This is a genomic window from Arsenicibacter rosenii, assembly GCF_001870735.1.
GTDB classification, from domain to species: Bacteria; Bacteroidota; Bacteroidia; order Cytophagales; family Spirosomataceae; genus Arsenicibacter; species Arsenicibacter rosenii.
This window is the reverse complement of record NZ_MORL01000021.1, coordinates 1-57,671: the sequence shown is the minus strand read 5'-3', so window position 1 is coordinate 57,671 and position 57,671 is coordinate 1. Positions and strand designations below refer to the sequence as shown.

57 protein-coding genes and 1 tRNA gene (1 of these 58 running past the window's edge) are annotated in these 57,671 nt (G+C 49.5%); 31 read left to right on the top strand and 27 right to left on the bottom strand.

Annotation, left to right across the window (positions count from 1 at the left end):
• The 10 genes from BLX24_RS24225 to BLX24_RS24185 form a co-directional block, all read left to right on the top strand.
• A protein-coding gene (locus BLX24_RS24225; RefSeq protein WP_071505841.1) for a DoxX family protein crosses the window boundary here: on the top strand, positions 1-113 show its 3' end. Its footprint begins 280 nt before the window's first position; only the last 113 of its 393 coding nucleotides appear in the window; its start codon lies beyond the left edge, outside the window; its stop codon occupies positions 111-113.
• The gene (locus tag BLX24_RS24220) at positions 110-688 is read left to right on the top strand and encodes a YdeI/OmpD-associated family protein (protein WP_071505803.1); all 579 of its coding nucleotides are present in this window, start codon (positions 110-112) and stop codon (positions 686-688) included. The genes BLX24_RS24225 and BLX24_RS24220 overlap by 4 nt, the downstream gene beginning before the upstream one ends.
• Positions 689-722: 34 nt before the next feature.
• Positions 723-1,856 (top strand): acyltransferase family protein, encoded by a 1,134-nt coding sequence (locus BLX24_RS24215; protein ID WP_071505802.1) that lies wholly within the window; start codon positions 723-725, stop codon positions 1,854-1,856.
• A gap of 114 nt (positions 1,857-1,970) precedes the next feature.
• Positions 1,971-2,273, top strand: a complete 303-nt coding sequence (locus tag BLX24_RS24210; RefSeq protein ID WP_071505801.1) for a DUF1330 domain-containing protein — start codon at positions 1,971-1,973, stop codon at positions 2,271-2,273.
• A gap of 83 nt (positions 2,274-2,356) precedes the next feature.
• Positions 2,357-2,491: a DUF1398 family protein gene (locus BLX24_RS34090; RefSeq protein WP_083422150.1), complete on the top strand. Its 135-nt coding sequence runs from the start codon at positions 2,357-2,359 to the stop codon at positions 2,489-2,491.
• Between the two features lie 228 nt (positions 2,492-2,719).
• Positions 2,720-4,072, top strand: a complete 1,353-nt coding sequence (locus tag BLX24_RS24205) for a flavin monoamine oxidase family protein (RefSeq protein ID WP_071505800.1) — start codon at positions 2,720-2,722, stop codon at positions 4,070-4,072.
• 125 nt (positions 4,073-4,197) lie between these two features.
• The gene (gene leuC / locus BLX24_RS24200; protein ID WP_071505799.1) at positions 4,198-5,604 is read left to right on the top strand and encodes a 3-isopropylmalate dehydratase large subunit; all 1,407 of its coding nucleotides are present in this window, start codon (positions 4,198-4,200) and stop codon (positions 5,602-5,604) included.
• A 124-nt stretch (positions 5,605-5,728) separates the two neighbouring features.
• Positions 5,729-6,325, top strand: a complete 597-nt coding sequence (leuD, locus tag BLX24_RS24195; protein WP_071505798.1) for a 3-isopropylmalate dehydratase small subunit — start codon at positions 5,729-5,731, stop codon at positions 6,323-6,325.
• A 102-nt stretch (positions 6,326-6,427) separates the two neighbouring features.
• Complete coding sequence (locus BLX24_RS24190) at positions 6,428-7,927, top strand: hydroxymethylglutaryl-CoA lyase-like TIM-barrel protein (protein ID WP_218160717.1); 1,500 nt, start codon at positions 6,428-6,430, stop codon at positions 7,925-7,927.
• Positions 7,928-8,177: 250 nt separating this feature from the next.
• Positions 8,178-9,245, top strand: a complete 1,068-nt coding sequence (locus BLX24_RS24185) for a DUF5694 domain-containing protein (protein WP_071505796.1) — start codon at positions 8,178-8,180, stop codon at positions 9,243-9,245.
• 59 nt (positions 9,246-9,304) lie between these two features.
• Here BLX24_RS24185 and BLX24_RS24180 read toward each other — a convergent pair whose 3' ends face one another.
• Both BLX24_RS24180 and BLX24_RS24175 read right to left on the bottom strand, forming a co-directional pair.
• Positions 9,305-10,204, bottom strand: coding sequence for a hypothetical protein (locus BLX24_RS24180; RefSeq protein ID WP_071505795.1), 900 nt, complete (start codon positions 10,202-10,204; stop codon positions 9,305-9,307).
• A 143-nt stretch (positions 10,205-10,347) separates the two neighbouring features.
• A complete protein-coding gene (locus tag BLX24_RS24175) occupies positions 10,348-12,414 on the bottom strand; it encodes a hypothetical protein (protein ID WP_071505794.1) in 2,067 nt (688 codons plus the stop codon).
• A 122-nt stretch (positions 12,415-12,536) separates the two neighbouring features.
• Here BLX24_RS24175 and BLX24_RS24170 point away from each other — a divergent pair, with 122 nt between their 5' ends.
• Positions 12,537-13,385, top strand: a complete 849-nt coding sequence (locus BLX24_RS24170) for a DNA/RNA non-specific endonuclease (RefSeq protein ID WP_143092786.1) — start codon at positions 12,537-12,539, stop codon at positions 13,383-13,385.
• 11 nt (positions 13,386-13,396) lie between these two features.
• Positions 13,397-13,759: a VOC family protein gene (locus tag BLX24_RS24165; RefSeq protein WP_071505792.1), complete on the top strand. Its 363-nt coding sequence runs from the start codon at positions 13,397-13,399 to the stop codon at positions 13,757-13,759.
• A gap of 35 nt (positions 13,760-13,794) precedes the next feature.
• Here the strand turns inward: BLX24_RS24165 and lysM are convergent, their stop codons facing one another.
• Complete coding sequence (gene lysM / locus BLX24_RS24160) at positions 13,795-14,271, bottom strand: peptidoglycan-binding protein LysM (RefSeq protein ID WP_071505791.1); 477 nt, start codon at positions 14,269-14,271, stop codon at positions 13,795-13,797.
• A gap of 208 nt (positions 14,272-14,479) precedes the next feature.
• Between lysM and BLX24_RS24155 the strand changes: the two genes are divergently transcribed.
• Positions 14,480-15,268 (top strand): outer membrane beta-barrel protein, encoded by a 789-nt coding sequence (locus tag BLX24_RS24155; RefSeq protein WP_071505790.1) that lies wholly within the window; start codon positions 14,480-14,482, stop codon positions 15,266-15,268.
• Between the two features lie 38 nt (positions 15,269-15,306).
• Here the strand turns inward: BLX24_RS24155 and BLX24_RS24150 are convergent, their stop codons facing one another.
• On the bottom strand, positions 15,307-15,882 hold the full coding sequence (locus BLX24_RS24150; protein WP_229201887.1) for a hypothetical protein: 576 nt from the start codon (positions 15,880-15,882) through the stop codon (positions 15,307-15,309).
• A 79-nt stretch (positions 15,883-15,961) separates the two neighbouring features.
• Entirely contained in the window at positions 15,962-16,297 is a 336-nt protein-coding gene (locus tag BLX24_RS24145) for a winged helix-turn-helix transcriptional regulator (RefSeq protein WP_071505789.1), read from the bottom strand.
• A 301-nt stretch (positions 16,298-16,598) separates the two neighbouring features.
• On the opposite strand from BLX24_RS24145, the gene miaA reads away from it, so the two are divergent.
• On the top strand, positions 16,599-17,501 hold the full coding sequence (gene miaA / locus BLX24_RS24140; RefSeq protein WP_071505788.1) for a tRNA (adenosine(37)-N6)-dimethylallyltransferase MiaA: 903 nt from the start codon (positions 16,599-16,601) through the stop codon (positions 17,499-17,501).
• Positions 17,502-17,524: 23 nt separating this feature from the next.
• Here miaA and BLX24_RS24135 read toward each other — a convergent pair whose 3' ends face one another.
• The 9 genes from BLX24_RS24135 to BLX24_RS24095 all read right to left on the bottom strand — a co-directional run bounded on the left by BLX24_RS24135 (position 17,525) and on the right by BLX24_RS24095 (position 25,358).
• On the bottom strand, positions 17,525-17,818 hold the full coding sequence (locus tag BLX24_RS24135) for a rhodanese-like domain-containing protein (protein WP_071505787.1): 294 nt from the start codon (positions 17,816-17,818) through the stop codon (positions 17,525-17,527).
• A gap of 33 nt (positions 17,819-17,851) precedes the next feature.
• Positions 17,852-18,808 carry a DUF4034 domain-containing protein gene (locus tag BLX24_RS24130; protein ID WP_071505786.1) on the bottom strand — a complete coding sequence of 319 codons (957 nt, stop codon included), beginning with the start codon at positions 18,806-18,808 and terminating at the stop codon, positions 17,852-17,854.
• An 8-nt stretch (positions 18,809-18,816) separates the two neighbouring features.
• Complete coding sequence (locus BLX24_RS24125; protein WP_071505785.1) at positions 18,817-20,658, bottom strand: T9SS type A sorting domain-containing protein; 1,842 nt, start codon at positions 20,656-20,658, stop codon at positions 18,817-18,819.
• Positions 20,655-21,449, bottom strand: a complete 795-nt coding sequence (locus BLX24_RS24120; protein WP_071505784.1) for a PASTA domain-containing protein — start codon at positions 21,447-21,449, stop codon at positions 20,655-20,657. The genes BLX24_RS24125 and BLX24_RS24120 overlap by 4 nt, the downstream gene beginning before the upstream one ends.
• 107 nt (positions 21,450-21,556) lie before the next feature.
• Entirely contained in the window at positions 21,557-22,147 is a 591-nt protein-coding gene (locus tag BLX24_RS24115) for a riboflavin synthase (RefSeq protein WP_071505783.1), read from the bottom strand.
• Between the two features lie 5 nt (positions 22,148-22,152).
• Positions 22,153-22,896 (bottom strand): class I SAM-dependent methyltransferase, encoded by a 744-nt coding sequence (locus tag BLX24_RS24110; RefSeq protein ID WP_083422149.1) that lies wholly within the window; start codon positions 22,894-22,896, stop codon positions 22,153-22,155.
• A 16-nt stretch (positions 22,897-22,912) separates the two neighbouring features.
• Complete coding sequence (locus BLX24_RS24105; RefSeq protein WP_071505781.1) at positions 22,913-23,881, bottom strand: glycosyltransferase family 2 protein; 969 nt, start codon at positions 23,879-23,881, stop codon at positions 22,913-22,915.
• On the bottom strand, positions 23,878-24,969 hold the full coding sequence (locus BLX24_RS24100) for a DegT/DnrJ/EryC1/StrS family aminotransferase (protein WP_071505780.1): 1,092 nt from the start codon (positions 24,967-24,969) through the stop codon (positions 23,878-23,880). Before BLX24_RS24100 ends, BLX24_RS24105 begins: the two co-directional genes overlap by 4 nt.
• On the bottom strand, positions 24,966-25,358 hold the full coding sequence (locus BLX24_RS24095; protein ID WP_071505779.1) for a sugar 3,4-ketoisomerase: 393 nt from the start codon (positions 25,356-25,358) through the stop codon (positions 24,966-24,968). The genes BLX24_RS24100 and BLX24_RS24095 overlap by 4 nt, the downstream gene beginning before the upstream one ends.
• Before the next feature lie 291 nt (positions 25,359-25,649).
• Here BLX24_RS24095 and BLX24_RS24090 point away from each other — a divergent pair, with 291 nt between their 5' ends.
• The 6 genes from BLX24_RS24090 to BLX24_RS24065 all read left to right on the top strand — a co-directional run bounded on the left by BLX24_RS24090 (position 25,650) and on the right by BLX24_RS24065 (position 31,888).
• Positions 25,650-26,066 (top strand): DUF1684 domain-containing protein, encoded by a 417-nt coding sequence (locus BLX24_RS24090; protein ID WP_310590798.1) that lies wholly within the window; start codon positions 25,650-25,652, stop codon positions 26,064-26,066.
• A gap of 35 nt (positions 26,067-26,101) precedes the next feature.
• Positions 26,102-28,543, top strand: a complete 2,442-nt coding sequence (gene pheT / locus BLX24_RS24085; RefSeq protein ID WP_071505777.1) for a phenylalanine--tRNA ligase subunit beta — start codon at positions 26,102-26,104, stop codon at positions 28,541-28,543.
• Between the two features lie 101 nt (positions 28,544-28,644).
• Complete coding sequence (locus tag BLX24_RS24080; protein WP_071505776.1) at positions 28,645-28,983, top strand: hypothetical protein; 339 nt, start codon at positions 28,645-28,647, stop codon at positions 28,981-28,983.
• 60 nt (positions 28,984-29,043) lie between these two features.
• Positions 29,044-29,334, top strand: coding sequence for a cell division protein ZapA (locus tag BLX24_RS24075; protein ID WP_071505775.1), 291 nt, complete (start codon positions 29,044-29,046; stop codon positions 29,332-29,334).
• A gap of 215 nt (positions 29,335-29,549) precedes the next feature.
• Positions 29,550-31,124 (top strand): ribonuclease Y, encoded by a 1,575-nt coding sequence (gene rny / locus BLX24_RS24070; protein ID WP_071505774.1) that lies wholly within the window; start codon positions 29,550-29,552, stop codon positions 31,122-31,124.
• A gap of 89 nt (positions 31,125-31,213) precedes the next feature.
• Positions 31,214-31,888, top strand: coding sequence for a DUF4230 domain-containing protein (locus BLX24_RS24065; protein ID WP_071505773.1), 675 nt, complete (start codon positions 31,214-31,216; stop codon positions 31,886-31,888).
• Positions 31,889-31,971: 83 nt separating this feature from the next.
• Here BLX24_RS24065 and BLX24_RS24060 read toward each other — a convergent pair whose 3' ends face one another.
• From BLX24_RS24060 to BLX24_RS32255, 3 genes are all read right to left on the bottom strand, one after another.
• Positions 31,972-33,093, bottom strand: coding sequence for a hypothetical protein (locus BLX24_RS24060; protein ID WP_071505772.1), 1,122 nt, complete (start codon positions 33,091-33,093; stop codon positions 31,972-31,974).
• Between the two features lie 445 nt (positions 33,094-33,538).
• Positions 33,539-34,438, bottom strand: coding sequence for a peptidase associated/transthyretin-like domain-containing protein (locus BLX24_RS24055; protein WP_071505771.1), 900 nt, complete (start codon positions 34,436-34,438; stop codon positions 33,539-33,541).
• Positions 34,439-34,562: 124 nt separating this feature from the next.
• Positions 34,563-34,769, bottom strand: a complete 207-nt coding sequence (locus BLX24_RS32255; protein WP_143092785.1) for a hypothetical protein — start codon at positions 34,767-34,769, stop codon at positions 34,563-34,565.
• A gap of 221 nt (positions 34,770-34,990) precedes the next feature.
• On the opposite strand from BLX24_RS32255, the gene BLX24_RS24050 reads away from it, so the two are divergent.
• Positions 34,991-37,381 carry a M1 family aminopeptidase gene (locus BLX24_RS24050; RefSeq protein WP_083422148.1) on the top strand — a complete coding sequence of 797 codons (2,391 nt, stop codon included), beginning with the start codon at positions 34,991-34,993 and terminating at the stop codon, positions 37,379-37,381.
• Between the two features lie 90 nt (positions 37,382-37,471).
• Here BLX24_RS24050 and BLX24_RS24045 read toward each other — a convergent pair whose 3' ends face one another.
• The 5 genes from BLX24_RS24045 to atpA all read right to left on the bottom strand — a co-directional run bounded on the left by BLX24_RS24045 (position 37,472) and on the right by atpA (position 43,944).
• Positions 37,472-38,185 carry a DUF4488 domain-containing protein gene (locus BLX24_RS24045; RefSeq protein WP_071505770.1) on the bottom strand — a complete coding sequence of 238 codons (714 nt, stop codon included), beginning with the start codon at positions 38,183-38,185 and terminating at the stop codon, positions 37,472-37,474.
• Between the two features lie 4 nt (positions 38,186-38,189).
• A complete protein-coding gene (locus BLX24_RS24040; RefSeq protein WP_071505769.1) occupies positions 38,190-40,400 on the bottom strand; it encodes a xanthine dehydrogenase family protein molybdopterin-binding subunit in 2,211 nt (736 codons plus the stop codon).
• A 156-nt stretch (positions 40,401-40,556) separates the two neighbouring features.
• The gene (locus BLX24_RS24035; protein ID WP_071505768.1) at positions 40,557-41,270 is read right to left on the bottom strand and encodes a hypothetical protein; all 714 of its coding nucleotides are present in this window, start codon (positions 41,268-41,270) and stop codon (positions 40,557-40,559) included.
• A 138-nt stretch (positions 41,271-41,408) separates the two neighbouring features.
• Positions 41,409-42,293, bottom strand: coding sequence for an ATP synthase F1 subunit gamma (atpG, locus tag BLX24_RS24030; RefSeq protein WP_071505767.1), 885 nt, complete (start codon positions 42,291-42,293; stop codon positions 41,409-41,411).
• Positions 42,294-42,366: 73 nt separating this feature from the next.
• On the bottom strand, positions 42,367-43,944 hold the full coding sequence (gene atpA / locus BLX24_RS24025) for a F0F1 ATP synthase subunit alpha (RefSeq protein ID WP_071505766.1): 1,578 nt from the start codon (positions 43,942-43,944) through the stop codon (positions 42,367-42,369).
• A 399-nt stretch (positions 43,945-44,343) separates the two neighbouring features.
• Here atpA and bamJ point away from each other — a divergent pair, with 399 nt between their 5' ends.
• From bamJ to BLX24_RS24010, 3 genes are all read left to right on the top strand, one after another.
• Positions 44,344-45,117: a BamJ family beta-barrel-assembly machinery protein gene (bamJ, locus tag BLX24_RS24020; protein ID WP_071505765.1), complete on the top strand. Its 774-nt coding sequence runs from the start codon at positions 44,344-44,346 to the stop codon at positions 45,115-45,117.
• Positions 45,118-45,203: 86 nt separating this feature from the next.
• Positions 45,204-47,303, top strand: a complete 2,100-nt coding sequence (locus BLX24_RS24015; protein ID WP_071505838.1) for a carboxy terminal-processing peptidase — start codon at positions 45,204-45,206, stop codon at positions 47,301-47,303.
• Between the two features lie 176 nt (positions 47,304-47,479).
• Positions 47,480-47,719: a hypothetical protein gene (locus BLX24_RS24010; protein ID WP_071505764.1), complete on the top strand. Its 240-nt coding sequence runs from the start codon at positions 47,480-47,482 to the stop codon at positions 47,717-47,719.
• A gap of 6 nt (positions 47,720-47,725) precedes the next feature.
• Here the strand turns inward: BLX24_RS24010 and BLX24_RS24005 are convergent, their stop codons facing one another.
• Together BLX24_RS24005 and BLX24_RS24000 are read right to left on the bottom strand one after the other, a co-directional pair.
• Positions 47,726-49,093, bottom strand: coding sequence for an MATE family efflux transporter (locus BLX24_RS24005; RefSeq protein ID WP_071505763.1), 1,368 nt, complete (start codon positions 49,091-49,093; stop codon positions 47,726-47,728).
• A gap of 26 nt (positions 49,094-49,119) precedes the next feature.
• Positions 49,120-49,545 (bottom strand): Rid family detoxifying hydrolase, encoded by a 426-nt coding sequence (locus BLX24_RS24000; RefSeq protein WP_071505762.1) that lies wholly within the window; start codon positions 49,543-49,545, stop codon positions 49,120-49,122.
• A gap of 106 nt (positions 49,546-49,651) precedes the next feature.
• On the opposite strand from BLX24_RS24000, the gene BLX24_RS23995 reads away from it, so the two are divergent.
• From BLX24_RS23995 to BLX24_RS23985, 3 genes are all read left to right on the top strand, one after another.
• Entirely contained in the window at positions 49,652-50,401 is a 750-nt protein-coding gene (locus tag BLX24_RS23995) for a DUF4290 domain-containing protein (RefSeq protein WP_374755015.1), read from the top strand.
• A gap of 11 nt (positions 50,402-50,412) precedes the next feature.
• A complete protein-coding gene (gene murA / locus BLX24_RS23990) occupies positions 50,413-51,711 on the top strand; it encodes a UDP-N-acetylglucosamine 1-carboxyvinyltransferase (protein ID WP_071505761.1) in 1,299 nt (432 codons plus the stop codon).
• 94 nt (positions 51,712-51,805) lie between these two features.
• Positions 51,806-52,996, top strand: coding sequence for a L,D-transpeptidase family protein (locus BLX24_RS23985; RefSeq protein WP_071505760.1), 1,191 nt, complete (start codon positions 51,806-51,808; stop codon positions 52,994-52,996).
• Positions 52,997-52,999: 3 nt separating this feature from the next.
• On the opposite strand, the gene BLX24_RS23980 is transcribed toward BLX24_RS23985, so the two are convergent.
• Positions 53,000-53,683, bottom strand: a complete 684-nt coding sequence (locus BLX24_RS23980) for a murein L,D-transpeptidase catalytic domain family protein (RefSeq protein WP_071505759.1) — start codon at positions 53,681-53,683, stop codon at positions 53,000-53,002.
• A gap of 212 nt (positions 53,684-53,895) precedes the next feature.
• On the opposite strand from BLX24_RS23980, the gene BLX24_RS23975 reads away from it, so the two are divergent.
• The 4 genes from BLX24_RS23975 to BLX24_RS23960 all read left to right on the top strand — a co-directional run bounded on the left by BLX24_RS23975 (position 53,896) and on the right by BLX24_RS23960 (position 56,940).
• Positions 53,896-54,483: a hypothetical protein gene (locus BLX24_RS23975; protein ID WP_071505836.1), complete on the top strand. Its 588-nt coding sequence runs from the start codon at positions 53,896-53,898 to the stop codon at positions 54,481-54,483.
• Positions 54,484-54,544: 61 nt separating this feature from the next.
• Positions 54,545-55,339, top strand: a complete 795-nt coding sequence (locus BLX24_RS23970; RefSeq protein WP_071505758.1) for an enoyl-CoA hydratase/isomerase family protein — start codon at positions 54,545-54,547, stop codon at positions 55,337-55,339.
• 86 nt (positions 55,340-55,425) lie between these two features.
• Positions 55,426-55,499: transfer RNA gene (locus tag BLX24_RS23965), tRNA-Arg, on the top strand.
• Positions 55,500-55,752: 253 nt separating this feature from the next.
• Positions 55,753-56,940: a phage integrase SAM-like domain-containing protein gene (locus BLX24_RS23960; RefSeq protein WP_071505757.1), complete on the top strand. Its 1,188-nt coding sequence runs from the start codon at positions 55,753-55,755 to the stop codon at positions 56,938-56,940.
• 35 nt (positions 56,941-56,975) lie between these two features.
• On the opposite strand, the gene BLX24_RS23955 is transcribed toward BLX24_RS23960, so the two are convergent.
• Positions 56,976-57,494, bottom strand: coding sequence for a hypothetical protein (locus BLX24_RS23955; RefSeq protein ID WP_071505756.1), 519 nt, complete (start codon positions 57,492-57,494; stop codon positions 56,976-56,978).
• The coding region (locus BLX24_RS33425; protein ID WP_218160716.1) for a hypothetical protein at positions 57,491-57,671 on the bottom strand (181 nt) is incomplete at its 5' end. The genes BLX24_RS33425 and BLX24_RS23955, both read right to left, overlap by 4 nt.

The following is a 57,671-nucleotide window of genomic DNA, read 5'->3' as shown; positions in this document are numbered from 1 at the left end:
ACCCGGCCAGCGAATTTTTCGGTCCGGGCTTATTATTGGTTTTAACCGGCGTTTCGTGGGCTTTCCGGCCCGGAGATAAAAAGTTTATGTCCGTAAACCCATCGTTGGTATGAATCCGGCTGTCGATTTCTTCTTCCACAAAGCCACGCAGTGGCAGGACGAGTATGAAAAGCTACGGCAGATCGCACTCAGCTGCGGCCTGACCGAGGAACTGAAGTGGGGCGTTCCCTGCTATACCTACCAGCAAAACAATGTGGCCCTGATTCACGGCTTTAAAGCCTATTGCGCCCTCCTGTTTGTCCAGGGGGCACTGCTCCATGACGCAGATGGGTTGCTGATTCAGCAAACGGAAAACGTACAGGCTGCCCGCCAGCTGCGCTTTACCAGCCTGAAACAGATTCTGGAACTGGAACCGACCATTAAAGCATACCTGTTTGAAGCTATTGAGGTTGAACGGGCGGGCCTGAAAGTGCCGCTAAAGAAACTGGAGGACTATGCCGTAGCGGACGAGTTTCAGGAGAAACTGAATGAAAATCCGGCTCTGAGCGCCGCTTTCGAATCCCTGACGCCCGGCCGGCAACGCGCCTACCTGCTCCATTTTTCCGCTCCGAAGCAGTCTAAAACAAGAGCGGCGCGGGTCGAAAAAAGTATTCCGGCTATTCTGAACGGTAAAGGGTTGAATGATTAATTTTGCGCTACAGTTTAGAAAATAGCGACTCAACATGTCAATCCACCCGGCCAGACTCAACGGGCTCGACCACTTACGGGCCATGGCCATTATGTTTGTCTTTTTTTTTCATTATTTCATCATCAGCAAAGGCGAACCGGAGTGGTTGCCGGGCGTCGCTAAATTCGGCTGGACGGGTGTTGATTTGTTTTTCGTGCTCAGCGGTTTTTTAATTGCGGCACAGCTTTTTGCCCGGATCAAAGCCGGTCAGCCATTATCGTACCGGGATTTTTTCCTCAGACGCGTTTTCCGCATCATACCGGCATATCTGGTCACGGTCGGGCTATATTTCGTTTTCCCGGCTTTCCGCGAACGGGAAGCCCTGCCCCCACTCTGGCGCTTCCTGACTTTTACTCAGAATCTCGGCCTGAATCTGAAGGATTCCGGTACGTTTTCTCATGCCTGGTCGCTGTGTGTGGAAGAACATTTTTACCTGTTCCTGCCGCTCATCCTGATCCTGCTGCAACAAACAGGCCGGTTCCGCAGGGCATCGTGGCTGTTAATGATTTTCTTTCTGGGCGGATTTGCGGTCCGGTATGTGTCCTACGTTTATTTATATGGTCCCTTTCAGACAGATGATGCAAGCTGGATGTATTGGTACAGGTACATTTACTATCCCACCTATACCCGTCTCGACGGTCTGCTGGCCGGTGTGACCATTGCTGCTCTATCTGTTTTTGCTCCCGTCCGCTGGCAAACGGTGGCCAGCTACGGCAATTGGCTGTTGTTGCCGGGGTTACTGATGCTGACGGCGGCTTATTTCCTGTGCAAAGATCAGCAGACGTTTTCTGCCTCGGTGTTTGGCTTTCCGCTGATTGCGCTCGGCTTCGGGTGTATCGTTGGTACGGCCCTCAGTCCGGCATCGGTTTTATTCCGGTGGTATTCTCCGGTAACGTCTTTGCTGGCCAACCTGTCGTATGCGCTCTATTTAACCCACAAAGGCATCATTCACCTGACACGTGAACTATTGGCGGGTAATGAACTGCACCCGAACCTGATGCTGGTCATCTGCACCATCACCTGTCTGACAGGTGCCTATGCCATGCATATACTGATCGAAAAACCGTTCATGCGTTTACGGCACAGGGTAACGACAAGCGTAGAGACGCAACATCTTGCGTCTCATTAACCGGCAGGTTGCAGCCAATCACGCAAAATGTACGTACAAAATGAGACGCAATAACTCGTTGATAAGGGTTTACAACTAAACGAGACGCAAGATGTTGCGTCTCTACATGAAAAAATGATCTACATTACACAGCTTATTTATCTTATTGACGGACAGGAGGAAACCTTCGATGCGTTCGAACGGGTGGCCATACCGCTGATTGCCAAATACAACGGACGCTTATTGCTCCGAAACCGGCTGTCGCCGCAAAACGTCATTGAGCAATCCATTGAGACGCCCTATGAAATTCACCTGGTCGAATTTGATAACGAATCGGATCTGGCTGATTTCTTCAAAGACGAAGAACGGAAGCGGTTCGTGCACCTGAAAGAACAATCGATAAAGTCGGTCTGGCTGATTAAGGGCGAAAAACTGTAATACATTTGTTGAAAAATATACTACCCTCAGGGCCGCTACAACCTTACGTCAGGCACTTCGTTATTGCTGAAAACAAGGCAGGCATGACGTATAATTTCCGTCGACAGGGATGGTCATCGGGCATTGACAAATGGACGGTGTGCATGGAGCAACTAACCTGTACGTATAACGACAAAGCCGGTCAGGAGATCCTGGCCGAAGCAATTCCAGCCTTGTAGAGACGCAACATCTTGCGTCTCATTAACCGGCAGGTTGCAGCCAATCACGCAAGATGTACGTACAAAACGAGACGCAACATCTTGCGTCTCATTAACCGGCAGGTTGCAGCCAATCACGCAAAATATATGTACAAAACGAGACGCAAAATATTGCGTCTCTACTGTCCGGCAGGTAACCACAGCAGGCTATTTTTCGTCACAAGACAAACAGATTTTGCCGGAAATACGATGCAGCGACGGAAATTTATAAAACATAGTATGGCGGGGGTGCCGATTGCCGCTTCGCTTTTATCAACTGCCTGTACCTCCAAAGAGGTGGCCGACCCCAAAACCAAACGCGTACTGGTGATCGGGGCCGGTCTTTCGGGGCTGGCAGCGGCCAGACAGCTACACGAAAAAGGATTCATCGTAACGGTATTGGAAGCCCAAAACACCATTGGCGGCCGCCTGCGGACAAACCGGTCGACAGGCATCGCCTTTGATGAAGGAGCCAGTTGGATTCATGGGATCGACGGCAATCCGATGACAACACTGGCGCAACAGGCCGGCATGCAAACCTACCCGACGGTTGACGAAAGCCGGGTATCCTACGACATTGGAGGTATCAAGCGCAAGGCAGCGGTTTACGACGCAGCCGAAGACGAATTATATGCGATACTGGGTTCACTTATGAAGCAGGGCAGCAATACCCGAAGCTTTGAGTCGGTTTTTAATGCCATTTACCCCACTAAAGCTAACGACCGCCTCTGGCGCTTTTTCCTGTCGACGTATGTCACCTTCGACACCGGCGATCTGGATAAACTATCGTCGTTGCTTTACAATGAAGGCGAGGAATATAGCGGCGTTGAAACCATCGCGACCAACGGCTATGACACCATCGCCACTTACCTGGCCAAGGGGCTGGACATACGCCCCGGCCAGCGTGTTACCGCCATTGATTATAGCTCACCAATCGTAAAAATAACCCACAATGGCAGCATCAGCGAAGCCGATTATGTGATTGTAACGGTACCGCTCGGTGTGCTGAAAAAAGAAAGTATCCGGTTTACGCCCATGCTCCCCGCCAGCAAGCAGGTGGCTATCCGGAGCGTCGGTATGAACTGCGTCAATAAATTTCTGCTTATCTGGGAAAAGGCGTTTTGGGACGATGTGCAGTACATTTCGTACACGCCGGCCGTGCGGGATAAATTCAACTATTTTGTTAATGTCCGGAAGTACCAGCCCACCGTTAATGCACTGATGACATTCGCGTATGCCGACTATGCGCGGCAAACTGAGACGATGACCGATACGCAGGTAGTGACCGAGATCATGGCCCACCTCAGAGATATCTACGGCACCGGTATTCCCGAACCGGCCACCTTGCTGCGGACGAAATGGCAAAACAACGAATTTACCTTTGGCGCTTATTCCTACACGGCCATTAACACAGAAATGACCCACTTTGACGATCTTGCCGAAGCCATCGATAACCGGCTTTTTTTTGCCGGTGAGCATACGCATATTGATTATTTCTCCACAGCTCACGGCGCCTGGCTGAGTGGTATCCGCGAGGCCGGAAAAATCATTGACTTACTTTAAGCAATACCGTTTCCCTCTCAAATATTACTCTTGAACCAAAATCGCTATTTACTGAACGCGTACCGTGATGCCGATTGTCCAATTAATTCTGACCTTTGCCCTATACGAATTATTTGCCGATCGCTATGAGTAACCCAACTACCCTTTTCGACAAAGTGTGGGACGCACACGTTGTCCGGAAAATCGAGGACGGACCCGATGTTCTGTTCATCGACCGTCACTTTATCCATGAAGTTACCAGCCCGGTTGCCTTCCTTGGCCTTGAAAGCCGGGGTATCGGTGTGCTTTATCCGGAGCGGACTTTTGCCACAGCTGACCACAATACGCCGACCATTAACCAGCACCTGCCGGTAGCCGATCCGCTTTCGGCCAATCAGCTGGCCGCGCTGGAAAAAAATTCAGCTAAGTACAACATCTCTCACTGGGGTCTGGGCCATCAGAAGAACGGTATCGTTCACGTAGTAGGGCCGGAAAACGGCATTACCCTGCCGGGCATGACCATCGTATGCGGTGACTCACATACCTCCACACACGGAGCGTTCGGTGCCATTGCCTTTGGTATTGGTACGTCAGAAGTTGAAATGGTATTGGCCTCGCAGTGTATTATGCAGCCGAAACCAAAGAAAATGCGCATCAGCGTGAACGGCACACTACAAAAAGGAGTCGTTGCCAAGGACGTGGTGCTCTATATCATCTCGCAGATCTCGGCGAGTGGTGCGACAGGTTACTTCATCGAATTTGCAGGGGATGTATTCCGGAACCTGTCGATGGAAGGGCGGATGACCGTTTGTAATATGAGTATCGAAATGGGCGCCCGTGGTGGTATGGTCGCTCCTGACGAAAAAACCCTGGCCTACATTGAGGGTCGCGAACAGGCACCGAAAGGCGACGCCTGGGACAAAGCCGTTGCTTACTGGCAGACGCTGAAAACCGACGACGGCGCGGTATTCGACCTCGAATACGTCTACGACGCGGCTAACATTGAACCTCAGATTACCTACGGAACCAACCCGGGGCTGGGTACGGGTATTACCAACCATATCCCAACCGCCAGCCAGGTTCTCGACGGCGCGGCCTCATATGCCAAGTCACTGAGCTACATGGGCTTTGCTGAAAATGACTCGATCATTGGCAAACCAATCGACTACGTATTCCTCGGCAGCTGCACCAACGGCCGGATCGAAGACTTCCGCGCCTTTGCCTCTATCGTAAAAGGCCGTAAGAAAGCCGATAACGTAACGGCATGGCTCGTGCCTGGCTCGCACATTGTTGAAGCACAGATTAAAGAAGAAGGCATTCTGGATATTCTGACTGACGCCGGTTTCCAGCTGCGTCAGCCGGGTTGTTCGGCGTGTCTGGCCATGAATGATGACAAAATTCCGGCCGGTAAGTATGCGGTAAGTACCTCAAACCGGAACTTCGAAGGTCGTCAGGGCCCTGGCGCCCGTACGCTCCTGGCTAGTCCGCTGGTCGCGGCCGCCGCTGCCGTTACAGGTGTCGTTACAGACCCGCGGGAACTGATTGCCGAATAATGGACAAGGTAAAATGATACGTGTATAATTCGTCAGCAAGCTGTTGCTTAGTTCGCCCTTTATACATTCATCATTCTTCTACTTACTCATTATTCATTCTACATTTTTCATTATTCATTTTATCATGGCTTACGATAAATTCACCATATTGAAAAGCTCGGCGGTGCCGATGCCGATCGAAAACGTTGATACTGACCAGATTATTCCTGCGCGGTTCCTGAAAGCAACGGAGCGTAAGGGTTTTGGCGACAATCTGTTCCGGGACTGGCGCTATAATGCCGACGGAACACCAAAAGAAGATTTTATCCTGAATAACCCGATCTACAGCGGTAAAATTCTGGTTGGCGGTAAGAACTTTGGTAGCGGATCAAGCCGCGAACATGCGGCCTGGGCCATCTATGATTACGGCTTCCGTTGCGTCGTATCGAGCTTTTTCGCCGATATTTTCAAAAACAACTCCCTGAACATCGGCATTCTGCCGGTACAGGTTAGCCCGGAGTTTCTGGATAAAATTTTCCTTGCGATCGAAGCTGACCCTAAGGCCGAACTGGAAGTGAACCTCCCCGAGCAAACGATCACCATTGTCCCAACCGGCGAACAGGAGTCATTTGCGATCAATGGCTATAAAAAGCACAACATGACCAATGGTTTCGATGATATCGATTACCTGCGGTCACTGAAGGAAGATATTGCTGTTTTTGAAGCCGCAAGGCCGTACTAAAGAGCGAAAGAGTGAAAGAGAGAAAGAGTGTCTTTTTCTTTCTTTCACTCTTTTGCTCTTTCATTCTTTCGCTCTTTATTAATGAGTCGTCTTATCGAAATTATGGATACGACACTCCGCGATGGTGAACAAACCTCGGGGGTGTCTTTTTCTGCTTCTGAGAAGCTGACAATTGCCCAATTGCTGCTGAAGGAAGTGAAAGTGGACCGGCTGGAAGTTGCCTCTGCCCGTGTGTCGGACGGCGAATTTCAGGCGGTGAAGAAAATTACCCGTTGGGCACAGGAAAACGGCTGCATTGACAAGATTGAAGTCCTGACCTTTGTTGATGGCGACACCTCCGTTAACTGGATGATCGATGCCGGAGCCAAGGTGATGAACCTGCTCACTAAAGGCTCGATGAATCACCTGATCCATCAGCTGAAGAAAACGCCGGAACAACACTTCCGGGAGATTGAACAGGTCATTAGCCTGGCCCGCTCGAAGGATATCCGTTGCAACGTGTATCTGGAAGACTGGAGCAACGGTATGCGGAATTCACCCGATTACGTTTTTCAGTTCCTGGATTTTCTGACCCGGCAACCGGTCGACCGTGTTTTACTGCCCGATACGCTGGGAGTTCTGACGCCGCATGAGACGTATACCTTCATTAAATCAATCGTTGACCGGTATCCGAACAGCCATTTCGATTTTCATGCCCACAACGACTACGACCTGAGCATTGCCAATGTCATGGAAGCGGTCCGGGCAGGCGCCAATGGCCTGCATCTGACGGTCAACGGCATGGGCGAACGGGCAGGTAACGCCCCGCTGGCCTCGGCGATTGCGGCTCTGAACGATTTTATGCCGGAGGTGAAAACGTCGGTTGTTGAAACATCGCTTTATTCGGTCAGCAAACTGGTCGAAACCTTTACCGGTTTCCGGATTCCGGCCAATAAACCGGTTGTCGGCGAAAATGTCTTTACCCAGACAGCTGGTATTCATGCTGACGGCGACAACAAAAACAACCTCTACTTCAATGATCTGATGCCGGAACGCTTCGGCCGGACGCGTAAGTATGCGCTGGGCAAAACATCCGGTAAGGCCAACATTGAGAAGAACTTACAGGAACTGGGCATTAAGCTGTCTGCGGCCGACCTGAAAAAGGTAACGCAACGGATTATCGAGCTCGGCGACCGTAAGGAAATGGTAACGCGGGAGGACCTGCCGTACATCATTTCCGACATTCTCGACAGCAACTCGATCGAAGAAAAAGTAGTGGTTGTCAATTATGTGTTGACCCACTCAAAAGGGCTGCGGCCGTCCGCTACGTTGCAGGTACAGATTAAAGGACAGCTTTATGAAGAAAACGCGCAGGGCGACGGTCAGTACGATGCGTTTATGAATGCGCTGAAAAAAATCTACCAGCGGCTGAAAATGCCCTTGCCGATGCTGACTGACTATACCGTCCGGATTCCGCCAGGGGGTAAAACCGACGCACTCTGCGAGACAATTATTACCTGGAGCATAAACGACAAGGAGGTAAAAACGCGCGGTCTCGACTCCGATCAGACCGTATCGGCCATTAAAGCCACGCAGAAAATGCTGAACCTGCTGGCTATTTAAGTGATTTTTTTATCCCATATCTATCCCTTGCGCTGAAATCAGGGGAAGGGAGATACAGCGTATCTCCGACCAACACCCCTATTTTACCGACCAACGCCCGGTTAGCAGGTACTACCTGTTTCCGGGCGTTGGTCGTTTTATTGACGGGTTAGCCGACATGACGGGCAGGTTGGTCGAATTGATTCGTGGAAGGTGATCAGGCGGGTGCAACTTTACACCATCAACTCACAACGCACAAAACGCAACGACCATGAAAACGCTCATTACAACCTTACTCCTGGCCACCTCTACCTTGCTCTCGTTTGCCCAGTCTGCCCAACCTGTGGAAGTGTTTCTGATCGGGACATCGCATAATTACTACACGCAGTACGAAAAATTTGAGCCCGTCATTTCAACCGTGGTAGCCTATAAGCCAGACCTTATTTTCTCAGAAAGCCTGTCACCTGCCGACTACGACGTTCTGACCGACTACTGGAACCAGAAAGGCATCGACAAAATCATGAACAACCTGAAAAAGGCGGGTTATCCGGCTCCGAAAAATCTCGATGCCTTTATCCGGAAACAATATGCGGTGCTGGCCAAACACCCCAATTTTCATCAGGACCGGATGAAGCTGGCCCACGCCCTGTTCTACAAACATGACTTCAGCAATGCCAATTACCAGCTCTATCTGATCCATAAAGCAAAGCCTGTCCTTGGCCCCGAAGAACTGGCAGCCTGCAACAAGATACTGGGGCCCGTTGATTCACTCAAAAATCTTGGCCTGCGTGCAAACAGTGAGTACACAACCATCTTTTATCCGGCAGCCCGGCAGCTGGGCGTACAGAAAATGACACCGATGGATTGCCAGACCTACAATACGCCGTGGGACAAAGCATGGGATAAATCGAATTCCCTCTTCCGCCAATTTGAAAAAAGCCTGACGTCTCTGGACACCGCCGGCGCAACCGTTCTTGGCTATAAAAAGATGATGGGGCGCTATCTGGAGCTCGACAAAAAGGAAACGGAAATCGGGAAGCAAGGTAAATTGACCGCCTTCCTGAACTCTGCTGAAGGCGACGAGTTTCTGCACCTTGCCAACTTTTACGGTGGTAAATACATGCTGGATATCCCCGGCTACCCGGCCAAAGAGGTAAGTGAGATGCTGCATTTCTGGCAGCTCCGCAACGAAGGAATGTGCCGGAATATCGTAAACCGGGCACGCGAAGCCGGAGCCAAACGGGTGGTCGTGGCTGTGGGGGCCAATCACCGCCGGATCATGCTTGACATTCTGGCCGCTATGCCCAATGTGACGGTTAAATCACTCAATAATCAATAAAAAGTAAGGCGGCACAACTAATGGTTGTGTCGCCTTACTTTTTGTTAAGCTATACTCCGTTATAAATCCTCGCTTTTCGTTTCCACGAGAGCGATTCCCTTTTTACGGGGACTGTTTCCTTTTAGTTTAAAGATATTGTTCAGTGATGCATAGCGCTGGGCATATACAAAGCGCAGTGAAACCCCGAAGCTGTATCCCTGTCCATCGCCCTTTACCATCGATGTTTGGGTAGACCAACCATTATCCAGATAGGTCATATCGGTAGTTACGGCATTACCGAATCCCCAGGCTCTGCGGCCGTAGACGCTGACATACCACTGATCGCTCAGCCGGGCATTGTATTCCAGACCAACCTGAACAGTAGCCGTCGGGCGAAGATTTGTAGACGTCATGCTGCGAATGATAACGGTATCAGGCGACGTCTGAAAATCACGGTAACGCAGGCCATCCACCAGAAAGCGATCTACCGAACGCCCCCGATTAGGCATCAGCCAGGCTTCGGCAGTTAACCAAAGGCCAGACCGGAGACCGACTTTGCTGGTTGGTAACAGCATCCGCTTTCCACGCACCATAAAATTAAATTTGTCACTGTCATAACGTAAGGCAATTGGAAAAGGATGCCGGTTAATGACAAATGAGTTATGGACCGGCGAGCTGACAAATCCGCCCTCGACCCCCCACTGCTGGCGATACGTATAGCCAATATGTAGCCCCCAGCCAACCTGATTTACGTTGCGGGGAGAAAGAATACCTGCAAATGTATTGGTAATGCTGCTCCGGTCCGTACGGATGAAGCCTTCCGTACCGATATACCACTCGTCTGTCCGCGGAGCATATTTAGCGACTAGTTTCTCGTAAATATGCCGGCGTTGTTGTGCCGGAAAATAATCTGACGTACTCTGTCCCTGTCCCGGCAAGGCGAATCCCGACAAAAGTAGAAAGTAAAGGATTTTCTTCATAGGCCGACTGGATGTCTGTACATCGTAAATATAACACTTCCAGGCAATTATTGTTGGTTAACCAAAAAAAATGATTAAATGTTCGTAATAGCAAAAAAGCGCAACAGGCGGTGCCTGTTGCGCTCCGATAAAAATCGTGTTAATTAATTTTTCGCCAGTACCGAATCAGGCAGGAATGTTACGTCCACCCCTGTCAGACGCTTCAGATTAGCATGGTTATTTTTACCATCCTGATAAGCCGGATTAACCTGCATCGACCGGTTATAATAGTACGACGCAAGCTGTACTTTACCCTCATTCTGATAAATTACGCCAAGGTTGTTGTATGCCGGAGCATAAGCGTTAGCAGCACGGATTGTTTGCTTGTAGTAATAAACAGCCGAGTCGCGGTTAGGCGTAATTCTCTGGAAGACATAGGCCATTGAGAAGAACGCTTCGCCAAAGCCCGGATAAATCTGTGTTGCTTCTTTCAGGTGATCGAGCGCCCAGCGTGCATGTTGATTTGCCCGTTTCTGGTTTGTGTCAACGAGTGCCTGTGCCTGGCGGATCACCTGATCTCTGGTTTTGCCTTTCATCAGTTTCAAAACTGAGTCCAGCTTAGCCTGGTTGTTTACAATAGCGGCCACCGAGTCAATTTTCGTGCGGTCCTTCACCCCTTTTTCGATCCATTCGTTGGCCACATGGCGCTGCACCTGACAGCTGCTTGGTGCGTATGGAAGAGCAGAATTAAACAACACAAAGTTGTTTTTCCAGTCGCGGTTCCGTTCTACTGTCTTGAACGAATACAGGCCCGTAACTACCGCTAATAAGGCAATCACGGGTGCATATTGTACGAGGAATGGTTTTTTGGCTACCTCTTCACTGGTTGATTGCTCTTTCACTAACAGCTTTTGCAAACCCCACACGGCCACAAAGGCAAAGCCCATGACAGCCGCATACAGGAAACGTTCGGCCAGGATACCACCCCGCATAAAGATAAAGCCTAAACCAGGTGCCATCGTTACGAAGAACCAGTAAAGTCCGAAGCCCCACAACGTACGTTTTATAAACCCTTTCCACGCCAGCCATACCAGCGCCAGGAATGACAGAAAGCCTAACCATACCAGAATATCACCACCACGGCCCGACGGAATAACGTTGTATGAATAGTCATATACCAGCGGATGCGGCAGCACCAGCAGTTTGAGATAATACATCAGAAACTTAAAGGTTGTCGCACCCTGTGTTTTCTCAATAGCATACGGGTAGTTAGCCCAGTCGACCGGCGGCGTACCACTCAGTGTACCGATCATGACTTTTTTCTGGTAGAAAAACAACGCCGCCACAATCAGGAATGGCCATAAGCCAGCCAGTGACTGAATGATGTTACGACGGGCAAACCAGTATTGCTGAGCCGGAATCAGGCCCAGACTCACGATAGATGATTCTTTTGACAGGAAGGCCAGGTATAGGGAAATACCGGCAGCGACAATCCAGCCCCACTGTTTGGTTTCCAGGTACCGGAAGTGTGCCAGCAACATCAGGGAAATAAACAGGAAGCTAAGTACTTCGTCACGGCCTTTGATGTTGGCCACAATCTCGGTATGGATCGGATGTGCCATGAAGATCAGACCGATCAGGAATGCCATCAGTACGTCTGACTGACGCTTTGAGCTGTTAACGTTTGACGATTTGGGTGATACCAGCCACTTTTGCAGCAACACGCCGATTACCAGACCTGTCAGGGCATACAAGCCCGTATTTATCTGATGGCTAATCCCCGGATTATCCTTGAAATACTCTTGCTCAATAGCAAACGTAATCAGGGATAGCGGACGATAATAACCCAGAGAGATATTGCTGAAGTGCCAGAATTCGGTACGTAACAGGTCCGGAATCCCTTTTAGTCCTGATTTTACGAATAAGTTCTGGCTAATAGCCGCGATATCGTCAAGCGCGTAGCCATGCCCAAAAGTATTAATGTAGAGAACAAAACCGACGATTGCCAGAAGTAATGGAGGCCACCACGTCACCGGTCTGCTTTCGATGGGTAAATCAACCGATGTAGAAGCAGAGCGATTTGACCGGTTCGAACTTATTTGTGGTCGGGAGACTGGTCTTGGCGGTGTTGGGGTCGGCGTAACCGCGCGCCCGCCCGTGTTGGTGGGTCGGCTACTTTGTGCAGCCTGTATCGTTGGCTTGGGCGCTGCCGGTTGTTTTTTTTTCGACATACAAAAGTATAAATACAGTTATTTTACAAAAGTTTTTTGGTCCGGCGTACCGTTTTTGCTATGTCCGGTTAATTCCATCGTAAAGTTCACGAAGTATGCTTAGAAAGTCAACTAATTGCCTGATGCGTTGGCCAACGTTTTGCCTTTTCATCATTTTATCCGCTTCTCTGCAAGGGTGCTTACCGGGTGCGCCCAAAACGGTAGTCAATAATACGGCTCCGACAAAAGATGATAACCTCGCCCTCGGCAATCCAAGTCAGGCCGGCAGCAGCAATCCGGATAATTACCTCATTACCAGACCAGCTTATTCGCTGTCGTATAACCGCAAACGGGCTATCGCCAACTGGGTTAGCTGGCATATGAGCGCGGCCTGGAAAGGCGATGTCAAACGAGGTAACGACTTCCGGCCCGACCCTGATTTACCCGCAGGCTGGTATGCGGTTAAAACCTCAGACTACACCAACTCCGGTTTTGATCGCGGGCATCTTTGCCCGTCAGACGACCGCGACGGGTCTCCTGCCGACAACAGCGCTACCTTTCTGATGACAAACATCGTGCCGGAAGCACCCCGCCATAACCGCGAAGTATGGAAAAGCCTGGAGGATTATTCCCGCCAGTTGGTCAGCGCCGGTAATGAACTCTATATCATTGCCGGAACCGACGGAACGGGCGGAACAGGCGAAGGGGGCCAAACCTCCAGGATTGCCGATGGTAAAATAACCGTACCGGCCACTCTCTGGAAAATCATTGTCGTATTGCCTGTCGGCTCAAACGATATTAGCAGACTATCGACCAATACCCGTATCATTGCCGTTAGTATTCCAAACCGGCAAACCGCAGCCGACAAGCCCTGGACGGCCTATCTGACCAGTATAAAAGACATTGAACGCATGACAGGATATGACTTCCTTTCTGAAGTTCCCAAAGATTTACAACGCGTTCTGGAAGCACGCATTGATGCAAACCTTTAACTCCAACTACGATGAGCGGATTTCTGGGTCTACGGACTACCATTTACGCAGCACCTGATCTGACAGCAGCCAAAGCATGGTATACACAGGTGCTTGGCATTGCGCCTTATTTTGACGAGCCATTTTACGTCGGCTTTTCCGTCGGTGGATTTGAGCTGGGACTCGATCCGGACTTAACCCCGGGCATTGGTACGCCTGTCGCCTACTGGGGTGTCAGTGAGATAGACGAAATGTATAACCGGTTACTGGAACTCGGAGCAACCGTTCAGGAACCCGTACAGGATGTTGGCGGCGGCATTAAAGTAGCCGTAGTCCGCGACCCGATGGGCAATCTCTTAGGCATTATTGAAAATCCGCATTTCCGGATCGGGTAAATAATAAACGGCCGGTTCAGACCGGCCGTTTATTATTATAACTGCGGAATCCGCAACACCTGCCCGGGGTAGATCAGGTCCGGATCTTTCAGCATCGGTTTGTTTGCTTCGAATATGATACCGTATTTCATCGGATCACCGTATACCTTTTTGGCAATTGCCGACAACGTGTCGCCTGATTCAACCGTGTGGAACTGGCCTTTTGGCTGTTCCGGCTCGACTACATCCAGTTGATTGTCTACCACATGTACACCCTCTACATTGCCCACGGCCAGTGCGATTTTTTCGGCATCTTCGTTCGACTTTACTTCGCCTTCCAGGGTAACTGTATCACCTTTTGTCTTGATGGTCAGCTTATTGTATGCGAGTCCGAGCTGCTTTACGTGAGCCAGCAATGCACCGGCCCGCAGTGGCTCAACTTCGGCTTGTTTTGCCGGTTCAGCTGCCGGAGCCTCATGTTCCTTGTTAAAGATTTTTTCGCCTACGCCTTTAAAGAAATTGAGCAGACCCATACGTTGTAAGTTTAAGTGAATAACTAGTTAACTGAAGCAAAAATGTAAAAACACATCGAAAAGTCCATCATCATCTGTACAGAGAATCAGGCTTTTTTAGCGTACGACACATCATTTTAACTAGCTTCGTTTTTGGGCTACTCAATAAGTTAACACAATCCATACAAAAGAAAACATGTTATAACCTACCAAGTCAAATAAAGTACTTATGAAAACCTATTTCTGGATTCCCTGCTTACTTATTGGTAGCCTGTTATCGCAGGCACCAGCACAGGCACAACGCGTTTTTGGCGTAAAAGCCGGTGGTACCTTTACACATGGGGCAACAAACATCCCAGCACAACCTATTTCGACCGGGCTTCAAATTCCTGAGATTAAAAATAAAAACAACGGTATCGGCATCGGTTACTCAGCCGGTGTATGGGGACGACAGGATGTCGGCAGTTTCTTTCTACAGGCCGAAGTCACTTACAACCGGTTTGTCTTAAAGCAAAAAACAGATCTGACACTTGATGTCAACGCCCTGGCCGTACTGGCCCGTCAGCAGTTACCGGTGCAGATTCCGAATGGCCTTGTTACGGGGACACTACACAGCGATTCCGAATCGAGCTTACACTCAGTGAATGTACCGATTCTGATCGGCAAACGCCTGGCCAATCAGAAAGTGAGAATCTTTGCCGGCCCGAATTTTATTTTTGTAGCCAAAGCCGAAGGGAAACAGAAAATTACGGGGCAGGTCAACGGGAATTCTTCGATTGGGGTTCCGACCATACCTGTCTCCACCGAACGCACCACCGATCTGCTGAGCAGTGATGCCGGCATTCTGCAGGTAAAGCCCTTTACGTTTGCCCTGGAAGCGGGCATAGGGGTGAATCCGTTACCCAAGCTGGAAGTCGATCTGCGGTATGCTGTCCCGGTTGGGGGTGTATACAATGATAAGGGGATAACCGGATATCTTGGTATCGCAAGCCTGACGGTAGGCTATCAATTGTTTTAATTTCGACCAATTCGAATGAGTCAGTCTTAGTCACGGGCTCATTCATTTCCTGCCGGTTTAAGAATAAACTGTTCACCGGCGGCCTGAAGCTGGTACCGGATCGTCCGTACTCCGCCAGATGGCTGTGCGTTTGCATCTCCCGGCCGGTAAACCGGAAACCGGCGACACAAGACTCCGGCCTCAATCCACAGGCTATCATGTCCCATATAGCTCCCGTCATTAAGCTGCCATCCTTCTGCTTTAATTTCAGCCTTCCGCTGGCTCAGAAACTGCCAGCCGATGACCCGTCCGAGGGAGCCACTGCCATCGCTGCTGAGAAACAGATATATTTCCGGAAAGTGGTTGTCGTCCAGATCAGCAACATGGGCGTCCAGCACCGGCCGGTCAATTGGCAGATGAAATGCAGTCAGCAAGGTATTCCCCCTGACGGCCCGTATCTGCAATAATCGTTTCGTTTCAGTTACCGATGCATCAACCTGAAAACGGTAACCACCAAACGTCAATATCTTTGAAAACGGGCCGCGCTCCGAACGAATTACGTTCTTTCCTGCTACCAGCAGTGCCAGGAGCCCGAAAGCGATTATCATCCGTAAACTATTCCGCCGTTCCCGCATAAAATAAATGTCGTTGGTTCTACGTTAATGATAGAACGCAACGACATCCAAAATAGTTGAAAAGGAACTCCGGAGTGGCTTACTTCATAAATATTTCGCCAATCTCACGTAATTTTAGAAGCTGGGGCAGAACTGTTAACCCCTTCTGTGTCAAGCGGTACTCAACTCGTGGCGGTACCTCATTGTAGGATTGTTTCTCAACAACGCCTATCTCAATAAGTGCTTTTAATTCCTGAATTAACACCTTTTCGCTTACGTCAGGAATTGACTTACGGAGTTCTCCGTAGCGACGGGTCTGATCGTTCAGATGTAATAAAATGAAAAGCCTCCATTTACCACAGATTACTTCAAGCGTTTTCCGCAAAACACGGATTTCGTGCTCATTCATTAGCTGCTGAGAAACATTCTCCTTCATGTAAAACTTTCTTTTTTCTAACCCCAGGGTAGGTAACTTACTGACTTGTAGGCGGTTGTAACCTCTACAAACAAAGGTAGCTACTTATTTTCGACATTTCCCAAAAATACCTAAATACTTTCAGATGGCCCAACAAATGTTACCTTATTTTTATTTTTATAAAATAAACATTCTCAGAACGTAAGCATTTCCGACTGTTGTCAAATCGCGTAGTTTGGTCTGAAAGTCGTATTTTAGCCGGTAAAAACCCTGATGCATATACGCACCTATTTGTAACTATCAGTCACTATTTTTATCATACGTGAATAAAACCGTATTAGTAATTGCAGGGCCAACGGCAGTCGGCAAAACGGCTCTTTGTGTTGAAGTGGCACGGCATCTGCAGACTGAAATTATTTCGGCCGACTCCCGCCAGCTTTATAAGGAATTATCTATCGGGACCGCCAAACCAACACCCGGCGAAATGAGAGGTGTTCCTCATCACTTTATTGACTCTCACTCTGTTACCGAACTGGTCAGTGCCGGACAGTTTGAACGCGAAGCCCTGACCTTACTGGACGAGCTCTTTCAGCACCATAGTATTGTGGTAGTAACGGGCGGAACCGGCCTTTATATTCAGGCTCTTTGTACAGGTTTAGATGATATTCCACTCCCGGCGGGAAATATCCGCGATACGCTGATGCAACGGCTCGAATCGGAAGGATTACCGGCGTTACAAACCCAGCTGACGCAACTCGACCCTGACTATGTAAAAGAAGCTGATCTGCAAAACTGGCAGCGGGTTGTCCGGGCGCTGGAAGTGTGCCTGACAACCGGTCAGCCATATTCATCCTTCCGGCAGCGATCGGTTAAAGCGCGGCCATTCAAAACAATTTACTGTGCACTTGAGCGGCCACGCGAGGAACTTTACCGGCGTATCGACCTGCGTATGGATCAGATGCTGAATATGGGCCTTGTAGAAGAAGTATCATCGCTGGCGGAATACCGGCAACATAATGCCCTGCAAACGGTAGGCTACAAAGAAGTCTTCGAATACCTGGATGGAGCGTATGATTACCAAACCATGGTTGAACTCCTGAAGCGGAATTCGCGGCGGTATGCCAAACGCCAGCTTACCTGGTTCAGGCATCAGGGGAGTTATACCTGGTTTGCGGCTGATGATCTGAACGGCATTCTGGCATGGGTTGCAGAACAGTGCGGTTAGGCCGTTCTGCAACCCGTCTGTTGTTAGAGGGCGCGGTAGGCCAGAATGCCACCGGTTACGTTACGGACATTGTTAAATCCGTTTTCTTCCAGCAGCTGCTGCGCACGGCCACTCCGGGCACCCGAACGGCAATGAACAATTACCTCTTCGTCCTGTAAGCCGTCCAGCTCGTCAATACGATAAGGCAGTTCGCCAAGCGGAATAAGCGTAGCGCCTAGGTTATCTTCTGCATATTCATTCGGCTCCCGGACGTCAAAGAAGTTCAGCTTCTCGCCTTTTTCAAGGCGTTCTTTTAATTCGCTAACTGAAATATCCATAATGTGTATTGAAAAAATCTGTTTGAAATTACTCTACAGCCGACTGAGCGTCGCATAGTTATGAATGCCTACCAGTTTCCAGGGCATCATGGTCATACGGCCTTCAAGCTTCCTGATTTCCTGGCGGGCAAGCTCCTTTTCTCCGGTTCTAATGAGCAGCAAGGCAAAATAGTTCCTGGTAATGTAGGTCTGTAAACCAACATTTTCCGGATCGGTATAGGCTTTGTAAAGCGCTAAAACCGTTTGCTTACGCTGCGCATCATCGAAATAGGTCCGGAATGCCTCTTCCTGCCCGTCAAAATTCAGCTGTATCCACTTTTCCAGCATCGCCGACAGGTGAACGCCGGTTAGCAGCGGCCAGGTCTTTACGTCACAGTACGTGGTCAGAAAGGTATCCATCTGCTCATGACTTCCCCCCCACTTTGGCGTTAAGGCATTCAGCATAGCCATATGGGCACCCAGATGCGACGGTACCAATGTTTTTGCCTGCCGGAAATAAGCCATCAGTACCTCCTCTTCCTCTTCCAGCCCCATCAGTACAGGCAACATCCGCGAATAGCACTGGGGATCATTTCCATCTCGCTCAATAGCTTCCATCAGGGCTGCGCGGGCACTTTTCAACAGATCAAAAAAAGCGCTGGCCTGCTCAGGACTTACGTCTTTCGCCAGTTTTGAACTACGGGCATCCCAGGCTTCTTTCGTCAGAATAGCACCCATCAGCAAAAAGGGCAAATGGGCATCCGGCCGTTTGCCCATCCAGGCTTCCAGGAGGTTTGCCTGAGCATCCGGCTGGTTCGCTAAGCCCTCTATAATCAGAGACTGTTCGTGCCATGGAGCAGTGCGGTAGGCCTCCTCAAGGGTCGGAAAATCTCCTTTTTCAGCCAGTCCCGTAAATAACAATATCTGCTCAAACCCAAGGGTATTATCGGGTTTGCCGGATTTCGGAACGGCAACTGCCTTTGGCGAAAAAAGACGCTTAAAAAATGACATAGTTACGATTAATTAATCAGCAGACGCTGCACCGCTGTCCGTTGGCTATCACTCAGCCGGAGCAGATACAGGCCGGTTGGTAATCCCGGTAAGTCAGCCGTTTGTTGCCCAGAGGCTGGTTCAATTACATGGATCGGACGGCCGTTCAGATCAAATAATTCCAGTTTTTTTATGGCTTTATTTTTCCACATAATCCGGCCTGATGTCGGATTGGGATACACTTTCAGCGCAGTTGCTTCTTCTTCGGGATTTTCCAGGACAACCGTCCCCCCCTGCCCTCCTATAATCGGGCGGATCATAAAGGCTCCTGTAATGGCCAGCTGAGACGTTTTCAGGTTCTGCACCCAATCGGTGCCAGGCCCCGCACGATAAAACAACTCTGCGCCAAACGGGCTGTTTTTATCCAGTCCCAGCCGTAGCCGGGAAATATCGTCCTCACTGATTTGCTGGTAGCCGACAAAAAAGGTATCTGTCAGGGCTACAAGACGATCAAACCTGAATTCAACAAACCCATTCCGGGCTGGCGGGTACTGCATCGGAAATGACTTGTAGTACAGTTCTGTGCCGGGCTTTCCTTTATCGTTAGCATAGACCCGGATAGTAAACGACTGGCCGGTCTGATCTTCGTTAAACGGCATGATGTAGGCGTAAATACCAGACATCCGGTCTGCTTTATTCAGAATAAACCGAACGGCCCACCGTTCCAGCCTCCCGATTTGAGTAGCCCCTTCGGCGGTACCATCATCATAAGCGTAGTAGTTATCCAGCACTGTAATGGCCGAAATGGTATCATTACGGCGCAGGTTAACCGTTGGGATGGACGGGTTCTGATCATCCGTCGTCAGCACGTCAAACTTATGTTTCAGCACGACTTTTCCTGCCGCAAAAGAACCGGTGGCAGGGGTCAGGGGTACACTCAGTGTCTGTGACCTCAGTGACGGGATCAGGCGCGATTGCGTTTGTGTATCCTGAATCAGCCGCCCGGAAATCAGTTCCTGCGTCGTAAAGCGGAAACTGGTAAAGTTGAAGTTGTTAAACAGGTTAACAATATCCGTCCGGATAGAGTCGGCGGTTTCGGCAGCCGGATTGATCAGGTACTGATGCAGTGGCATGGCGGTATACCGTTTCAGAAACGACGGGCCGACAGCTTGCCGCGTTGCAATATCGCGGATATATCGGTCAGTTAACGTCCGCTTGCTGTTCAGGTAGATGTAGTCAATGTTCCAGGTATCGTATGCTCCCGATGAACGGCCAATGGCGCGGAAACGGAACTGAAACGTACCATACAGAAATTTCGTTGCCCGGATACTCACAAACGCCTGCCGGAAGTTATTATCAGGCCGCCCACCGTATTGATACCATACTGTCTCCCAAACGCCCAGATTATTGCGCATTTCGAGTTTGAGCGTATCATCTTCGTCCGGCAGCTCGCCTAACCCGCGGATCTGCCAGTAAAAACTCAGATACACCGAATCGGCCGGAACCAGCCCCCCCAGATTAACAGGTTGTGATTGCAGCGTGTCGTTGCTGCCTGCGGCAAACCGGTCGGTCAGGGTATAAGGCAATCCGTTAGGAGCCAGTCCGTCAAACGTGGCTACGTTCACCGACGGATGGTTAATGCCCATCGTATTGTTGATGTATACACTGCTCGACTGCCAGAGTTTGGGGTCCGGGCGGTTGTTGACAACGGTCGAAAAGTCATCAAAGAAAGGCAGCTGAACAACTTGTCCTGTTGTTTGTGCCTGTGACAGTGTGGTCGCTAACGCGAAAAAACAAACAAAGAAACCTTGTCCGGCCCGGCGGCAGACAAGGTTAAACAAAAAGGCAGAATACGTTAAATGTTCGATCATTGGTCAGGAGACTCTTCTTGGGATTCTTCAACCGGCCCGACAACCCACAGGTCAATTGTTTCACCCACCCGTATGCGTTCGCCCGAATTGGCAGCCGGCCGTTGTTTTATCACGGTACCGACTTCTTTTTCCGGATCATCAACAGAAATTTTCGTGCCAACCCGCAGGTTTGATCCTTTAATGACGTTGATCGCTTCGTCGAGTGGCATACCTACAACGTTGGGAACCTCAAATTTTGTATTTCCCAATCCGTCGCCGACTTCCAGATCAATTTTTGATCCTTTCGGTACCGGCATACCCGGCTGAATTTCCTGGCCGTTGTAAAACTGCCGGAGTACCGAGTTTTTGGCTAAATCAGGTACATACCGTTTTTCACCCACAACCAGCCCTACCGACTGCAGAGACAATTCGGCACTGCGGAATGTCAGATCAACCAGTTTCGGCATCGGCACCGTCGGGGCCACCCGTTTGTTGATGGTCAGGTAAATTTTACGGCCTTCCTTCACTTTAGCCCCGGCTTTCGGGTACTGCGCATGTACGGTCAGCGGTTCCTGCCCGGCAACAAACGTACAGTCGTTGACCACATACCGCAGGTTCCGGTCTTCCAGCATGGTCTCCAGCTCATCGATTGACATTTTTGACAGATCGGGAACCGTAATTGTTTCACCATGATTGGTCGAAAACGGCAGGTAAACCAGAAAGAAACCAAGGAATAAGACTAATAAGAGGGCTACGATAATGCCAATATGAATCAGCAGGTCGGATTTGCTACTGGTGCTGATTTTAGCCATTCAGAAACGGAGGGAGTTTTAATTTGATACGTAAAAGTGACTGTGTTCCGGCTATATCTCCTCAGTTATAACCGGAACTATAGACAAAATTAGTGGTTTGACTTGGCTTACCGATACCCTGCCAGCATTTTTTTGATGTACTTACCGACAATATCGAACTCCAGGTTGATCACGTCCCCGGCTTTCAGGTCGCGGAAGGTGGTATGTTCGAAGGTATACGGAATGATAGTTACCCGGAAACGGTCATCGCCGGCATTAAAAACCGTCAGGCTAACGCCGTTGATGCAAATTGAGCCTTTTTCGACCGTTACATTGCCCTGCGACGGATCATACTGAAAATCGAAAAGCCAGCTGCCATCCATATCCTGCACCTGTGTACAGATACCGGTCTGGTCAACATGCCCCTGAACAATATGCCCGTCGAACCGCCCGTTGGCCGGCATACACCGTTCCAGATTGACACGGTCGCCAACCTTCAGCTGGCCCAGATTCGTTTTTTTAAGCGTTTCATCAACCGCCGTGACGGTGTAGCGGTCACCGGTAATACCCGTCACGGTCAGACATACGCCGTTGTGACTTACACTCTGGTCGATGGTCAGTTGATGGGCAATCGGTGCCGACAGCGTAAATGTAAGATTAGACCCTTCAGCCTCAATGGCTTCAATAAGACCGGTGGTTTCAACAATACCTGTAAACATAATCGTTAGTTTGTCTTCGTTAATACCAGGAACAACGAACTTCCGAAAGGCGTTCGGGGAAGCACAGTCCGTTCGAACCGGACCAGCCCGTACAGCACCTTATTGATCCACTCGCCGGGCATGTAAACGTCGGACCCCTGCTCTTCCGGCCTGGCTCCCAGACGCAGTTTCAGTGCCTGTAACTGCCGGACAGCCAGAATTAACGGCGACAAGAATAAACTCCAGTACGTTGAAAACTGTATCTGCATGGCGGTTCCGGGCAACAACCGGGCAAAATCCTGCCGCACAAACCGTCGTTTGCTGCCAACAGCCAGATCATGGCTTCCCCAAAATACATTGAACGCATTGTTGTTCGAAATCAGCAGGCCATCGGGTTTGAGGCGTTTTCCCAGTTCAAGGATTAGTTTAGTGAGCTGTTGATCATCAAAATAGCAGAACACATCATCGCATACTACCACATCAAACTGCCCGATGGTTGTGTCAGGCTGATAGGCTTCGAGCCGGGTCAGGTCCAGCAGATCGACATGCAGTGTCCGCTCCCGGCAAAATGCGACGCCGTCGGCCGACCCGTCTACTCCCTGAATCTGTGCATATCCGTGTCGTTTCAAAAAATGGAGCAGGCCACCGGTGCCGCAGCCGGCATCAAAAATCCGGATATCGCGCCGGTTTCCAAACCGCTTCTGAATGGCTTTTAACACGCTTTCGTGCAGAATGCGGTACCACCACAACTGTTCTTCGAGCCGAAACATTTTTTCGTACTCTTCACTACGTCCGATCAACTTTTCCCTTGTTTTGGCATGGCTCGTTGCCGCTGCCGTTGAGATGATATTTTATGACAAACGGCGGTTGCCCGCTATGCGCCAGAAACAGTTTACCAAGGTATTCGCCCAGTATCCCCAGCACCATGAGCTGACAACCTGCCAGGAACAAAACAACCCAGATAACGACCAGCCAGGTCTGTATAGCCAACCAGCCGGTCAGACCGCCAATGATCAGCAGCAGGCCAAGCCCCAGGGAGATCCCGAAAACAACCGTACCAAGCCCCAGCAACAGCCGGAGCGGCAAGGCCGAGTACCCGAAAAACACATTCAGTGTCAGAGAAATAAGCTTACGCCACGTGTAATTTGACTGGCCCTCTTCCCGCGCATGATGCGGCACCACAACACTGGTCACCGACCGGGTGACCCGGAAAATCAGGCCGTCGATATAGGGATAAGGCCCCTGGTATTTAACGATTTCGTCGATGACCTCGCGCCGGATCAGCTTAAAACTCGACAGATACAGGTCTTTGGGTTTGCTGAGCAGCCATGTGGTACAATAGTTCAGAAACTGACTGCCCAGATTCCGGTACAACGCGTGCTTTTTTTCAGCATACCGGCTATAAACGACATCCGCACCGGTTGTTTCTGCCGTTGCCAGCAGGGTCAGTATAGCTTCGGGCGGATTCTGGAAATCATCGTCAATGATCACGGCAAAGTCGCCCCTGGCGAGTGTCAGGCCGCACAGTACGGCATTAAACTCACCGAAATTCCGGCGCAGAGAGGCAAACTGTACATTCGCAAATTCGCCGGCCAGCCTACGGCACACCGCTTCGGAGTTATCGGGGCTGCCGTCGTTCACCAGTACGACCTCAAACGCCAGTTGTGCCAGCCATACCTGAAGCTGTTCGACCAGCCGCCGGATGGTGCTTTCGCTTTTATAAACCGGAATCACCACACTCAGGTATGGTTTCATACGGTAGCCTGGTTAATGGTTTCGATAATATACGCCTGCTGCGCTTCTGTCAGGGCCGGATTCAGGGGCAGGCTGATCACTTCCCGATGCAGTTTGTCGGCAACGGGCAGCGTCAGCTGATTAAATTCCGGATAGGCCTCCTGCCGGTGTGGCGGCGTCGGATAATGGATATCGGTCTGTATGCCTTTTTCCAGCAAATACGCGCGGAAGCGATCCCGTTCCGGATGTGTTACCACAAACAAATGCCAGACATCGTCGTGAATGCGGTCGGAAGGTGGCAATCCCAGCACAGGGTGTTTAAGGGCAGTGAGGTAGCGTTCGGCCAGCCTGCGGCGGTACTTATTTTCCGCTTCCAGATAAGCCAGTTTAGCGGTCAGGATGGCGGCCTGCATTTCGTCAAGACGGCTGTTATGGCCTTTGTACTGGTTTACGTACTTTTGTTTAGAACCGTAATTGCGCCAGAAGAGCAGTTTATCGGCCAGATTAGCATCGTTGGTCGTGATGGCTCCGGCATCGCCCAGCGCACCCAGGTTTTTTGTCGGATAGAAACTAAAGCCGGCCGCGTCGCCGAGATTACCGGCGCGTTTTCCCTGATACATGGCACCATGGGCCTGCGCGGCATCTTCCAGTACAAGCAGACCGGCTTCTGCGGCAACCTCATTAATGGCCGCCATATCGCAGCAGCGACCGTACAGGTGAACGGGCAGAATGGCTTTTGTTTTAGGCGTCAGGGCATCCCGCAGGTGTTCTGCACTCAGTGTATACGTCTGTGGATCAGGCTCAACCAGTACGGGCTTCAACCCTGCCTGTGTAATGGCCAGGATAGAGGCAATGTAGGCATTTGAGGCAACAAGGACCTCACTTCCGGCCGGAAAATCCCATGCTTTCAGGACCAGAACCAGCGCCTCCAGTCCGTTGGCAACCCCGATAGCATAACCGGTCTGGCAATAAGCAGCAAAGGCCGCTTCAAAAGCGGCCAGTTCCTTACCTAAAATATACCATCCGGATTGTACAACACGATTGGTTGCCTGCTGAAGGGCGTCAGTGTAGCGTTCGTTTAAACGCATTAAATCCAGAAAAGGGATCATGCCAGCTCTGGCTGTGTTTTAGTGTTGGGATAAGGTTCGTAGATGTAGTCGTCTTTATCATAAAGCTCATTAGCCAGTACCAGCAGAATGGCATCATCCGAAAATTGATCCATAGTATGCCAGTCCTGTGGCTCCAGAATCAGGCATTGATCAGGTTTATCCAGCGTGAAAACCTCCTCTTCAATACCGTTATTTGAGTATACCCGGCAACTACCGGCAATACAAATCAGCGCACACCATGTCCGCACGTGCCTATGACCGGCCCGGGTAGCATCTCCTGCTCCGTAAATGTAAAATACCCGCCTGATTTCACCAGGAATAATATTTTCAAAAACGGTTAGATTACCTTTATCGGACGAAAATGTTTGTAGCTGTAAAACTTTGGACATACGAACCGGATTAAAAACCTATTAAAATTTCAAAAGCAAATTTATCGGATATTTGCTCAAAAGACCACAATTCAACATAATATGACTAGAAAAGGCTTGATTTTCCTAACAATCGGCGTCATTGCAGTGGCATTAGTTTACTTTTTACTATTTAGAGATACAAAGACATCATCCGGTAATATCTCACCGGAAGTCTTTGCACGACAAATTAAAGCAGAAAGAGCCGAAAAAGATTCCTATTTCAAAACCAGTGCCGAATCACCGTTTACAGATAAAACTCAATTTAAAGGCTTGTCCTACTTCCCGGCTGATCTGGCGTACCGTGTGGATGCCAGGCTTGAACCGTTCGCCGACAAAACACAGAAGATGGTTGTTCAGCTGAGTGACGGCAGTGAAGAAGTATACGAAAAATATGCGCATGCCGTTTTCAGCCTGGGCGGCGACATTCACAGACTATTGATTGTGAAGCAGAAAGAAAACTTTTCCATACTTTTTAAAGACGCCACTTCCGGTCATGAAACCTACGGCGGTGGCCGGTATATTGACCTTGAACCTGCCAACATGACCGGCAATCAGGTTATCATCGACTTTAATGCGGCCTACAATCCCTACTGCGCCTACAATCCGAATTATGCCTGCCCATTGCCCCCTGCCGAAAATACATTATCAATTCCGGTGAAGGCGGGTGAACGGTATGTAGAACATTAATCTTATTTTTGCCTTTTCATTGAATTTGTCCTTGCATGAATATTTCGTATAAATGGCTTCAACAGTTCATTGACCTACCTGAATCACCAGAAGAAGTAGGTCGCCGGCTGACCGGAACAGGGCTGGAAGTAGAAGGTATTGAGACTATCGAAACCATTCGGGGTGGCCTCGCCGGAGTGGTTGTCGGCGAAGTGCTGACGTGTGAAAGACACCCCGACGCCGATAAACTGAGCGTAACAACGGTTGATGCCGGCACCGGCCAGCCGCTGAATATTGTCTGTGGGGCACCAAACGTACGTGCCGGCCAGAAAGTAATTGTAGCCCTCGTCGGGGCAACTCTCTATCCGGCCAGCGGCGAACCGTTTACGATCAAAAAAGCCAAAATCCGTGGTGCAGCGTCGGAAGGCATGATCTGTGCGGAAGATGAAATCGGCCTTGGCGAATCGCATGCGGGTATTATGGTCCTGGATACGGACCTGCCCAACGGCACACCGGCCGCCCGGTACTTCGGTCTGGAACCCGATTATCAGATTGTCATCGGGCTGACGCCGAACCGTGTTGACGCTGCCTCGCACTGGGGCGTTGCCCGCGACCTGAAAGCGGCGCTCAACCGGCCGCTCACACTGCCTTCGGTCGACGCCTTTACCGTTGCCAACACCGGTCTGACGCTCGACGTACGGGTGGAAACACCGGAAGCCAGCCCAAGATATGCCGGTCTGACTATATCCGGCCTGACCGTTACCGAATCGCCCGACTGGCTCAAAAAACGATTGATCAGCATTGGCCTGAATCCGATCAATAACGTTGTTGACGTAACCAATTATGTCTGCCACGAACTGGGTCAGCCCCTGCATGCCTTTGACGCCGATCAGATCATTGGCGGCCAGGTAGTGGTGAAGACCCTGCCGGAAGGCACGCCGTTTGTTACCCTTGATGGTGTTGAACGTAAACTGGCAGCCACCGACCTGATGATCTGCAATGGCTCGGCCAACGACGCGGAAGCCGGTATGTGTATTGCCGGGGTGTTTGGTGGCAGCAAATCAGGGGTTAGCCCTCGTACTACCCGCATTTTTCTCGAATCGGCCTACTTCTCACCGGCCAGCATCCGGAAAACCGTACAGCAGCATGGGCTGAAAACCGACGCCGCTTTCCGCTTCGAGCGCGGTACCGACCCGAATCTGCCGGTGTTTGCCCTGAAGCGCGCGGCCCTGCTGATTCAGGAGGTAGCCGGTGGCGTGGTAAGCTCAGACATTACCGACCTATATCCGGAGCCCATCGCCGATTTCCGGGTATTGGTGCGCTACCGAAACATTGACCGGCTGATTGGCATCAAGCTGGAGCATGAACGCATCCACCAGATTCTTGAAAGCCTGGATATCCGCGCCGAAGAGCAAACCGAAACGCAGTTTATTGCCGTTGTGCCGCCGTACCGCGTTGATGTAACGCGCGAGGCTGATGTGATCGAAGAGATCCTGCGGATTCACGGTTTTGAAAACGTTCCGCTATCAGACAACCTGAGAGCCGACTCCCTGTCGGAGTTTCCGGCAATCGACAGCAACCAGCTTCAGGCGCGGATCAGTGCAATGCTGGCCTCAAACGGCTTTATCGAAACACTGACCTTGTCACTGACCCGTCCGGCTTATCACGAAGCCATCCGGGAGACGTTGCCGGGCACTGATGTAACGTTATTGAATCCGCTGAGCGAAGAGTTGTCGGTAATGCGGCAAAGCATGCTTTTCTCCTCGCTGGAAACGCTGGTGTATAACCTGAACCGCCGTCAGAAAGATCTGAAGATTTTTGAATTCGGGAAGGTGTATCACCGCAAAGATACCGACCATGGCCGAAGGTATGTCGAAACGCCACGGCTTAGCCTGGCACTTGTCGGCAGTCAGCAAGGAGAAAGCTGGATTCAGAAGAGCCAACCGGTAAGCTTCCAGGATCTGGCGGCGGCCGTACAGCGGGTATTGAGCGCTCTGCGGATCAAGCAGATTGATCAGCAGCCGGCCGACACGGCTCTTTTCCAGTATGGCCTCACTTACCTGACAAATAAGAAACCCATTGTCAGCTTCGGGCTGGTACATCCCAAACTAACGAAGCTGGTTGATATCAAACAGCCCGTATTCTATGCCGATTTCGACTGGCAGGCACTGGTGAAACTGTATTCGGGGAAAGCCCTGTACGAAGAAGTACCGAAATTCCCTGAGGTGCGCCGTGATCTGTCCTTGGTGCTCGACAAAGCCGTAACCTTTGCTGAAATCCGGCGGATTGCGGCCCAGACAGAAAAAAAATTACTCCGTTCAATAAATGTTTTTGACGTATACGAAGGCGATAAACTGGAAGCGGGCAAGAAATCCTATTCGGTTAGTTTCACGCTTCAGGATCCGTCTCAGACATTAAATGACGCTGTTATTGATAAAACAATGCAACGGCTCATGAGTGCTTTTGAACGGGATCTGGGTGCGCTTATCCGGAAATAATTTTCCTTCAGGTAAGGCATGATAATGGAATTTATGCGGTTTTACGCTAATTTCATCACATCATTGCCTTACCGTTTGCCGTTACTTCCCAAACACTTTGTATGGTTACCGAAGTTCAGCTTGTTGCATTCGTTGAGTCGTTCGAGCATAAGGTTGCCCGATTGGCTGATCATGCAGAACGGCTTTCGGAACGAATCAAAGATCTGGAAGAAGAAAACAAACGCCTCACACGAGTTAATCGTGAACAGGAAAAGTTAGTAAAACAGTTACAGAAAAAACAATCAAGTGCACAACCGCATTTTCCAAATTCAAAAGATTTTGGTAAGATTGTAATTAACAACCTGGCTGATACAGCAGCAAGCGCGGAATTTAAGAAACGACTTGATGAGTATATCCGGGAGATCGAACGGTGTATTGAACACCTGAGTAATATGTCATAAACCTTAAAGCGCTCTGGTTCAAAAACATAAGAATTCAGTGCCTTTGCAGCCTATACAGCGATGGAAGACCAGCTATCTATCCGCATAAAAATTGCCGACAGAGATTACAGGTTGAAATCGCAACCAGGAGAGGAAGCCTATGTTCGCAAGGCGGAAAAAATCCTTGAGGAGCGGATTGAGCATTACCGCAAATTAGGAGCCCGTGACACACAGGACATTCTGGCCATGATTGCCGTTGACTGTCTGGTTGCCCGTCAGAAAGGTGAAGAACAGATGCAACGCCTGCAACGGCTGGTCGTTGATCGCATTACTCAGTTGGATCAGATTATCACACCGGCACTCGTGCCATAGTAATGGAGTAAAAGGTAATTATTATCATTTTGTTTAATAAAGAAATTTATTGTTGTACAGAATTATACTCAATTGCATTAATTACCGGAAAACTCCTTCATTTACGCATAACGCTGTATCTCTCTCTGCTCATTCGGCCTGATTATTAGCCGCCCCTACGCTGATTCGGTTGGGTAAACCTAACTATATGGTTCAACCTAAATTGCATAGAGCAAATGGAGAACACAACATTTTGGCTCGCCATACTTCTTGATAACGCGCTGATTCTCGCGATCGGCCTTTATTTCGGGCAAAAACGACTAAATAAAGCACTTAGTAAGCGCCAGCAGGAAGCTGAAGACCGTGCAGTATCCATCGTTAAAAACGCCGAAGTCCAGGCCGAAAACATCAAGAAAGACCGGATTCTTGAAGCCAAAGAAAAATACCTGAAACTCAAAGCCGAATTTGAAGAGGAAAGTAACCGGAAGAAGCAGATCCTGCTTCAGAACGAAAACAAGCTGAAACAGCGCGAGCAGCAGCTCAACCAGATGCTGGATCAGAACAAACGCCGGGAAACAGAACTCGACCAGCAGAAAAATCAGCTTACGCAGCAGGCGGAAAGTCTGACAAAGAAGAAAGATGAAGTTGAAAAAATGCGGGCTCAGCAAATTGAGCAACTGGAGAAAATCGCCAATCTGACGTCTGAGCAGGCCCGTGATCAACTGATCAGCAATATGAAAGCCGAAGCCGATTCGCGCGCGGCTTCATACATCAAAAATATTGTTGAAGAAGCCAAGCTGACGGCTACCAAAGAAGCCAAAAAGGTGGTTATTGAGACCATTCAACGGACGGCTACCGAACACGCCATTGAAAACTGCGTATCGGTCTTCAACATCGAATCGGACGACGTAAAAGGCAAAATCATCGGGCGCGAAGGCCGGAATATCCGGGCACTCGAAGCCGCTACCGGTGTCGAAATCATCGTTGATGACACGCCTGAAGCCATTATTATTTCAGGCTTCGATCCTGTCCGCCGCGAAATTGCGCGTTTATCGCTTCACCGGCTCGTCCAGGACGGCCGTATTCACCCGGCCCGGATCGAAGAAATTGTGGCGAAAACCCGCAAGAACATCGAAGACGAAATCGTTGAAATCGGCGAACGTACGGTGATTGACCTGGGAATCCACGGGCTACACCCTGAACTGATTAAGATGGTGGGCCGGATGCGCTTCCGGTCGAGCTACGGGCAGAACCTGCTCCAGCACTCCCGCGAGGTGGCCAAACTGTGCGCAACCATGGCAGCCGAGCTGGGTCTGAACGCTAAACTGGCGAAACGGGCCGGTCTGCTCCACGACATCGGTAAGGTATGGCACGAAGAACAGGAGCTGCCGCACGCGATTCTGGGCATGGAACTCGCCAAGAAATACAAGGAAAATGCCGAAGTCTGCAACGCCATCGGGGCACACCACGATGAAATTGAGATGACCACCATGATTTCGCCGATCGTTCAGGTATGTGATGCCGTGTCGGGTTCCCGTCCGGGCGCACGCCGCGAAATGATGGAGTCGTATATCAAGCGGCTGAAAGAGCTCGAAGAACTGGCTACCAACTTCCAGGGCGTTACCAAGTGTTATGCTATCCAGGCCGGCCGCGAACTCCGTGTTCTGGTTGATGCGGAGCGGGTTAGCGACGAACGCGCGAGCACACTGTCCTTTGATATTTCGCAGAAAATCGAAAAAGAAATGCAGTATCCGGGCCAGATCAAAGTAACGGTTATCCGGGAAATGCGTTCGGTTGCTTACGCGAAGTAAGTTTAGTAAGTTTAACGGTCCATACAGGCTTTTCCAACAGCGTGTATGGACCGTTTTTGCGTCTATAGAGTATTGCAAAACCACATGAAATGGATTTTCTAAGTACGTTTTTAATCCTGCTGACCGGTACGGGGGTCGGTTTTGCCATCGCCAGTGCACGGCGCGGAGAGGCCGCTGTCCGCGAGAAACGCAGCGAAGTCACTCTCCTGCTCGAACGGATCGAAAAGGTATTCAAGGTGGTGATGGCAGAGGGCTATTTTTCCGAGATTTATAACTATCAGGATCAGAAATCGATTCTGTATATGTTCAACGACCCCAAGAAAGCCATGCTGATTGCGAAGGCGAAAGTATTGGTCGGGTATGATTTTCGTAAAGTCCGGTTCCGGCATATCGACCATGTACATAACAAGCCGGGTGAGAAAAAACTGATCATCGAGTATTTTCCCGAGCCGGAAGTACTATCCATTGATACCGATTATCAGTTCTACGACATCCGGGCGGGTTGGCTGAATCATTTCAGTAGTGAGGACTACACCCGGATTCTGGACGAGGCAAAAAAAGCGATGAACGACAGGGCGATGCAAAGCGATCTGCCGCGCATTGCCAACAATCAGATTCAGTACATGATGTATCAGCTCGCGGCCTCTATGGGCTGGCAACTGCAACTGCCCGAAACCGAACAGCGCAAACTGGAGGAGCTTACCCAACATTACGACGAGGTCAGGGCGCAACCGAAGCGGCTGGATGCGGGGGATGGTACATAAGTTGTTGGACACAGCAAAAAATCAGATAGTTATTGGGGCAAATCCTGACTTATAGATTTTACGATAAGTCAACTATCAGATTTTTACTTACAACCTATTGGTATATTTGGCAATGTACTATTTTTCATCTTGAAATTTTTCTCAGAATCCTCATTCATATCTGGAATAACGGCAAGTGGTGCATAGTAGATATACCTGGCATTATCAACACTTGACCGGTATATTATTTTCTTCTTCAGATCATCTAAAGGAGAAAGCCACATTTGTTTTCTGTTTTTTTCTATTAATTCTCTTACACCGCTACGCCTAGCTTCATATAAATTACATTTATACTTTAATATAAATAACTCATCACCATAGCCAACAGGTCGCTTCTCAAAGCTATACCAGTTGCAAAAAATATCGGGTTTTAATTTTCCTTCATAAACAGCCCGTTTTAATATATTCGTTAATTCATATTGTTTAAGTTGATAATGGTGTCGAATTAAAACATTATATATGGGATATATACTCAACGTTGTATCAACCACATTTACGCCTATAAGTTCCTCGCTTATATAGCCATATTTTTCAAATAATAGGGATAATTGGTTAGATAGATATTGGTCATTTTGAAAAAGACTGTCAAGAAAATTATTGTCTTTCAGGCGCCCAGGCATCTCGCAAAAGTAACTCTGATCAGCTAGAACCATTTTTTTTAGTTTACCCAGCAATAAAGTATCGACATTCTTTTTATATAAACCTCTATGCTTTTCATATTCATTTTGAAAATGGTTCCAGTAAGATTTATTTGACCTTAATCCATTATAAGCTTTTTTTAAGAAAAATTCTTTTTTACAACCCTTCTCAACTAGTCTCAAACAATATTTAACCGATTTTCTGTAATCACCATTTTCTAAAGCACAAATTGACGCATTGTATATATCTTGTGCAAAATGCATTACTGGTAATGAAAAACAGGTATCGTAATAACTACTTGCCAGCATAAAGTTACCGTCAAGCGTACTAAGTTCCGCTTTATTTACGTAGTTATGATATTTCTTAACCGTATTTGTATCAATTAATTTTATTCTAAAATCAACAACAGCTTTTGGCCAGTTATTATTACGATATATGCAACTCGAAGAAAAGTTTTTTTCCGGGAACTGGCTTATAAACACCGAAATAACCAAAGTTATAAATCGAAAAGTCCCCAAAAATCTCATAAGGTTAAATCGTTTTTTACTGAAATTCAGAGTATTAACATATATTTAATTACGTTGGAGCAGTAAAAACTGTACCCGCGAGTGTGTTGTAGACAAGACAAGATAACATATCTCATGTCTGAAGCATTAGCTATACAGCAAAACTACTAAATATTAACACACTTTTATACTTAATTATTATATTTATTAGCTAAGAAGCCCTTCTCATTATAATCAAGTAGCAGAGTGATAAATTATTGCTGTTCTATACCCTAAAATACTGATCAACAGAGCATAAAAGAGAAGCCACTTTAGAACCTGCTTCACTGAATTAACTTCCGGAAGCCATTAAATAAACGTTCCAGTAATCGTATTTCATCAGTCACCAGGTCGGCCGTACCAGTCATTTCAGGTTGCGAACCATAAGAGAATTGCCGGAGCGGATAGTCTATTCGGGCAGATTTACTTACTGAAGCACATCTAAACCAAAAGCAAATGTTTTAGCTTTTTCGCTTACTGTCTGAAGGGGTCTCCATGGAAGATTCCAAAACTTCGTGAGGCTATTATGGCCATCATTTGCAGGAACTACAGCATAGCCCGGACTAATCGTCAATATTTTTGTTTTTCGTTTACCCCATACTGTATCCCCAAAATCCCCGCCATTTATTGTTACAAACCCGCCTTTCAGGTCTTTGTAAGCAACCACTTCAATACCAATCCATATACCGTTTTCCGGTATTTTAAGGGCATACTGAGTTACGTCTATTTCTGCCTTTTTTTGTGAAGGTTCAATATCAATGTACTCGTCGTGTTTCAGAATAGAATTACCAGGCTTCATGGAGACATTATCCCAAAGGTGAATACGACATCGAAACAACGTAGCGATTTCTGACTTTTTGGGCGATAACCGATAATACAGTTTACTAATAACAGCATCTCCGACAGTATTAGGAATGTAAACCGCCAGCAAGGTTGCTGAGTTAGGATTTACAACATGCTGGCCAATACTTAATTTATTGGTATAATAGGGACCTAATCGAATTGAATGAATTTTTCTTTTACTTACTGTTACCGGGTTTAATTCAATCGGGTTCGGCAATAGCTTAACTTGTCCGGCAGCATTTATTTCAGATGCTGAAATAAATAAAATCTTATAACTCAATGAATAAATTCTGATGGTATCTATACCTGCAAAATCAACGCAAACAGTCCCGTTCTGATCACTATATGTACCTGTCAGGCATCCTTTACAGGTAATTGCTGCATAGGGTACAGGGAGATTGGTGACGGAATCGACAATGGAGAAACACTTTTTTTGCGCAAAACTTACATGGTAAAGTAAACATAGAGCCAGTAGATATTTCATATTTATTAATAAAATATTAGTGCATATAATTTAAGTTTCTAATCTAACTTCAGAAATTCCTTTTGTAGTCAGGTTAGAAACTTAAACGTTCATATTAACCATTAGCATTGCACTGGAATGGCCTTTAATCTAAATAAGAATCAACTACAATTAAAAAAAAATATACTTTTACTTCCACAACTTCAATACAGGTATCACCATATGCGTATTGATAAGCAATTACAGTCTCTTCTTTACCAAACATGTTGGCTTCAGCTTTTTGTGAAGATCCAAACATAAACAGCGCAATTAAAAAGCATTGTGCCGTTTTACGAATCCTTCTTTTGCTCAAGAAAATAAAAGAGTTGTTTATAGCAGAGTAACAAACTAGTTACTGTCCGCCCACATCTCGTATGGGGCCTTGCACAACTCAAACGCATGAGTTTTCTACAAATCAGTCCATTAATAAGCCAATAACTTCTATTATAAATTTAAAACAAAAGCTTCATCTAATTAATTACCTTTCATATACCTGATCGTCTTAACCATATCATCCATAAACATCATCTACACATGCAGATTGGTACCACACTCCGCCAGTTACGTATACAAAAGCGTATGAGCCAGGCCTATCTTGCCGATTTAGTCGGTGTCTCGCAAGGAACAATCAGTAACCGGGAGTCAGACACACACCACCCTGATGCTCAGGAGTTAACGCAGATTGCCACGGTATCAGACGTTTCAGTAGCTATTTTCCCCTCAGTCTCTTCATCCAATCAGTTAATAAGCGGAAACGCTCGGCTTAAGGCACAAAATCAGCAAGCGGCCCAACAACTGGTTGAGAGACTGAAAACAATTACACAGCAGCAGACACTTCCGGCAACTTATTTGCGGAGGGAGGGCAAAAACGGAGTAAACAAGCACCTGTTTGCGGCTGTTAATCGTTGTATGTATGTGTCTGTACCTCATTTTATGCGTCTGTCTATCCTATTGCTCCTGCTCATACCCCGGTTGGCCGCAGCCCAGTCAACGGGGCTGATAAATACCCACCCCTGCGCTACGGCAAAAGCTGAACGCTATGCCCGCTATTTCGGTGATCCGCAGGGACGACTGGCTGCCGTGGCCTATCCCGGCGACAGCCGCATCGACATCTCTTATTACGGCCTTGACCTCAACCTGACCCACACCCCTGCCTACCTGCGCGGGGCCGTTACGGTCGGACTCAAAAGCCTGGCGTCCCTCAACAGCTTCGATCTGGATCTGACCACCCGGCTAACCGTTGATTCGGTAAAGGCAGCAGGCCGGAAGCTTACGTTTACTCATGCGCAGAACCGCCTAACCGTTACGCCACTATCCCCGCTTACGGCCGGTCAGTTGTTCTCAGTTACCGTCTACTATCAGGGCAATCCGGCCAGCACCAGCGGGTTTGGCTCGTTTTCGTTTGCCACCCACGGTACAGACCGCTCGCCGGTGATCTGGAGCTTGAGCGAGCCTTATGGGTCGAGCGACTGGTTTCCCTGCAAGGATACCCCTGCCGACAAGGCCGATTCGTCGACGGTGTCTATTACGGCCCCGAAATTTTTTGTGTCGGTCTCCAATGGCACGCTGCAGGCCGTGCGCGACAATCCGGACAGTACACGTACCTATCAGTGGCGCAATCGCTACCCCATTGCGCAGTACCTGATTTCGCTGGCCATGACGAATTATGCGCGCTACGATACGCCTTTTTCGTATCAGGGGCGCGACGGAGTACCGCAAAATATGCCGATCACCCACTATCTCTACCCTGAATCACTGGCTTCTAACAAAAATAACCTGGATCAGACACCGGCCATCATGCGGCTCTTTACGGACATGTTTGGTACCTATCCGTTTATACAGGAAAAATACGGCCATGCTGAATGCGGATTCGGAGGCGGAATGGAGCACCAGACCATTTCGTCGATGGGGACATTCGATGTAAACATCATCGCGCATGAACTGGCCCATCAGTGGTTCGGCGATAAAATTACCTGCCGTGACTGGCAGAATATCTGGCTTAACGAAGGCTTTGCTACCTATGCGGAGCAGCTCTATGCTGAATCAGTTGGCGGAACGACTCGTTACCGAAGTTCAATTGCCAGCCTGATGCAAACGGCCAGGCAGGCAAAGGGTAGCGTGTACGTGCAGGACATCAGTGATTCCGACAACATTTTTAATTATGCCCGCACCTATGCCAAAGGCGGGACCGTGCTACACATGCTGCGCGGCATTGTGGGCGACAATGTCTTCTTTACTATCCTGAAAACCTATACCAACGCACCGGCCCTGATTTATAATACCGCCATCACCGAAGATTTTCAGGCCGTAGCCGAGCAGGTATCCGGCAAAAAACTGGATTATTTTTTCCGGCAATGGATATACGGTATGAATTATCCGGTTTACAAAAGCACATGGAAGCCGATGGCCGATAACGGTAAATTCACGATACAGCTTCAACTGGAACAGTCGGCCAATACAACGCCAACGTCCTTTACGATGCCCATACAGGTGCTGGTACAATCAGCCGCGGGCGACACGCTGGTAACGGTTTTTAACGATCAGCTATCTCAGACCTTTACCCTACCGGCCAAAGGACAGCCTACCGGCCTTGTCATCGATCCAAATAACTGGATACTCAAAACCGTACAACAAACCAATCCGATACTTGGTCTTCCGGAACCGGGAGCACCAACGGTACAATTGATTCCGAATCCGGCCGATGAAACTGTAAGTGTCCGTTTTCGCATGCAAACGGCCGGTGCAGCAACGATCAGCATCCATAGCCTCCTGGGTGTACCGGTTATGGCTAATACCGTCGACGGGCTTAAAAGCGGCGATCAGCAGGTCTTTTTCCCAACCCGCCAGCTTCCCGTTGGTCGCTATGTGCTGTCGGTCGGTACACCTGCGGGCCGGCAAACAACAGCGTTGCTAATCAACCGGTAGCAACAAATCAGCGTTGACGCGGGGGCGGACTTTCAGCAAGTCCGCCCCCGCGTCAACGCTGATTATCCCGTTACTGCATCCGGTAATCAATTACTCCCTCGTCCAGACTTCAGCAACCCGCCCGCCGGTAGAACTCTGACCGGTATGGAACCATTGCGTACCGGCCTCCGGTGATTTTTTTACGTCACAGTTGAAGGTCAATGACCGGCCGACACGGGAGTTATCGCGGGAGAAGAAATCAATTTTCTCCGTATACTTTCCGTCTTTCACTGTATAGGTGCCGCCACCGGTACCGAAAAACTGTTTCGTTTCCGGATTAATCGCCGCCCACTGGAAACGGGTTCCGGTCAGGAGTTTTACGGTCTTGCGCGGACCGCGCTGCATCGTTGTTACTTCGCCGTTTTCGTTCAACCGGCCCGTAATCCGCCACAAACCGGCCATGCTGCCACCGGCATCATCCACGCGGTCGTAGATCTGTTGCTGGTTCTGGCTGTTAGTGATGGTCAGGTTTTTGCTGGTTACCTTTATGTGGTAATTCTCCAGCTGACCGACGTTGGTGCTGTCCTGAGTATCAAACTCCACTGTGAACCGGACCGTATCGCCGTCCATCCGCCATTTGCCGCCAAACGTGTTCAGGTATTTATCGGCTTCATAGGCTGTCACCATAACATAGTTACCCGACACCAGAAACGAAATGGTTTTCGTATCAGCTTTCATGCGCCACGCGCCCATCATACTGGGTGCCATCGGCCGGAATGCAACAGCCAAACCGGCCGCAATAAATAACATTAAGATAATTCTCATTCAATTATGCGATATTGTCAATGTCAAAAGGTAATGTCCGGATACGTTTTCCGGTGGCGGCAAAAATAGCATTGCAAAGGGCAGGTGCAACCGGTGGCAACCCGGGTTCGCCTACACCGCCGGGCTCGTCTTCGTTTTCGATAATATGGATCTCTGTCAACGGCATTTCAGGCATCCGCATCACCGGATAGTTATGGAAGTTCTGCTGATCGGCCTGCCCGTTTGTGAACGTAATCCCTGGCTTAACGGCCGCTGTCATTCCCATAACAATGTTCCCTTCAGTCTGTGCCCGCACGTTATCCGGGTTAACGTACATACCACAGTCCAGTACGGTTACGACACGGTTTACGGTTACCCCTTTTCCTTTTTTGGAAACGAAAAACGCATGCGCACAAATACTCCCGAACGAACGGGCAATGGCCACTCCCTTGCCTGTACCGGCCGGCAAGGACTTGTCCCAGCCAGCTTTTTCACGGAGCGTTTCCAGCACGTGAATAAATCGTTTCACGGTTTCGGCCACCTCGCCATCAGCCTTCTGCGCACGGAGTAGCTCCAGCCGCAAAGCCAGCGGGTCTTTTCCGGCAGTGTACGCCAGTTCATCCAGGAACGACTCATGACCAAAGCTATTGTTTGAAGCGTATACCGAACGCCACCAGACAATGGGAATCTCCGTTTTGACGTTGATCCAGCCTACCTGTGCGTTCGGGAAAGCATAAGGACTCTCCTCTTTCCCGATACTTTCTTTGGCCCAGTCATCGGCTTTGTTGCCTAACGGAGCCCGAAAAACCTGCCGCTGAATGGACTCACCAATCAGTTTATGCTCAAAAGCAACCAGGTTGCCGTTACTGTCAACGGCACCACGCATGGCACTTAGCATACCGGGCCGGTAAGGCCCCTGCGTAATATCATCTTCGCGCGTCCAGACCAGCTTTACCGGCGCTTTAACCTGTTTTGAGATATTCACCGCTTCCAGCATGAAGTCGAGGTACGCTTTACGACCAAAAGCGCCTCCCAGAAAGGGTACATTAATCTTTACCTGCTCGTCCTTAATTTTCAGATAGCGTGCCACATCACCGATAGCCGCATCCGGTCCCTGAACCGGCGCCCATATCTCGCAGCTGCCATCCTCTTTTACGTGAGCGACCGTTACTTCAGGCTCCATCGGCGCATGTGCCAGAAACGGTGTTTCATAAAAGCCTTCCAGCTTTTTCGGAGCCGAATCGAAAGCGGCTTTAAAGTCGCCGGTCGTATAATAGGCAGACGCTTCCTCGCTGGCTTTGCTCCGCAACGCTGAAAAGTAAGCAGCCGTGGTCATTTCTTTTTCGTAACCGGTATTGTCCCACTTAACCTTCAGGGCACGTCGCCCTTTCAGAGCTGCCCAGTAGGATGTTGCCACTACTGCCACTGCTTCTGCGGTCCGGTGCGGCATCGGGCGTTCGCACTTAACAACGGCTTTGACACCCGGAATTTTCTTTGCTGCGGTATCATCCACCGATATGATTTTACCATGAATAACCGGGCTGTGTGCTACGCTCGCATACAACATCCCCGGCACGTCAACGTCCATACCAAATACCGCCTTACCGGACACTTTAGCCGGAATTTCCGGTCGCGGTAACGCGCGGCCTAACAGTTTAAGGTCTTTTTTAGCTTTCAGTTTAATGTCTTTCGGCACCGGTAATTTTGATGCTTCATCAACCAGTTCGCCATAGGTCAGTATTTTTCCGGTTGGCCGGTGATGAATTGCGCCTTTTTCAGCAAAACACTCTCCCGCCGGTACGCTCCAGCGGGCAGCGGCGGCCTGCGTAAACATCTCACGGGCGGCCGCACCGGCTTCACGCAGGCGTTTCCAGCCCGTCCGGACCGTACTGCTGCCTCCCGAAAGCTGACTGCCGTATTTACGTAAGCCGTCAGACTGTTTAATCTGAATCTGATCGAGGCTTACTTCCAGTTCCTCAGCTACCATGGTCGGAACGGCCTGCCAGCTACCCTGTCCCATGTCTGGTCGGTGATTAATCAGCGTAATATTACCGGCATTATCGATGACAATAAACGGATGAAGTTCAAAGGCCAGCACAGCCGTTGCCTCCTCAGACGACAGATTAGCCAGTTGAGCAGCGCCCTTTGCGGTTGTAGTAAAGCCCAGCATCAGGCCGGCACCGGTTAAACCGGCTGCCCGTAAAAATGAACGGCGATCAAGTTGTGATGAGGTCATAAAGGGTTATGAATTGCTACTCACATGGTTGATGAGTCAATAAAGGTAGTAAGAAATAGACGGCCGGGCAACGGGAGCCGGCGGGCGGTAAAACAGAATGTAACGCCGACAGTCAGACATCCGGCCATCGGCGCCACATCGTTTATACCCGGAGGTTTATTTAGGCATTTTAAATTTTGTCTCGTCGATTACCGGATTAACTTCCAGTTTATCGACTTTCATTTTCATGGTACCAAACTGCGGGTGCGTCATCTGCGTTACAAACGGAAATTTCAATCCTTCCACCGCACGGTAATCACTGAACATAGTCTCATTTTCATTTTTCTGCCCGCCCACCTCAAGAACAGAAACCGTTTTGCGGTTCATGTATGTTGCGGCATCCAGGTATTGCGTTTCCGTAAGTCCGTTTTTGCGGGTGATTTTCACTTTATATACATCCGCACCATCCAGTTTCTCCTTACCCAGCAGCTCAATGGTATTTCCTTTCTCTTTATAATTGTAAAACGGCCCGGTAATGTCCAGCTGTACATCCATCGAAGCATTCAGCTCTGCCGGTGTGGCTTCGGCCGCCGTACTTCCCTGCATCGGGTTAATCATCCAGCCCTGTTGTCCGTCATACCCCTGTGAGATGGTGGCTCCCATTACGGTAACATCCGAACGCATTCCCTTCCCCAATGCAATGACCGATGTGGTGGGCAGCGATTGTCCCATCAGTTCGGTGGATGTCTGCATCCGGATGGCTTTCAGGTTTTTGTACTTATCCGCTCCCCCCATCGCTTCCACATGCTTGTTTACGATTTCGTCTACACTTTGTGCCTGAATAGCCAGTGCGCTTAAAAAGAACGCACCCAATAGCATTACTTTCTTCATAAAAGGATTTTGGTTTGTTCAAAAATACCAAAATTCCCCTGTCCGGCCAATAAAAAACCCACAACCTAACCAGGGTTGTGGGTCAACAGATTGTGTAGTGACAGTACCGGCGGTATGCCTGTACTACCTTGTATCGTATTAGTTAGCTAATGCTTCGGCACCACCAACGATTTCGAGAATCTCTTTTGTAATGGCCGCCTGACGAGTCCGGTTATACACCAGTTTCAGTTCACGCAGCAGATCGCCGGCATTTTCTGTTGCTTTGTCCATCGCCGTCATCCGTGCACCATGTTCAGAGGCATTTGACTCAAGAACAGCTTTGTACAGCTGGATTTTCAGCGTTTTTGGAATAAGCTCAGCAATAATCTCTTCTTCAGAAGGCTCAAAGATATAGTTTACGTTGCTGGCTTTGACGGTTGGATCGACAGGAGCCGACACAATCGGCAGCATTTGTTCCGCACGGATGATTTGTGTAGCTACGTTTTTGAATTCGTTATAAACGATTTCAACTACATCAAACTGTCCTTTGGCAAACGCAGTCATTACCTCTTCGGCAGCGGCCCGAACAGTGTTAAAGCTAAGTTTTGTAAACGTTTCAACGAAGGTTGTGTTGACTTTGAAACCACGGCGGGCAAAGGCTTCTGCTCCTTTCTTACCGATAGCCAGAATTTCAACCTGACCACGGCGGGCCTGGTCACTATAGGCCTCGTTGATCCGTGTCATGGCCGCTTTCACCACGTTTGTGTTGAAGGCACCGCACAACCCGCGATCAGAGGTCACAACGATCAGCAATACCCGTTCAACAGAGCGTACCTGATTATAGGGGCTGTCGCCGGCCAACTCAGCACCCGCAGCCACCGTACTAAGCATTTCGCTCAGTTTCCGGGCATACGGACGCATCTGTATAATATTGTCCTGTGCACGGCGCAGCTTGGCCGCAGCCACCATTTTCATGGCTTTCGTAATCTGCTGCGTCGAGTTAACCGAAGTGATCCGGTTACGGACTTCTTTTAGTGATGCCATTGTTTAGAGTGAAAGTTAGAGTCTAATAGCTCAGCAGTCCGGTCAGTGTTTAACCGGACTGCTGCTATCCGAACTATGCGTAACGGGCAGCTAATTCTGATGCAACCTTTTTAATGGCAGCAACCGCTTCGTCAGACAGTTTTCCGGCGCGTAAATCAGCCAGAGCGTCTTTGTGTTGCGCACTAAGAATCAAGGCAAACTCACTCTCAAACTCTTTCACTTTGTTCACAGGCACTTTATCCAGCTGACCGTTGATCGAGGCATAGATGATAGCAACCTGCTGCTCAACAGCTACCGGTGCATATTGACCTTGTTTCAGGATTTCCTGGTTACGGCGGCCACGCTCGATAGTCAGTTTGGTAGACGCATCAAGGTCAGAACCAAATTTGGCAAACGCTTCAAGTTCGCGGAACTGCGCCTGGTCGAGTTTCAGCGTACCAGCCACTTTCTTCATGGACTTGATCTGGGCATTACCACCTACCCGTGATACCGAGATACCTACGTTAATCGCAGGACGGATACCCGAGTTGAACAGGTTTGACTCGAGGAAGATCTGGCCATCCGTGATCGAAATTACGTTCGTCGGGATATAGGCAGATACGTCACCGGCCTGTGTTTCAATGATTGGCAATGCCGTCAGTGAACCACCACCTTTTACTTTACCTTGCAGTGCCGGCGGCAAGTCGTTCATGGTCGCAGCAATGGCATCGTTGTTTACCACCTTAGCGGCACGCTCCAGTAAGCGGCTGTGCAGGTAGAATACGTCACCAGGATACGCTTCACGTCCCGGAGGGCGGCGCAGCAGCAGCGACACCTCACGGTACGCAACGGCCTGCTTCGACAAGTCGTCATAAACAACCAGGGCCGGACGACCGGTATCCCGGAAGTACTCACCGATGGCGGCACCGGTAAACGGTGCAAAGAACTGCATTGGCGACGGATCAGAGGCGGCAGCAGATACGATTACCGTATAGGCCATAGCACCGGCTTTACGCAGGGTAGCTTCTACCTGTTTTACGGTTGAGGCCTTCTGGCCACAGGCAACGTAAATACAGAATACGGGCTCGCCCTTGTCGTAGAATTCCTTCTGGTTAATGATCGTATCGATCGCCACGGCAGTTTTACCGGTCTGACGGTCACCGATGATTAACTCACGCTGACCCCGTCCGATAGGGATCATGGCATCAATCGCTTTGATACCAGTCTGAAGCGGTTCGTTTACGGGCTGACGGAAAATAACACCAGGGGCTTTACGCTCCAGCGGCATTTCGTACGTCTCGCCCTGAATTGGGCCCATACCGTCGATAGGCTCACCCAGCGTGTTTACAACGCGTCCGAGGATACCCTCGCCAACACGTACGTAAGCGATCTGGTTTGTCCGTTTTACTGTAGCGCCTTCTTTGATCTCAGAATAGTCGCCCAATAATACGGCACCGACGTTATCTTCTTCGAGGTTCAGGGCTAACGCCTGCAAACCATTCTCGAACGTCAACAATTCTCCGGCCTGCACCTTTGACAAGCCGTAGATACGTGCTACGCCGTCGCCGATTTGCAGCACCGTACCGACTTCTTCGAGTTCTGCTTCTGTGCGCGCTCCTGAAAGCTGCTCACGGAGTATGGCGGATACCTCGTCGGGTCTTACGGATACCATATAGTTATCGTGGAAAATTAGAAAGTTATGGAAGATTTTTCGGCCGCAAAGGTAGCATTAAAATTTAATAAAAGCTTGTAGGACGAATAAAAATCATAGCCGATTGTTATACTTTTCTAATAAGCGCCCCGTTTAATATACGATTTAAAGACTTCCATTTACCTGCCATTGGTCCCGGCTTTTTTACCGTTCACCGGAAAAACCCTGGCCTGAGCACCTGTTTTTATCTATATTTCGCTCAGAACAACTATATTTACTCAGTTACAGTTAATTAGCTGCATTTAAAGGCAAACCTTCTTAATTATTGTCAAAATCTTTATTTTGCCAAACTTTTACCTGGCAATCTTACGTTTATTCATTAACCTCTAAAGGTTTTAACAACCTGTTTTTTCATTACGCATGAAAGTAAACCAGTGGACACTGGCCGGTCTTGTTTCGGCCCTCTTTTTCAGCGGCAATCTTTTTGCTCAGACCGGAGCCGCCAAAAAACCTGTACCTGCCAAAAAACCTGTATCTACCAGTAAACCGCAGCCTGCTTCAGGCACGCTTAAACTTGCCTCCAACGCCGATTCGATCAGCTACAGTATCGGGATGAACATTGCCCAAAGCCTTAAACAGCAAGGCATGAGCAACGTAAATACAGCCGCCCTGGCCAGTGCGCTTGAAGCAACGCTGAAAGAGAAGCCAACCGTTCTGTCGCCGGAAATGGCCAACCAGGTCCTTGGCCTGTATATGCAGAAGCAGTATGAACAACGCGCGGCGGAATCGAAAAAGGTGGCCGACGTTAACAAAAAGGAAGGAGAAGCGTTTTTAACAGAAAATAAAACCAAGCCGGGTATCGTTACCACTGCCAGCGGGTTACAATATCAGATTGTGAAAGAAGGAACCGGTGCCAAGCCGACTCCGAACGATAAAGTGAAGGTACACTATACCGGCCGGTTACTCAACGGCCAGGTATTCGACAGCTCAGTTGAACGCGGCCAGCCTGCCGAGTTCGGGGTTACCCAGGTAATCGCCGGCTGGACAGAAGCCCTCCAGCTGATGCCTGTAGGCTCAAAATGGAAATTATTCATTCCATCGGCCCTGGGTTACGGTGATCGTGGTGCAGGTGCTGACATCGGCCCCGGCGCTACCCTGATTTTTGATGTTGAGTTATTAGACATTGTTAAATAACAAAGAGTGAAAGAGCGAAAGAATGAATGTGCGCTTTCTGCTTCGCTTTTATTCTTTCGCTCTTTCGCTCTTTCATTCTTTTGGATATGAAAAAATACCTGATAACCCTGGTTCCCGTGCTGATGCTAGGTTTTCAGCCGGATGCTCCCTCTGCGGGCACACCTCGTAGCGAAGGTGGTCGGTCAACGGTTTCGGTTTCTTCAAATGAAGACCTGAAACCAACTGTATCGCAGGAACGCGTTGAGCAGCTAGTCGCCCAGCTCCTGACCCGCTACCACTATCGCAAAGTGAAGCTGAACGACTCGTTGTCATCGGTTGTCTGGGATAACTATCTGAAAGAAGTTGACAACAGTAAAAGCTACCTGCTGGCCTCTGACGTCGCCGCTTTTGAGAAATACCGCACCACCATCGACGAATCGCTGGTAAACGGCGATCTGACGGCCGCCTATGACCTGTATAATGTTTTCCGGAACCGGTATCAGGAACGGAGTACCTATGTACAGGAACTGCTGAAAAAGCCGTTTAACTTTACCACTGACGAAACGTTTAACACCAACCGCGAAAAGGCGGCATGGGCCAAAAACCCTGAAGAGCTGAACGATCTGTGGCGGAAAATGGTGAAGAACCAGGCACTTGAACTCAAACTGGCCGGCCAGAAAGACAGTGCCATTACGAATACACTGACGCAGCGCTACAAAAACCTGGACCGGGCTGTTGGCCGTATCCGCGCCGAAGATGTGTTCCAGATGTATATGAACTCGTTTGCCGAAGCACTCGACCCGCACACAAACTACCTGTCGCCAACCAGCGCCGACCGCTTCAATCAGGAGATGAGCCAGTCACTGGAAGGAATCGGGGCGCTGTTGCAGGAAGATGGTGAATACATTAAAATCAGCAGCGTGTTGCCGGGTGGCCCGGCCTTTAAGAGCAAGGCCCTTAATGCGAACGATAAAATTACAGGGGTAGCCCAGGGCGATAACAGTCCGATAGTGAGTATTATCGGCTACCGCGTCGATGATGCCGTAAAGCTCATTAAAGGCCCGAAAGGTACTGTTGTTCGTCTGCAGATCAAACAGGCAGATGCGCTGGCGGGTGCACCGCCGAAAGAAATCCGCCTGGTTCGCGAGAAAATCAAGCTGGAAGAGCAGCGCGCCAAGAAAGAAGTCATTGAACTGACCGAGAATGGTAAGCCGTATAAAATCGGGGTTATTAACATCCCGATGTTCTACCGCGACTTTGAAGGAGCCCGTAAAAAGGAAGAAGGCTTTAGCAGCACGACAACGGATGTACAGAAGTTGTTGAATGAACTGAAGGCAGAGAAAGTAGACGGTGTGGTTATCGACTTACGCGATAACGGCGGCGGGGCTCTGACCGAAGCCATTAACCTGACAGGCCTCTTCATCGAAAAAGGCCCTGTTGTGCAGGTGAAAGAATCAAACGGCGAAACCGAAGTATACAGCGATCCGGATCCGAATACTACCTACGACGGCCCGCTGGCTGTACTGGTAAACCGCTTCAGTGCGTCGGCCTCTGAAATCTTTGCCGCCGCTATTCAGGATTACAAACGCGGTATCATTGTTGGTGGTCAGACCTTTGGTAAAGGTACGGTTCAGACTCTGATCGACCTGAACCAGTGGTTACCGAAAGAGCCGGATAAGGTTGGTCAGGTAAAAATGACTATCCAGAAATTTTACCGGATCAATGGCAGCAGCACGCAGCACAAAGGGGTAACGCCGGATATCGAACTGCCACAGCGTTTCAGCGCCTCTGATTTCGGCGAAAGCTCACAGCCGAGCGCGTTGCCATGGGATCAGATCAACTCAACCCGGTACGACGTAACGCGTGCCCTGGACGATAAGCTGCTGGCCCGCCTGCGCGACAAATTTGACCAGCGTCTGAAGTCTGACACCGATCTGAAGCAACTGGCCCAGGAACTGGCTGACTTCAAAAAGGCTAAAGAAAATACCGTAGTTTCGTTGCAGGAAGCCAAACGCCGTAAAGAACGCGATGAAGCGGAGAAAAAGCGGGCAGCTGTCAATAAAGCCGCAAAAGAAGATGAGCCGGAAGACGGTGAAGCCCCTAAAACGGCTGCTGATGCAACAGCTAAGAAGAAAAAAGACGTTTATCTGACGGAAACCGGCCGAATCCTGGCGGATATGATTGCTTTTCAGCACCGGCAACCGTAAGCATTGATCGAATCAAGCAGCGAACAATAAATCGTTAAAATCAAAACAGGTTTCAGGGAAGCGGGTTCGCCCAACACCTGAAACCTGTTTTGTTAAGTGGCTAATCAACGATCCTAAGCTCCCGACCGGTCATTCAATCGTAATTCGTAAATCGTAATTCGTAAATCACAATTCACATGTGGTATTTCCAGGTAAATCAGGAAGATCTGCGACGGCCAATCTATCAAACCTTACAGAAAATGGCCGTACTGACCGAAGTGGAAATCTTTAACGAACCGTATCATAACTGGTGCATCTTTCAGGTAGAACGCAGCCAATATGTAGCGTTTATCGAAATTCTGGACAGCGACGGCGTGGCGTATCAGGCAACCACAGACCGGCCGCTCCGCGAAGAGCTCCTTGCCGGCATGCGCTAACCCCCACTACGCCCCCTGCCCTACGCCCTCCCACCGGCGGATGAGCCGGAAAAAGCGGAGAGTTAACAAAACAGCCGCCAGGGTTAAACCCGTCAGCAGACCGATCCATACGCCTTCGACGTTCATGCCCATGGTAAAGGCAAAGAAATAACTCGTTGGCAAAGCCACCACCCAGTACGAAAACAAGGTAATCCACGTCGGTACGTTTACATCGGCGATACCTCGCAGAGATCCGATGCCCACCACCTGAATACCGTCGGAAAGCTGGAAGAAACCGGCCATAATCAGCAGGGAAGCAGCCACCGCGCTAACCGCCGGATTATCGCGGATGTACAGTTCGGCCAGCCAGGTATTGGCCGTCAGAAAAAGGGTGGCAAACGTTCCCATCAGCGCAATTGACAACACAAAAGCAGCAATACCCGCCCGACGGATACCGGTCTGACTCCCCTGCCCGACTGCGGCCCCGACCCGGATCGCTGCGGCCGACGAAATGCCCGTTGCCATCATGTACGTTGTCGATGCCATGTTGAGCGCAATCTGATGGGCCGCCAACTGAATTTCGCCCAGCCAGCCCACCATCACCTGCGCCAGCGAAAAGGTGGCCACCTCGAAGAAAAAGGTCATTCCCCCCGGTAACCCTAAACGCAGAATGTTTTTTACCTCGGCCTGCACCGGTAAGGCATTAAACGCCGGTTTCAGATACGCCGTAAATAATCCGGACCGGTACACATAAAGCAACATGGCAACGGCCATGTAAATACGTGACAAAAGCGTGGCGGTAGCCGATCCCTGTAACCCCATCTCCGGAAACGGACCGATGCCTTTGATCAGTACATAATTGAACAACGCGTTTAAGACCAGTGCCGACATGGTGATAAACATCGCTACACGCGGATAGCGGAGGCCATCGCAAAGCTGACGCGCCCCTACAAAAACCAGCAACGGCAAAATGGACGCACTTAACACCAGCATGAAATTGCGGGCCAGCCGGGTCACCTCAGCACTTTGCCCGAAGACGTCGAAAAAAAACGCCATTAATACAGACAACAGGCCCAGGACCATACTTAAGAGCACCGCGACCCGTAAGCCGGCGCGGAACAGCTTGTTAATCTCAGCTTCCCCGTTGCGGCCGTTTGCCTGCGAAACCAGCGCGGCTACCACCGACAAACCGCCCACTCCGATACTGGTAACCAGAAACGACAACGAATTGGATAGCCCTGCCGCACCCAGCGGAACTGCGCCAAGCAACCGCCCGACAAAGAGGTTATCCGTTACCCCCATTAAAATAACACCCAGCTGAGCAATCACAATCGGAATGCTCAGCCGAACCGTATCGGCCAGTTCAGGCCGGTACGTTACCCATTTATTCTGCATAAAAAAGATGATGAAGCCGGAAGCGCTTACTTCGCCATGGCGGCAACTCCCGCAATTTCGACATTGGCATTAAAAGGCAGTTCCTTTACCGCCACACACACGCGGGCAGGCAATGGCTTCTGCCCCGTGAAATATGTACGGTATACATCATTGATCTTGCCGTAGTTCCGCATGTCGGTTAAATAAATCGTTACGTTTACGAGATCGTTGCAGCTAAGGCCGCGCTTTTTCAGAATCTGTTCAACGTTTTTCATAACCTGATGCGCCTCAGCCTCAAAGGAATCCGTCACAAGCTGGCCATTTAAACGACCGATTTGTCCGGAAACAAACAGCAGACCGCTGGCCTCAACGGCATCCGTATAAGGCGGCGTGGCCGGGGGAGTTGAACTGGTTTGCGCATACCCGGCGAGCGCCAGCGAACAAGCGAAGAGCGTAAAAAGAATCCGTTTCATGAAAGTTGCTGATTAAAAAGACAAAGAACGTAAAAGCTAGCCATCTGTACCTTTTTTTGATTGAATGTTCTTACTTTTGTTGTAACGTCGCACACGTATCTAATACATGTCTTTGAAAGAGTACGGAAGCAATATTCAAAAACTGGTCGACAACATTGTCACCATTGAAGATCGGGAAAAGCGTACGCGCTATGCTCACATTCTGGTTGAGCTCATGCGCCAGATTCACCCGAACATGAAAGACGGCCAGGACTACTATAATAAGCTCTGGGACGATCTTTATATTATCTCTGGTTTTACACTGGATGTTGACAGCCCTTATCCGCCGCCACCGGTTGAGATTCTGGGCCGCAAACCCCAGCGTGTACCTTACAATACGCACAATCTGAAGTTTAAACACTTCGGCCGCAATATCGAACTCCTGATCGAAAAGGCACTGACCATTGACGATCCGGGCGAAAAACGGGCGTTTGTCTCATACCTCACCCGGCTGATGCGGACCATGTACCAAAGCTGGAACAAGGAGTCTGTTGAAGACGAAACCATTTACCAGAGCCTGGTTGACCTCTCGCGCGGCCGCTTACTCGACGAAGTGGATGCCATCCGCAACGGCGGTCTCGTAGAAGGAACACCACGCGAGCGCACCAGCGATCAGCCACAACGGACCGGCAATAATCTGCGGCCGTATACCGGCAACTACTCTAACCCCTATAACAATTCGGGACGCGATAACCGGAACACAGGCGGTCACCGGGAAAACCGCAACCAAAACCGTAATGACCGCAGCGACCGTCGTAACGATAACAATTCGTTCCGTGGACGGAACAACAACGATAATCGGGGTCGGCGGAGATAATTCAGAACTAAATGGCTTCATTCAAAATTACCGGTGGCCGGCAGCTTAAAGGTGAGCTGGTCCCTCAGGGCGCAAAAAACGAGGCGTTACAAATCCTCTGTGCCGTATTGCTGACAAGCGAACCCGTTACCATTCATAACATTCCTAATATCCGGGACGTCAACCAGCTCATCGACCTGCTCGGTGATATGGGCGTCTGGGTTACCCGGACCGGCGAATCGTCGTATCGTTTTCAGGCCAGCGATGTTAACCTCGACTACCTCGAAACCGATGCCTTTAAGCGGAAAGCTGCCGCGCTGCGTGGTTCGGTAATGCTGCTGGGACCTATGCTGGCCCGCTTCAAAAAAGGCCGTATTCCTCGCCCGGGTGGTGATAAAATCGGCCGCCGCCGGTTGGATACCCACTTCCTGGGTTTCGAAAAACTGGGAGCCGAATTTCATTTCGACGGTGATTTTTACCGCGTAGAAGGTGAACATCTGAAAGGCACCTACATGCTGCTCGATGAGGCCTCGGTGACCGGTACGGCCAATGTCCTGATGGCTGCCGTCATGGCCGAAGGAACAACGACCATCTACAACGCCGCCTGCGAACCCTACCTGCAACAGCTGTCAAAAATGCTGAATGCCATGGGCGCTAAAATCTCAGGCGTCGGCTCAAACCTGCTGACGATTGAAGGCGTTTCTGAACTGCACGGCACCGACCATACGATGCTGCCGGACATGATCGAAATCGGTTCGTTTATCGGCCTGGCCGCCATGACACAGTCGGAAATCACGATTAAAAACTGCCGCATTCCGGAGCTGGGTATTATCCCTGACGTGTTTAAACGCCTGGGTATTCAGATGGAATTCCGCGGCGACGATATTTATATTCCTTCGCAGGACCGCTATCAGGTAGATACGTTCCTCGACGGTGGCATGATGACGATCTCCGATGCACCGTGGCCGGGCTTTACGCCCGATCTGCTGAGTATCGTACTCGTAACGGCCATTCAGGCGCAGGGAACGGTATTGGTTCACCAGAAAATGTTTGAAAGCCGCCTGTTCTTCGTCGATAAACTGATCGAGATGGGTGCGCAAATCATTCTTTGCGACCCGCACCGCGCTACCGTGGTTGGTCTGGGCCGGCAGCAGCAGCTGCGCGGGATCCGGATGACATCGCCGGATATCCGCGCGGGGGTTTCGCTGCTGATCGCGGCTCTGTCGGCAAGCGGATCAAGCATTATTGACAACATTGAGCAAATTGACCGTGGTTATCAGAACATTGACACGCGCCTGAACGCTATCGGCGCTGAGATTGTCCGGTTATAACAAGTCCGTTTACCCATTTTTTAAAGCCGTTTGCAGGACACTGCAACGGCTTTTTTGTTTATCTGTATAAACGACGCTTTTTCACTCAACGACCATGAACGATAAACAACGAAATCTGGCCATTGCCGGCGGTATACTGGCGGTGGTCATTATAGCGGCCATTTTTCTCTGGCCCACCCTGAACAAACAGAAAACAGAACCGAAAACGTGGCATGGCCTCAGTCTGCTGCATCAGGCAAACCGCATGGCCGATTCTGTCGGGATCGATACAACCCGCTTTGTCGTAACGGCCACCGGCGATTCACTGCGCGACCGTGAAGCCCGGAAACAGCTGACAGCCCTGCTGCTTGAGTTACGTTATGGCAAAACGCCTTCGCAGTTTACGTATAACAGCCTGAAACCGGTAATCGACAGCAACTGGGCCGCTACGCTGGCAAAACAGGAGGGCTCCGTCTTACCGGATTCTGTGCTCAACGTATCGTCGTTCCGGCCTTACCAGACCCTTGTCGGGCAGTATCATCAGGTCCGCAATCATGTTTCGGCCGACTCGCTGCTCTCGTACCGGCAAACCCTGAATTTTTACCGCTACCTGAACCGGTTTCCGATGGATCATTTTGTGGTCGTTAACCTGCCGACTGCCTCACTGACCGTTTTTGATCAGAAAGGCGACCGGCTGCTGACCTCGGATGTTATTGCCGGCAAAGCCGATAAACAAACGCCCTGCATGGCGACGAGCATGAATCAGATTGTGATGTATCCGTACTGGAATGTGCCGAAAGGCATTGGCCTGAAGGAGATTTTACCAAAAGTACAGCGAAACCCTAATTTTCTGGACTCCCAGAACATGCAGATACTAGACGACCGCAATCAGGAAGTCGACCCGTCGTCGCTGGACTGGGCCTCTTTTTCGCCCGAAAACTTTCCGTATCGTTTCCGGCAATCGTCGGGGTGCCACAATTCGCTGGGATTACTCAAATTTGACCTGAAAAACCCGTATGCCATTTACCTGCATGATACCAACGGCCGCGACCTTTTTACCGAATCGTCGGACCGGTTCCGGAGCCACGGGTGTGTGCGGGTGCAGAAACCGGTTGATCTGGCTAATCTGGTGCTGGAAAAGAAAGTATTTGATGACGGGTTTATGAACCGGTGTCTGGTTGATCAGACCCCCAAAACACTAAAACTGCCCAAAGAAGTCCCCGTCTTTATTGTGTATCTGACCACAGACGTAGACCCCTCAGGGCAGGTTGCGCACTACCGCGATATTTACGCGATGGTGAAATAAAGGTTAACCAAGCACGTACGATGATTTTTTCAGGTAGGTCATGTCGGGATAATACAGGAAGAGGCATGACCCGCCTTTAATCGCCTGAATAATAGGCGTTGACATATCCATGGATACGGCAGGGCATCCCTGGCTGCGGCCAAGACGCCCGGTTTGTTTGATGATGTCCTCACAGACATAATCAGCACCATGCATCACAATAGAGCGGGCAAAGGCATTATCATTAAAATCCTTTTCAAGGCCCCGCAGTTTGAGCGACAGGCCATGTTTACCCTGATAGGTATTCATGGTCTGATAAAAGCCCAGGCTCGACTGAAACGACGAATTGACGTTCGAAAACGCTTTCGGCATCAGATCTCCCGAATTACGGCCGTGGGATACATAGGTATTGAACAGCAGCCTACGGGAAAGCAGATCAATGACGTACAGGCGCTTTTGGTTGGAAGGCTGCGTAAAATCAACAATGGATAATACCGGCCGGACACCCGGAATTTTGCGCATGCCCCGCAATGCCAGATCAAACACATCCCGGTTCAGACCCGAGTCAACCAGATGAAGTTCATCGTAAATGGTATGCACGGTCGGCGTGGCCGGAGCGGGTTTTTCAGTTGAGGCAACAGGGCGGGTGGACTTGCCCAACGTGGTGATTACTAACAGAGCCAGTACGGTTAGCAGTGTTTTTTTCATACGGTAAATCACTTTACGGCTATGGGAATATAACACTAAGATGCAACTTTTAATTCGTTTTTGGTAGTCTTGGCGCAAAATCTCCAAAAATGGACCGGATGCGTTACCTTTGTTTTTTCGGCATTCTGCTGACCATATAAAGCTTAAACCAGACAGTAAACTTGAATAATACACTGGCACGCATCATTTCTGTTGCGTTTCACCCGTTACTTATGCCGACCTGGCTTTTCGGCATTCTGTTGTATCAGGTACCTGTTGTACTGGGCCTGGATACGTTTTCCGTAGAACTCCGCATCCGGTTGCTTGTCCTGATCCTGATTGGCACATTTGCCATTCCGTCGCTGCTGATTTATTTCCTGTTCAGAAGCGGCTACGTACAGAGCCTGCACCTCGACGACCGGCTCGACCGGCGGCTCCCCTATCTCATCACCGGCTTTGTGTATTCGTTTCTGACCTTTCTGTTTGCGTTCCGGATGCAGCTGATTTCTGACGTTGCGCCCGAAATAGCCATTATTCTGGGCAGCATTACCATGTCAATTCTGCTGGTGGGAATCATTAGTCTGTTCTGGAAAATCAGCGCTCACGGGGTCGGGATCGGGGGCAGTCTCGGGGCCGTTGCCGGTATTGTGCTTAAATTTAGTGAAACCGGCCTGGTTTATACCCTCGCGCTGCTGATTCTGCTGGCAGGCGTGGTCCTGAGCGCACGACTGCAACTGAATGCCCATACCCCTTCGCAGGCGGGGGCCGGTCTGTTTCTGGGTATACTGGTCAGTCTGACGGCCGTATTTTTATACGTATAGTTTGAGATGTCCGGAAGATTTGACTCTTTTACGGCAACATCAACGCAACAAAACCAAGACTATGTACGAATTCCTGACCTACGAGCTTGACGGGGGCATCTGCCGCATTACCCTCAACCGGCCTGCTGTGTATAACGCCTTAAGCCCCGGCCTGATCCGGGAAATTACCCGCGCGATGGAAGCCGCCGGAGCAGACGATGCCGTGCGGGTCGTTGTGCTGACCGGTGCCGGCGAAAAAGCCTTTTGTTCGGGAGCCGACCTGAAAGAAGGGATGGCTTCGGCTATGACAGGCAACGGTATGGCCCTGGGCGATTCGCTCCGGAACACCTACCACCCCATGATTATGGCGATCCGGGAGCTGCCCAAACCGGTCATTGCCCGCATCAACGGGGTTGCGGCGGGGGCCGGTTGCTCGCTGGCACTCGCCTGCGACGTCATTGTGATGGCCGACGAGGCATACCTGAGTCAGATTTTTGTCAATATCGGCCTCATGCCCGATGCCGGGTCGACGTTTTTCCTGCCACGGCTGGTGGGCAGCCTCAAAGCGTTTGAACTGTGCAGCACCGGCCGGAAGGTATACGGCCCCGAAGCGCAGCAGCTGGGTCTGGTCAGCAGTTCGGTGCCGGCCGCGCATCTGGACGATGCCGTCGATCAGCTGGTGCAGTATTATGCCGCCGCGCCGACAAAATCGATCGGGGCGATGAAAAAAGTGTTGAACGAATCTTTGTCGTCGTCGTTGGCGCAACAGCTCGAAAAAGAAGCTGACAATCAGGATTTTTTAGGCCGCTCATCAGACGCGATGGAGGGCATCGGATCCTTCTTAATGAAGCGGAAACCCACTTTTTCGGGGAAATAGCTGATTTTTTTTCGCCCGGAATTTGGAGTGAATAATTTATTTCCTACCTTTGCAGTCCCAACACGGGAATACAACAATAACAAAACGCATTCGTAGCTCAATTGGATAGAGCACCTGACTACGGATCAGGAGGTTTGGGGTTCGAATCCCTACGAGTGCACGAAGAACGCTAAGCAGCGCTGATATTAAGCCAGAAACCTGCCTCCAACGGCAGGTTTTTCTTTTTTTACCTCTATCTCTCCCATAATCAAGCAGTTACAATAAGGTTCTTTTTGGGGTACTAACAATTTTGATTGGGGTACTACACAGGTACATTTTTTTGTACATGTCTACATTTGGCCAGAACTTGTTGATTACGGTTATTAGCTGTCTTTTCCACTAATAACCAGTTCAATTTCCATGCTCAGAAAAAAATGCGCGTATTGTTCCGCATTCGCTCCCAAAAGGCGAGCAAAGCCACACAAGTCTTCATCTACTGCCGCATCAAAGTAGATGGCATTCACGCCAACGATTTTTCCACCTTTATCAAGATCAATCGTGAACAGTGGGATTCCAAGTCACAGCGTGTCATCGGAAAATCAATGGATGTCGCCAACCACAATCTGCGTCTGGAGCAGATCCGGAATGACATCAACAGGCTGTTCCTGCAACATCAGGCAGTTGATCAGGAGCTAACGGCTCAGCATCTTGCCAATATCTACACCGGCAAGGCTAAAATCTCCTACACACTGAGTGAGCTTGTTGACCTTTTCGAACAGCACATCAAGGCATCGTATGACAACAAAGGTACCAGGCGAAACTATGGCACACGGATTGGCAACATCCGCAGCTTTATTTCTGAAAAGAAGCTGACTAATCTGCCTGCTGAACGCATTAACCTTGGGCTTGCAGACGATTTTGTACGCTGGATGAAAGCAAAACAGCGGGATCATAACTACATCGTCAGGCATACGCAGATTCTCAAGAATATCACCGAAGATGCCGTGCGACGCGAAATCCTGAAGATCGATCCGCTGGCTTCATTCAAGCTTAAGAAACGCCAGAAGACAAATACGTCCCACCTTACATTGGCTCAGCTAGCCGAACTTGAATCCATCAGATTCCGCCCAGTGATGCAGGAATATGTCGATCTGTTTTTATTTAGCTGCTATACCGGACTGCACTACAAAGATGCCCAGACGCTCACCGAGCAGGAAATCCGTCCGGGCCCCGATGGCAGGCTATGGATGTATAAGCCACGCGGCAAGTATGCTGAATCGAAATTCTTCAACGAAGAGATGATTCAGATCGTACCGCTGCACAAAAAGGCTCTGGCCATCATCGAAAAGTACGGTGGTGTCAGCAAGTTGCCCAAACGATCCAACGCGAAATTCAACAGTCAGTTAAAACAGATTGTATTTGAAAATGAGATTTCGTTTCCGCTCACGGTTATGATTGCCAGGAAGACTTTCACTGATATTATGCTTAACGAGCTTAACGTTACGGAAAATACGGTCGCTGCGATGCTTGGTCACTGCTCCACCAGACATGTGCATCACTATGGCAAAGCAGACCAACGGCGTGTAGCTAACGAAATGAAACAGAAGAATATAGACTGGTAAAAAAAACGCCCGGCAGTTAACTGTCGGGCGTTTCTCTATTTCATCGTTAAGAGGCAGTTCAGATATACCTTTATCCATGACCCCTCATTATCGCTGACATCCTGCGGGAAAATGTATAGTTTGAAGGCTGTAATCTGATTTTTTTTCAACTGTTCAATATCAACCGGTGTCAGGCGAATAAATGCGCTGTATTCAAAATCACCAGGTCCTGCGGATTTATATTCGTTAACATCCGTATCAATCTCAGCTGCCGGTTTTAGAATCTTCTTTCCGTTTGACAATAAGATAATAGCTCCCTTGTTGCTCACCGTGGCTACTGAGCCTGTTGTTGTCAAGACAAGATAATAGCTGGATACTCCTTTTTCTATGTACTTTGTAATCCTTGCCCTTCTGAGTCCGGGCATCCTAAAGACGGATTTATTTTCAAACTTATCTCTTTCGACTTCAATCCGTTCACATGGATTTTCAACTTTTGTGGAGTCCTGAGCAAAGGAAATTAGTGGCAAAGCACTAAGGGTCAGCATTAAAGAAGTTGTGGTAATGATGTTTTTCATTGGTGTATAGTTAAAATTTCCACCAATGTATCTACATTTTTAACGGGATAAAAAGATACTTTTAAAAAGTTGCACTGTTTTAAAACCTTAACTACATGATAAAGAGCAGAATCAGCCCGAAAAACACCAGTTTTACCCCGAGTTTTTCTAGTCTGACCCCGCCCTTTAACATTTTTT

Coding starts and splice junctions, on each gene's coding strand:
- BLX24_RS24220 (WP_071505803.1), top strand. CDS start 110: ATGAATCCGGCTGTCGATTTCTTCTTCCACAAAGCCACGCAGTGGCAG.
- BLX24_RS24215 (WP_071505802.1), top strand. CDS start 723: ATGTCAATCCACCCGGCCAGACTCAACGGGCTCGACCACTTACGGGCC.
- BLX24_RS24210 (WP_071505801.1), top strand. CDS start 1,971: ATGATCTACATTACACAGCTTATTTATCTTATTGACGGACAGGAGGAA.
- BLX24_RS34090 (WP_083422150.1), top strand. CDS start 2,357: ATGACGTATAATTTCCGTCGACAGGGATGGTCATCGGGCATTGACAAA.
- BLX24_RS24205 (WP_071505800.1), top strand. CDS start 2,720: ATGCAGCGACGGAAATTTATAAAACATAGTATGGCGGGGGTGCCGATT.
- leuC (WP_071505799.1), top strand. CDS start 4,198: ATGAGTAACCCAACTACCCTTTTCGACAAAGTGTGGGACGCACACGTT.
- leuD (WP_071505798.1), top strand. CDS start 5,729: ATGGCTTACGATAAATTCACCATATTGAAAAGCTCGGCGGTGCCGATG.
- BLX24_RS24190 (WP_218160717.1), top strand. CDS start 6,428: ATGGATACGACACTCCGCGATGGTGAACAAACCTCGGGGGTGTCTTTT.
- BLX24_RS24185 (WP_071505796.1), top strand. CDS start 8,178: ATGAAAACGCTCATTACAACCTTACTCCTGGCCACCTCTACCTTGCTC.
- BLX24_RS24180 (WP_071505795.1), bottom strand. CDS start 10,204: ATGAAGAAAATCCTTTACTTTCTACTTTTGTCGGGATTCGCCTTGCCG.
- BLX24_RS24175 (WP_071505794.1), bottom strand. CDS start 12,414: ATGTCGAAAAAAAAACAACCGGCAGCGCCCAAGCCAACGATACAGGCT.
- BLX24_RS24170 (WP_143092786.1), top strand. CDS start 12,537: ATGCGTTGGCCAACGTTTTGCCTTTTCATCATTTTATCCGCTTCTCTG.
- BLX24_RS24165 (WP_071505792.1), top strand. CDS start 13,397: ATGAGCGGATTTCTGGGTCTACGGACTACCATTTACGCAGCACCTGAT.
- lysM (WP_071505791.1), bottom strand. CDS start 14,271: ATGGGTCTGCTCAATTTCTTTAAAGGCGTAGGCGAAAAAATCTTTAAC.
- BLX24_RS24155 (WP_071505790.1), top strand. CDS start 14,480: ATGAAAACCTATTTCTGGATTCCCTGCTTACTTATTGGTAGCCTGTTA.
- BLX24_RS24150 (WP_229201887.1), bottom strand. CDS start 15,882: ATGCGGGAACGGCGGAATAGTTTACGGATGATAATCGCTTTCGGGCTC.
- BLX24_RS24145 (WP_071505789.1), bottom strand. CDS start 16,297: ATGAAGGAGAATGTTTCTCAGCAGCTAATGAATGAGCACGAAATCCGT.
- BLX24_RS24135 (WP_071505787.1), bottom strand. CDS start 17,818: ATGGATATTTCAGTTAGCGAATTAAAAGAACGCCTTGAAAAAGGCGAG.
- BLX24_RS24130 (WP_071505786.1), bottom strand. CDS start 18,808: ATGTCATTTTTTAAGCGTCTTTTTTCGCCAAAGGCAGTTGCCGTTCCG.
- BLX24_RS24125 (WP_071505785.1), bottom strand. CDS start 20,658: ATGATCGAACATTTAACGTATTCTGCCTTTTTGTTTAACCTTGTCTGC.
- BLX24_RS24120 (WP_071505784.1), bottom strand. CDS start 21,449: ATGGCTAAAATCAGCACCAGTAGCAAATCCGACCTGCTGATTCATATT.
- BLX24_RS24115 (WP_071505783.1), bottom strand. CDS start 22,147: ATGTTTACAGGTATTGTTGAAACCACCGGTCTTATTGAAGCCATTGAG.
- BLX24_RS24110 (WP_083422149.1), bottom strand. CDS start 22,896: ATGTTTCGGCTCGAAGAACAGTTGTGGTGGTACCGCATTCTGCACGAA.
- BLX24_RS24105 (WP_071505781.1), bottom strand. CDS start 23,881: ATGAAACCATACCTGAGTGTGGTGATTCCGGTTTATAAAAGCGAAAGC.
- BLX24_RS24100 (WP_071505780.1), bottom strand. CDS start 24,969: ATGATCCCTTTTCTGGATTTAATGCGTTTAAACGAACGCTACACTGAC.
- BLX24_RS24095 (WP_071505779.1), bottom strand. CDS start 25,358: ATGTCCAAAGTTTTACAGCTACAAACATTTTCGTCCGATAAAGGTAAT.
- pheT (WP_071505777.1), top strand. CDS start 26,102: ATGAATATTTCGTATAAATGGCTTCAACAGTTCATTGACCTACCTGAA.
- BLX24_RS24080 (WP_071505776.1), top strand. CDS start 28,645: ATGGTTACCGAAGTTCAGCTTGTTGCATTCGTTGAGTCGTTCGAGCAT.
- BLX24_RS24075 (WP_071505775.1), top strand. CDS start 29,044: ATGGAAGACCAGCTATCTATCCGCATAAAAATTGCCGACAGAGATTAC.
- rny (WP_071505774.1), top strand. CDS start 29,550: ATGGAGAACACAACATTTTGGCTCGCCATACTTCTTGATAACGCGCTG.
- BLX24_RS24065 (WP_071505773.1), top strand. CDS start 31,214: ATGGATTTTCTAAGTACGTTTTTAATCCTGCTGACCGGTACGGGGGTC.
- BLX24_RS24060 (WP_071505772.1), bottom strand. CDS start 33,093: ATGAGATTTTTGGGGACTTTTCGATTTATAACTTTGGTTATTTCGGTG.
- BLX24_RS24055 (WP_071505771.1), bottom strand. CDS start 34,438: ATGAAATATCTACTGGCTCTATGTTTACTTTACCATGTAAGTTTTGCG.
- BLX24_RS24050 (WP_083422148.1), top strand. CDS start 34,991: ATGCAGATTGGTACCACACTCCGCCAGTTACGTATACAAAAGCGTATG.
- BLX24_RS24045 (WP_071505770.1), bottom strand. CDS start 38,185: ATGAGAATTATCTTAATGTTATTTATTGCGGCCGGTTTGGCTGTTGCA.
- BLX24_RS24040 (WP_071505769.1), bottom strand. CDS start 40,400: ATGACCTCATCACAACTTGATCGCCGTTCATTTTTACGGGCAGCCGGT.
- BLX24_RS24035 (WP_071505768.1), bottom strand. CDS start 41,270: ATGAAGAAAGTAATGCTATTGGGTGCGTTCTTTTTAAGCGCACTGGCT.
- atpG (WP_071505767.1), bottom strand. CDS start 42,293: ATGGCATCACTAAAAGAAGTCCGTAACCGGATCACTTCGGTTAACTCG.
- atpA (WP_071505766.1), bottom strand. CDS start 43,944: ATGGTATCCGTAAGACCCGACGAGGTATCCGCCATACTCCGTGAGCAG.
- bamJ (WP_071505765.1), top strand. CDS start 44,344: ATGAAAGTAAACCAGTGGACACTGGCCGGTCTTGTTTCGGCCCTCTTT.
- BLX24_RS24015 (WP_071505838.1), top strand. CDS start 45,204: ATGAAAAAATACCTGATAACCCTGGTTCCCGTGCTGATGCTAGGTTTT.
- BLX24_RS24010 (WP_071505764.1), top strand. CDS start 47,480: ATGTGGTATTTCCAGGTAAATCAGGAAGATCTGCGACGGCCAATCTAT.
- BLX24_RS24005 (WP_071505763.1), bottom strand. CDS start 49,093: ATGCAGAATAAATGGGTAACGTACCGGCCTGAACTGGCCGATACGGTT.
- BLX24_RS24000 (WP_071505762.1), bottom strand. CDS start 49,545: ATGAAACGGATTCTTTTTACGCTCTTCGCTTGTTCGCTGGCGCTCGCC.
- BLX24_RS23995 (WP_374755015.1), top strand. CDS start 49,652: ATGTCTTTGAAAGAGTACGGAAGCAATATTCAAAAACTGGTCGACAAC.
- murA (WP_071505761.1), top strand. CDS start 50,413: ATGGCTTCATTCAAAATTACCGGTGGCCGGCAGCTTAAAGGTGAGCTG.
- BLX24_RS23985 (WP_071505760.1), top strand. CDS start 51,806: ATGAACGATAAACAACGAAATCTGGCCATTGCCGGCGGTATACTGGCG.
- BLX24_RS23980 (WP_071505759.1), bottom strand. CDS start 53,683: ATGAAAAAAACACTGCTAACCGTACTGGCTCTGTTAGTAATCACCACG.
- BLX24_RS23975 (WP_071505836.1), top strand. CDS start 53,896: ATGCCGACCTGGCTTTTCGGCATTCTGTTGTATCAGGTACCTGTTGTA.
- BLX24_RS23970 (WP_071505758.1), top strand. CDS start 54,545: ATGTACGAATTCCTGACCTACGAGCTTGACGGGGGCATCTGCCGCATT.
- BLX24_RS23960 (WP_071505757.1), top strand. CDS start 55,753: ATGCGCGTATTGTTCCGCATTCGCTCCCAAAAGGCGAGCAAAGCCACA.
- BLX24_RS23955 (WP_071505756.1), bottom strand. CDS start 57,494: ATGAAAAACATCATTACCACAACTTCTTTAATGCTGACCCTTAGTGCT.